The sequence below is a fragment of the Acidovorax sp. AC410 genome (assembly GCF_979253235.1).
Genome location: NZ_CEEDCG010000001.1, coordinates 5,757,826 through 5,813,156, shown reverse-complemented (window position 1 = coordinate 5,813,156; position 55,331 = coordinate 5,757,826). Strand labels below are relative to the sequence as shown.

Genomic DNA, 55,331 nt, shown 5'->3' with positions numbered 1-55,331 from the left:
TTCTTGCGGGCCTAAGCCGGCCTTTCCCTGGCGCGCGGCCATCCAGCTGGACCAGCAGCGCTTGAGGTAGGGCACCTGCAGGGTGCCGCCGTCATGGGGCGGGCAAAGAGTTTCGGCGGAATTCAGGGCAGGGGGCATGCAAGGACCAGAGGCAGGCGGCTGTGCGGAAACTCCTTTGTATCACCTGCGCGGATCCGGCCAAGCGATAGATCCTGCCCTGGTGGCTACTGGGGTACGAATCCGCTTTGCGCCGCCAGTGCGGCCAGGGCCCGGGGGGCGTTTGCATGCGCCACCTGAACGTGTCGCCCAAGGGCTACCGCGAACGCTTTGCGGCGGCGGCTTGACGGCCCCCGGCGACGCAGGCAAAAAAATGCCGCCTCTGGGGGCGGCTTGGGAGGGGCTTACCTTGGAGAAAAAGGGAAGATTCCAGTCCAGGGGTCAGGCAAAGGTGTTGACCTGGGTGCCCAGTGTGCCCGAGGTGGCCAAGGGCGGCTGGGGCAGGGCCTGCAGCAGTGTGGCGGCCGAACTGGCCTGGATGTCCAGTGCCTTCTTGAGCACCCTGACATTCAGGGCATCGGAATTTTCGCGGCTGGCCAGGGCCGTGGCGGTGCTGACGATGCTGTTGCTGAGTGCGACATCCATGGGTGTTCTCCAGTGCTTGTCTGCCTTATCGACATTCTGCTCCCGAAATGAAGCGCATTTGCGCACTGTTACATCCTGGGGCAGGCAGCTCCTGTCACTCCAGTGCGGGTACGCCAATGGGTTTGCAGGCGGCCAGGTCCGATTCGCTGATGTCGGGCAGGTGGCGTGCCGCGTTGCGCAGGGCGGTGCGCAGGCCTTCCTCCAGCACCGGGTGGTAGATGGGCATGCCCAGCAACTGGTGCACCGTGAGTTTCTGCTGGATGGCCAGCGCCAGCAGGTGGGCCAGGTGTTCGCCATCGGGGGCGCACATCTCGGCACCCAGCAGCCGGGCATTGCCCTTGTCGGCATAGACGCACAGGCGCCCGTGGTTGCGCAGGGCGGCACGGGCCCGGCCGTGGTGGTCGAAGTCCACGGCGCCCACCACGGTGCGGGCCGGGTCGAGCTGGTCGAAAGGCGTGCCCACCACCGCCACGTTGGGGTCCGAGAACACGATGGACAGGCGCGTGCGGCGCACGAAGCGCGTGGGTTCGGCTGCCAGCGCGTTCATGCCGGCAATGTGGCCTTCGTCCGCGCCCTCGTGCAACAGTGCCGCATGGTCGTTGGCGTCGCCGGCCAGGAACACGCGCAGCTTGCCGATCTGCTGGGTCTGCGGGTCCACCTGGGGCATGCCGCGCTTGTCCAGCGGCTCGCCCAGCGTCTGGAGCCCCAGGTGCTCGATGTTGGGCGTGCGGCCCATGGCGGCGATCACCTGGTCCACCACCACGCGGTTGGCGCCACTGCGGACCTCGATGCCGCCCGGCACCTCGCGCAGTTCGGCCTTGGCGTGGGTGTGCAGCACCATTTCCTTTTTCAGCAGTGCTGCCAGTTCGGCATTCAGGGTCGGGTCGCTCAGACCTCCCAGGGTGTGGCCGCTGGTGAAGGCCGCCACCTCCAGGCCCAGCCGAGCCAGGGCCTGCGACAGCTCCACGCCGATGGCGCCCATGCCGATCACCGCCACGCGCGGGCCCAGCGTGGGCTGCTCGAACAGGGTGTCGGTGGTCAGGATGCGGTCGCCGAAGGCCAGCCATTCCTCGGGCACCACGGGCCGCGAGCCGGTGGCGATGATGATGCTGTCCGCGTGGTAGCGCACGCCGCCCACGTCCACGGTGTGCGCATCGAGCAGCACGGCGCGGCCCGAGAGGCTGGCGCCACCCAGGTCGTCCGTGGCCTTCAGGGCGCCGGCCACGAAGTCGTCGCGCAGCGCCCGCACACGCTGCAGCACGGCAGGGATGTCGGCCGTGAGGCCCTGGGCGCCGCGGATTCCGAACTCGTCGAAGGCGTGGCGCCGGTGGAAGGCATTGGCCGCCTCGATCAGGGTTTTGGACGGCATGCAGCCCACGCGCGCGCAGGTCGTGCCCCACGGGCCCTCGTTGACGATCAGGTAGCGCTCGGTGCGCTTGCGCACTTCGCGCAAGGCGGCCAGGCCGGCCGTGCCTGCGCCGATGATGAGGGTGTCGAGCGGCTGGCCCATGGATCGCGTCTCCCGAGGTGGTTTGGATCCGTAGTTTGCCGGGCGTGGCGCCATGCGCTTGTAGGCGGGTTGCCCAATGTGCTCAAGCGGCGGTATCGATCCAGCCCACCCGGCCCTGGCCCTGGTCGTTGATGCGCTGCACGAAGGCGTCGGCCTGGGCCTGCGGCAGCCGCAGCTGCAGGGTGACCAGCGAGCCATGCTGTACGTCCAGCAGCTCGGCCCCGGCCGCCTCCACCTCGCGGCGCAGCAGGCCTTCCAGCGCATAGGGCACCATGCACTGCAGCGTGGCCATGCGCTGCAGGATGACCTTGGGTGCTGTGAGCAAGGCCTGGGCGATGCTGTCGGTATAGGCCCGCACCAGCCCGCCCGCGCCCAGCTTGACGCCGCCAAAGTAGCGCACCACCGTGGCCAGCACGCCCTCCAGGTCCTGGTGGCGCAGCACGTCGAGCATGGGCCGGCCGGCGGTGCCGCCGGGCTCGCCATCGTCCACTGCCGCCGACTGGCCGCCCGCGAGCAGGGCCCAGCAGACATGCGCGGCGCCCGGGTGCTGCTTCCACAGTGCGTCCACGGCAGCCTGGGCGCTGGCCCGGTCGGCCATGGGCTGCACGCACCCGATGAAGCGGCTTTTCTTGATGATGAGCTCGCTGTGGGCCGGCGCGGACAGGGTCTGTGGCATGGGGCGCAGAGCATAAGCCAAACAGGCATGCTGTCTCTCTGGATCGCTGTCGCGGGCCTTCGAGACCATTTTTCGCGCACCCGGACAGGTGCCCTGGGCCTGCATAGTCCATTTGGGTGTGGCGCAAAAGAACCATTCCCGGCCGCTGCATGCGGCAGTTATGTGACGCCTGTCACAGCCGCGCGCCCGCTGGTCGGGCTGGGGCCTGTAAGTGTGCGTTCTGTCACAAGCGCAGACGCGGTGCGTTCCTACACTTGACCCCATAGCCGATAACTATTCTCGGCAAACAACAAGCAAGCAAACGCACCCAAGGACCCGCCATGTTCGCACTGCCATTGACCGCATCCCTCCCCAGCACGCTGGCCAGCCACGTGTTCGGTCGCTTCGCTGCATCGTCCACGCCACGCATGGCTGTGCAGTCTCCTGCCGCGGCCGCCAGCGCGCTGCGCGCCGATATGGCCACCGATTTCGAGGACGAGGAAGAGTTCGACCTGGCCCAGCGCGTGCGCGAAGTGGGTGAGTGGTAAGAACTATTCGCGCAGGGGGCTGCGGCTGCTCAAGCGGCTGCGGTATCGACCGCGCGTGACATGAGCACGCTGGTGTAGTTGGTGAGCGGCCTCCAGTCGCATTCGCCGACCACGCGGTAGCCCCAGGATTCATACATCGCAATCAATGCATGGGCCGGTTGGGCCGTGTCCAGTGCCAGGGTGGCGGCCCCGGCATTGCGCGCCCTCTGCACCAGCTCCGCGTGCAGCAGTTTCCCCAGGCCCAGGCCCTTGAACCGCGGCGCCACGCAGAACTGCGTGATGGACCACACCGTGCTGTCGCGGTACAGCGCTACTTTCGATTCCGGCTGCGGCGCGCGCAGCGTGGCCGTGGCCGCATAGTCCCCATCGATTTCCATGACCAGTGCCAGGCCCGAGGCCAGGCGCTTGGCCGTGTCCTCCACCGTCTGGTGGGTGGCCCAGTAGCGCAGGCCCTTGGCGGCGTGTGGGGCGTAGGCCGAGTGGATGAGCGCGGTCAGCCGCTCCAGGTCATCGTGCGGGGTGAGCAGGCGCAGGCTGGGTGGTGAAGAGGGGCTGTTTGTCACGGCGTCGGTCCGGGCGGGAGCTGGTCATAGCTTGAGCGACCAGGTTTCTCCCACCAATTGTTGCCCGAAGTCCTCGTAAGGCTCCGACTTGTCGAGGGTGAAACCCCGTTTGGCATAGATCGAACGTGCGGTAATGAGACAACTGTTGGTCCACAGCACCATTTTTTTGTAACCCTTGGCACGCGCAAAAGCGATGCATTCGTCGGTGAGCCGCGCTCCCAGGCCCATGCCGCGGGCCTTGGGCGAGAGGATCAGCATGCGCAGCTTGGCGGTGGTGGCCGACTTGCGCACCAAAAAGATGGCGCCCACGCGCTCGCCATCGAGCTCGGCGATCCAGCATTTTTCCCACGCGGGCTGGAACTTGCGCACGAACTGCGCCGCGATGTCGGCCACCAGGGCCTCGAAGCGCATGTCCCAGCCGTATTCGCGGGCGTAGATTTCGCCGTGCTGCTGCACCACCCAGCCGATGTCGCCCGGCGCCGGGTCGCGCAGCACGGCCACCTTTGCAGGGCCGCCGGTGGCTGCGGCGGGCTCCAGCAATGCCTCGATGCGTTCCATGGCCTGCACCAGTTCCTGCTGGCGGGGGGCGGGCAGGGGGGCGAGCAGGGCGGCCGCCTCGTCGCGCGAGCGCTGCTGCAGCGGGGCAAAGGCGGCGTGCCCGGCCGGCGTCAGCGTGAGTTCGCTCTGGCGCGCGTCCCTGGGGCTCGGCGCCCGGCTGATCCAGCCGGCATCCTCGAAGCGCCGCAGGATGCGGCTCAGGTAGCCGCCGTCCAGCCCCAGTTCGCGCGCCAGTTCGCTGGCCACCAGGGCGTCGCGGTGGGCCAGTTCATAGAGCACGCGCACGTCAGTCAGCGATAGCTCGCTGCCCAGGTAGGGGTCGAGTACGCCAATGCGGCGCGTGAAGAAACGGTTGAAACGGCGCACGGCCTTGACGGCGCCCGACGGTGCTTCGGCGGCAGCTTTTTCCATAGTTGATTGCCTTTGTCATGCAATTAATTGACTTTGGCAAGTATATGCGCACCGACCCATGGCCGGACACAGGGTAGGACAAACCGATCCAGGGCGACAAAACGGCCCCATCAACGTAAAATCGCGGGTTATCCATAACGGCCTCGCCCATTCGAGGTCTCGCACCCCCCACATGAACGCCCCTGTCGACGTCTCCTTTTTCGCGCGCGCAGCCAAGCCGCTGACCAGCTATCGCCCCTATTGGGCGAAGCGCTTCGGCACGGCCAAGTTCCTGCCGATGAGCCGCGCCGAGATGGAGCAACTGGGCTGGGACAGCTGCGACATCATCCTGGTGACGGGCGATGCCTATGTGGACCACCCGAGCTTCGGCATGGCCGTGATCGGCCGCACGCTGGAGGCCCAGGGCTTTCGCGTGGGCATCATCGCCCAGCCCGACTGGCAGAGCGCCGAGCCCTTCAAGGCGCTGGGCAAGCCCAACCTGTTCTGGGGCGTGACGGCGGGCAACATGGATTCCATGATCAACCGCTACACGGCGGACCGCAAGATCCGCAGCGATGACGCCTACACCCCCGGCGACATCGGCGGCAAGCGCCCCGACCGTGCGGCCATCGTCTACAGCCAGCGCTGCCGCGAGGCGTACAAGGATGTGCCCATCATCCTGGGCGGCATCGAAGGCAGCCTGCGCCGCATTGCCCACTACGACTACTGGAGCGACAAGGTGCGCCGCTCGGTGGTGGTGGATGCCAAGTGCGACCTGCTGCTGTACGGCAATGCCGAACGCGCCCTGGTCGAGGTGGCGCACCGCCTGGCCGCGCGTGAGCCCGTGGAGCAGATCACCGACGTGCGCGGCACGGCCTTCGTGCGCCGCTCCGACGACGAGACCGGCAAGGGCTGGTTCGAGATCGACTCCACCAGCGTGGACGAGCCGGGCCGGGTCGAGGCGCACATCAACCCCTACATGACGACCAGCGAGCAGGCCGCCGCCCAGGGCAGCACCTGCAGCAAGGAAGATGGCACTCTGGATGCAGAGGCCGGCGCAGCCGCTGGGGGCGAGCCCAACCCCGCCATCCGGCCCATGCTGTTCGTGGCCAACCCGGCGCTCAAGGCCAAGCTCAAGGTGCCGCCGCGCGACCGCAGCGTGATCCGCCTGCCCAGCTTCGAGCAGGTCAAGAGCGACCCGGTGCTCTACGCCCACGCCAACCGCGTGCTGCACCTGGAGACCAACCCCGGCAATGCGCGGGCGCTGGTGCAGGCTCACGGTGAGGGTGTGACCGCCCGCGACGTGTGGATCAACCCACCGCCCATCCCGCTGACCACGGCCGAGATGGACTATGTGTTCGACCTGACCTACGCGCGCGGCCCGCACCCGAGCTATGCCGACGAGAACGGCAGCCATGAAGGCACGACCAAGATCCCCGCGTGGGAGATGATCCGCTTTTCGGTGAACATCATGCGCGGCTGCTTCGGCGGCTGCACCTTCTGCTCGATCACCGAGCACGAGGGGCGCATCATCCAGAGCCGCTCCGAGGACTCCATCATCCAGGAGATCGAGGACATCCGCGACAAGGTGAGCGGCTTCACCGGCACTATTTCGGACCTGGGCGGCCCCACGGCCAACATGTACCGCCTGGGCTGCAAGAGCCCCGAGATCGAGGCCGCCTGCCGCAAGCCGAGCTGCGTGTACCCGGGCATCTGCTCCAACCTGGGCACCAACCACGACCCGCTGATCAAGATCTACCGCCGCGGCCGTGCGCTCAAGGGCATCAAGAAGATCCTGATCGGCTCGGGCCTGCGCTACGACCTGGCCGTGAAGAGCCCCGAGTACGTCAAGGAGCTGGTGCAGCACCACGTGGGCGGCTACCTCAAGATCGCGCCCGAGCACACCGAGCAGGGCCCGCTCACGAAGATGATGAAGCCGGGCATCGGCAGCTATGACAAGTTCAAGCAGATGTTCGAGAAGTTCAGCGAAGAGGCGGGCAAGAAGCAGTTCCTGATCCCGTACTTCATCGCCGCGCACCCGGGCACCAGCGACGAGGACATGATGAACCTCGCCATCTGGCTCAAGAAGAACGGTTTCCGTGCCGACCAGGTGCAGACCTTCTACCCGAGCCCCATGGCCACGGCCACCGCCATGTACCACAGCAACAAGAACCCGCTGCGCAAGATCACGCGCGACAGCGAGGGTGTGGACATCGTGCGCGGCGAAAAGCGCCGCCGCCTGCACAAGGCCTTCTTGCGTTACCACGACCCGAACAACTGGCCGCTGCTGCGTGACGCGCTCAAGGCCATGGGCCGGGCCGACCTGATCGGCAATGGCAAGCACCACCTGATCCCGACCTTCCAGCCACTGACGGACGGCGGCTACCAGAGCGCGCGGCGCAAGAACTCCACGCCTGGCGGTGCCAAGGCGGGCACTGCGGCCGTGGCATCGAAGCCCTCGCAGGGCGTGGCGCTCAAGTCCACGCAGCCGCAAAAGGGCCGCATGCTCACCCAGCACACCGGCCTGCCACCGCGCGTGACCGGCTCGGCCAAGCCCTCGGCCGGCCGCAAGGGCCGCTAGCCCACGGCCCTTCCATGCCGCAGGACCGCATCCTCTACGCCGACAGCGCTGCGTGGCGGGTGGAGCGGGTGGTCAAACCTGCGGGCGCGGCCCATCCCGATAATCCGGTTTACCAAGTGGCCACGCCGCGCTGGGTGTTTCCGGTGTGCGGCGTGTCCGAGTTCCACATACAGGGGCGGCAGGTGCTGCTCGACGGGCTGACCGTGGTGGCCCTGCCCACCGGGTTGCCGTACCAGATCCACGAATGGCAGGCCGCGCCGCGCAGCCACATGGTGGTCAGCATGCAGCCGGGCAGCGCATCGGCGGGCAGCCCCGGCAAGGCACTCGCATGGATGATGCCACCCCGGGCCCTGTGGCAGCTGCGCCTGCACTGGCGCGCCCTGGCGCAGGGGAGAGAGCGGATAGCCGAGCCCGTGCTCGGGCAGGGGGTGTTGTGCGGCAGCGCCATGGCCCATGCGGCGGTGGCCCGTGCAAGGCGCTTCATGGCCACGCGCACCGCGGCTGCCGACGGCCTGGCCTGGTCGCTGCATGACGTGGCCGACGCGGCCTGCTGCTCCTACTTCCACCTCACGCGCCTGTTCCGGGCCCACACCGGCCTGGGCCTGCATGACTACCGCGAGCAGTTGCGGCTGGCGGCAGCGCTGCAGCGCCTGGACGAGGGCGAGGCCGACCTGGCCGCCCTGGCGCACGACCTGGGCTACAGCAGCCAGAGCCACCTGGGCACGGTGTTCCGCCGCGCCATCGGCGTGACGCCGGCGCAGGCGCGGCAGGCATTGCGGGGCTGATCTCCGCAGGATTCTGATAGCCGCAGCAGGGCGCCGCGCCGAGACTGCGGGCATGCCTGCTTTCACATCTTCCCTGCACCGCCTGTATTCCTCCATTCCATCACTCTGGGTCGGTGCTCTGGCCGCATTGGCGGCCGCGCTCATCGGCAGCGGTTGGCAGATCGCCTCGCGCCATGGCGTCACCACCACGCTGGGGCCGGTCGAGCTGGCCGTGCTGCGCTATGCCATTCCTGCGCTGGTCCTGGCACCCCTGTGGCTGCGGCGCAGCGGGTGGCCGCCAGGCCTGTCGTACAGGCGCTGCGCGCTGCTGGTGCTGTGTGGGGGCCTGCCATTCGGTCTGGTGGTGCTGGCCGGCGCGCGCTGGGCGCCTGCGGCGCACATGGGCATTTTCGTGGCGGGCAGCCTGCCAGTGTTCACCGCGCTGGGCGGCTGGCTGGTGGCCGGGGAGCGGCCGGCGCCTTCGCGGCTGCTGGGGCTGGCGCTGATCATGGCGGGCATGGCGGTCTTCGGTGCCGCCGGCTGGCGCGCGGTGGAGGGGGCCTGGCGCGGCGACCTGTTGTTCCTGCTGGCAGCGCTGCTGTGGTCGGTGTACACGCTGGCGTTTCGCGGCAGCGGCCTCACGCCATGGCAGGGCGCTGCTGTGGTGAACCTGGGCTCGGCCCTGCTGTTGCTGCCCGTGCTGCTGGTGGCGGGTGCGCCGCGCCTGCTGTCGGCACCGTGGGCCGACGTGGCCTGGCAGGCGCTGGGGCAGGGCGTGGCGGCCGGGTTGCTGGGCCTGGTGGTCTACAGTGTGGCGATTGCGCGGCTGGGCGCGGCGCGCGCTTCCCTGTCGGCGGCGCTGGTGCCGCTGTTCACGGCCGCGGGTGGCGCATGGCTGCTGGGCGAGCCGGTCTCGGGGGCTCTGCTGGCGGCCGTGCTGCTGGTGGTGCCCGGCGTGGCCCTGGGCAGCGGGGCTCTGGCTCAGAGGCTGAGAGCTTTTCAGCCGTGCCCGGAATGCGCGTCAAAACGCTCCCAATCTAGGCGCAAAGCGCAGCCATAGCGCGGGCTATGGCGAGCATTTGCAACGACGAGTGGGGGTGTTTTGGCGTGCAGGACGGGCATGGACGAAAGGCTCTCTGCCTCTCAGCCGCCCCGCAGGCAGTCGGCCAGCGGGATGGGGCGCGAGAGCGCATAGCCCTGTGCATGGTCCACGCCGATGGTGCGCAGTGCATCGACGATGTCCATGGATTCGGCAAACTCCGCGATGGTCTCCTTGCCCATGACATGGCCGATGTGGTTGATCATCTCCACCATCGCGCGGTTGGTGGGGTCGTCCAGCAGGTCGCGCACGAAGCTGCCGTCGATCTTGAGGTAGTCCACCGGCAGGTGCTTGAGGTAGGTGAAGGAAGACATGCCCACGCCGAAATCATCGAGCGCAAAGCGGCAGCCCAGCTGCTGCAGGTCCTTCATCAGCCGCACCGCGCTGGGCAGGTGCGATATGGCGCTGGTCTCGGTGATCTCGAAGCACAGCCGGCGCGGGTCCACCCCCGACTGCTCGATTTCACGGTGGATGTACCTGAGCAGGCTTTCGTCCCCCAGGCTGGTGCCCGAGAGGTTGATGGCGCAGGTGTGCACGGCCGGGCGGCCGCCTGCAGCCTGGTGCTGCGCCAGAGCGCCCAGCGTATGCCGCACCACCCAGCGGTCGATGGCGGGCATCATGCCGTAGTGCTCGGCAGCGGGGATGAAGCAGCCTGGGGCGATGAGTTCCTCCGTGTTGTCTTCGGCAAGGCGCAGCAGCACTTCCAGGTGCAGCCCCGCTCCCGTCCCCTGCAGCGCGGTGATGGTCTGCGCGTGCAGCCGGAAGCGGTCGTGCTCCAGCGCCAGGCGCAGGCGCCGCACCCAGTCCATGTCGCCCTCGCGGCGGCTCATCTCGATGTCTTCCGTCTGGTAGACGAAGACCTGGTTGCGCCCGCCCTCCTTGGCGCGGTAGCAGGCCATGTCGGCCACGCGCATGGCTTCCTGGATGGTGCTGAGCGCAGGGATCAGCTGCACCATGCCGATGCTCAGGCCGGTGGAGAGCTGCCGGCCCTCCCACAGCACGCGCAGTTCGTGCCCGGCCTGGCGCAACTGCTCGGCAATGCGTGCCGAGGGGCCGGGCGGGCAGTCCTTGAGCAGAATGCCGAATTCATCGCCACCCAACCGCGCCAGCGTATCGTCCTCGCGAAGATGGCTTTGCAGCATGCGGCAGACCTCGCGCAGCATTTCGTCGCCGGCCTGGTGGCCGCAGGTGTCGTTGATGAGCTTGAACTGGTCCAGATCCACGAAGAGCAGGGCGCCTTCGCGCCCCATGGCGCGCGGCTGGCTGAGCAGGACTTCCAGCCGGCGCTCGAATTCGCGCCGGTTCACCAGGCCGGTGAGCGCATCGTGGCTGGCCTGCCAGGACAGCTGTTCCACATAGTGCTGCTCGCGTGTCACGTCGTGCAGCACCAGCACGGCCCCCGTGGGCCGGCCCTGGTGGTGGATCGCCGAGCCGACCAGCTTGACGGGCACCAGGCTCTGGTCGGGGCGCACCACCGTGGGGGTGAAGCCATCGCGGTGCGTGGGCCCACCGCGCAGCACCCGCTCCACCAACTGGTCGGCACCCAGGGGGCCCGTGCCATCATTGAGCTGCAGCACCTGGGCCAGGGGGCGACCGGTGGCCTCCTGCGCCGCCATGCCCAGCAGGGCCTCTGCTGCAGGATTGAGGTAGAGCACCTTGCCATGCGGATCGGTGGTCACCACGGCATCGCCAATGGCCGCCAGCGTGACATGCGCCTGCTCGCGCTCCGCGTCGAGCGCCAGCTCCGCACGCTGTCGCTGGGCCAGCAGCGCCCGGGTGTGCCAGGTGGTCAGCAGGATCAGCACGGCGGCCATGCCCATGTTGGCCCAGAGCAGCCATTGCACGATGCGCCGGGAGCTGTCTCCCAGTGAAGCGCTGAAGGCCCGGGCCGCCGGCGTCGCGCCCGCGTTGATGGCGCGGATGCTGGCCTGCCAGTTCCGGCGCGTGGTGGCGTCCACCATGCCGGTGGTATGGCCGTGCTGGATCTCCTGTGACAGCTGCACCAGGCTGGCAATGTAGCGGTCTCCGACCATCCAGTGGACCAGCGGCTGCTGCATGATTTCGTAGCGGTTGAACCAGCGCAGCAGCCAGATCAGGCTGTCGATGTCCTCGGGGTGGTTCTCGCCGCGGGCAAATCCCTCGCGCGCGGCCTGCAGGTCGATGGGGTTGGACTCCATCAGCGCCAGCCGGGCCGCCTTGTCACCCAGCGGGACATCGACGGCCTTCCTGAACTGCACGTAGGCATCGGGGGAGCCCGTGGCGGCGTAGCGGTCCAGGTAGTAGATGGCGTCCTTCTGCCCCTTGGTCCAGAGGCTTTCGCCTGCGACGAAAGCACGCACCGCCGACAGCACGTATAGGCTGCCCGAAGCACAGGCCGCCAGCAGCAGCACCATCAGCAGGAAAGGCCAGGTGATCCGCAGCGTCGAACGCAGCGGTCCCTGGCCTGGTGGCTCGCGCGCGTCGGACATGCACGGCTGCCGCTGGTGCGTCAAGACCGGGCGGTCCCTTGCCCCTGGCGCAGTTTCCTGTGGCTGAACAACCCCATTGCGATTCCCTCCCGTGCGGTGGGCGGCGTCTGCCCCAACGACCAGAGGGTCGAAGGTTGCGCATGACTGCCTGCGGCGCAGAACCACTATATCGGCAACCACGCCACTGCGCAGCAAATCCTTGGCGGCGGGAAATGGGGCCGCAGATGTGGAAAACCCGCGTGCCTTGCGGAACGCGGGTTCTTTGTGGGGTGGCTGGGGAGCCCGGGGGAGGGATCAGCTCGTCGCTGCGTGCGTCCCTACCACCACTGACTGGGTCTTCTCGTCCGGCACCGGCGGCGTGACCAGGTCTTCGATGATGAAGGTGCGGTAGTAGAAGGCCGTGGCAGCGCCCTCGGGAGCGATGGCTGCGACCACGGTATCGGGCTCGTCCTTGCTGTCCATCTGGATCAGCAGGCCGTGGTGGCCCGTGCTCGCCAGATCGGCAATGCGGCGCACCATGTCGCCTTCGGCGCCTACGGAGGGCAGGGGGGCATCCGCCGTGCCGAGCGTGCGCACGATGTCGGCCAGGATGGCCTCGGGGCTGGCATAGGCCAACTCGCCCTTGTGGCCTGCGGCCTCCAGGGCCGTCGCTGCCTGGCGCACGCAGTCCTCGTCGGGGAACAGGGCGAACACATGCCCGGTGGGATAGAACACGCCGCCCATATTGGTCATGGTGGAGTCAAGAATCATTGGCTTCATGGCCGTCTCCTTTGGAGGGGTGGATACGTCTTCCATTGAAGCCGTTGGCGGCTGGAGTGCGTGTAGTCCCGGGGGGCATTCCTGTGTCATCCGCGGGCACCTGCCTCAGTTCGCCATGCGCGAGAGTGCGACGGATTTCACACCATATCGTTCGAAGTTGTATCTGCCGCCACCCATTCGTTGACACCAGAACTGCGCCAGCGATGATGCTCGTGCCCCCTGCCTGGACGCAGCCATTGCGCTTCCCATCTTCCCTTTATGCACCATGCGCAGTGGGCGCGGGATTTTGCGCAGCCGGGCCAGCAACTTCGATTCAACCTTGATGGAACTGATAAGGAGAGAGCGGTGCCCACTATTATTTTCGCGTTGAAGCCTTGGTCCTCGTCCACGGCCACTATTTCAAAACATGAAAACTCACTTGGCGGCATTGACAGCACTTCCTGGCCGGTCAATGCAGTCTCTGTGGCCGATCCCTACGCTGTTTCGGTCGGCCGGATCCTGAACTGGGACGAGGAAACCTTCGACGACCAGGGCGGGATCATCGTGCGCCGTTCCGGGGTGGGGTTCTCTTTTCAAAAAGCATTCGAGCACTACACCAGGGTCACGGGGGAGCCCGCGCCTCACAAATACAAGGTCACGCGCGCGACCTTGTCATTCAAGTACCGCAGCCTGGGCATGACGTTCATGGTGGGCGATGTGCAGGATTCCATCAAGCGCGGCGGGTCGCAGCTCAACCGCTTGTTCTTCTCCAGCAGGATTGGCCCTGACGAGCTGTTTGAGCCGACCGAGCCTGCTCCTATCAAGACCATCGCGCCTTTTGATCCCCGGCACCAGAAGATGCCGGCGAGAATCGAGACCAGCCCGATGGAAAACGTAAAGATCAAGCCGTTCTACAAGGTCCGCGAGGGAGGACCTCCGCCCATTTCCATACCAATCGGGTTCATCACCAATCCGGGTGGGCATATCCTGAGTGTGGATACCAAAAATGATTGCGATGGTGTTTACGCCATTGATTTGACCGGAAAGATCAACCCGCAAAACAGGTTCGGCATCATTCTTGCCGGCGCCCCCCATGGAGAGAGCTTGAGCGATCCCGGTATTGATGTATTCGATTTCGGTGCGGCGCTTTATTATGATTTCGTTCTGTCGGTGCAACTCGATTTCTGAGGGGCTGGCAACAGCCGGGCAGGCGCTTGCAAAATGATTGCAAGATATTGACGGTTCATTGCCTGCCCCGGCTGCCGTCCGTCATCCCGCCCAGCGCATCAGCCAGGCAGCCAGGCCCGCGCAATGCAGCGCCACCGTGGCCCAGTACACCACCCGGAACTCTGCCTTGCTGGATTTGTGGCGCAGCGTCTGCTGGGCGAACCACGCGCCCGGCCAGCCGCCGGCGAGGGCCAGCAGGTGCAGGTTTTTCTCCGGCACGCGCCACTGCCCGCTCTGCGCAGCGCTCTTGTCCATGGCGTAGATGACGAAGGTCAGCAGGTTGAGTGCAGCGGCGGCTCCCAGCAGCCACAGGGGCAGCCGTGCGTTCCACGCGCCCCAGGCCAGCAGCGCCAGCCACAGGGCCATCAAGAGCAAGGCAGGCCCACGGGATGCCGCGCTGACCGAATTGCTGCTGCGCGTGCGCTGGTGCCGGCGCGGTGCGGGCGCCTGTGCCTTGTGTGCCTTGTGTGGCTGGCGTGCCGGCTGCGGCTTCGGGGTTGTGCCGGCAGCCGAGGGTGCGCCCGCCGGCTGTACCGCCATCGCCCGCGGTCCCTTGCCGCCCACGTGGATCTCTTCGTACACCACGGCCTGGCCTTCGCGCGGCGCGCCGTTGCCACGGAAGTCGCGCACGTGGAAGAACACCTCCGCATCGGTGCCCGGGCTGCGGATGAAGCCAAAGGCGCGCTCGGCGTTCCAGCGCACCACTTTTCCTTGCTTTTGCATGCTTGCTTTTTGTCTTCAGGCGAGTGTGTGCAGCGGAATGTCCTGCGCCAGGGCCAGCGCGTCGAGCTGCGCACGGGTCTGCGTGCGCAGGAAGCCCGCCACGGCCTCGTGGGTGGCGGGGGCGCGCAGTACCTCTGCATCGCCCGTGGCGGCCAGGCCGGCCGCTGCGCACAGGCTGGCGGCAAAGTGCGGCTCGAGCGCAGCCACGGCCACACGGCCGTCGGCGCAGGGGTAGATGCGGTAGCCGGCGTGGTTGCCGCCTACGTCGCCACCGGGCGTGGTCAGGCCCCAATCGCGTGGCTGGGCCAGCCAGGCGGCGGCGTGGGCCAGCGCGACCTCGATGCAGACCCCGTTGCCGGTGTGGGCTCGCTCCAGCAGGGCCTGCAGCACGGCCTCGCTGGCCATCAGCGATCCGCCCATGTCGGCGTACAGGGTGGGCGGCATCTCGGTGCCGGTGACCAGGCCGGCATCGGCCAGGTAGGTGAGGTCGTGGCCCGGCTCCTCGGCGCGCTCGGCGGCGGCGCCCACGATGCGCACCAGCGACAGGCGCGGGTATTTGGCCTGCAGGGCCTCCCAGCCCAGGCCCAGCTTGGCCAGGGCCGAGGGGCGAAAGGAGGTGATCAGCACATCGGTGCGCGCCAGTTCCTCGTGCAGCGTGGCCTGGCCCTCGGCGGTCTTGAGGTGGGCATGCAGCACCCGCACGCCCTGGTGCAGGGTGGCGTACGCTGCGGGGCTGTAGATGCCCATGGGGTCGGCGCTCGGGTAGCCGGCCACCGGTGGCGGTTCGAGCTTGGTGCACTCGGCGCCCATGCGGGCGCAGCGCATCAGCGCGGCGGGGCCGGGCAGGTTCAGGGCAAGGCTCAGGACGCGGGTGTTGCGCAGGGGTTGGGGCAGGGTGGTGGTGGTCATGTCTCTTTATAGGAATGGAAGGGCGGCGATGCAAAGGCACCCGATGGCCGGAACTTTGCTCAGGCCAGGTGCTCACTCCCTGCGTTATACAAAATTTGTTACCTTCTCCCGTCCATGCACCGCAGAACCTCTTTGGCCGCCCTTGCTGCCCTGGCCATTTTTCCGGGAGTGACCGTGACTTCGCTCAGCAATGCCGCCGCCTTGCCCGTGTTGCAATCCCTCAAACCCTCGCCGCGCATGCCGGTGCTGTTCGTGGGCCATGGCAGCCCCATGAATGCCATCGAGGACAACGCCTGGCGCCGTGCCTGGGAGGCGCTGGGCACAGAGCTGATGGCGCGCGCGGTGCAACCCCAGCTGATCCTGTGCATCTCGGCCCACTGGCTCACGCGGGACGGCTGGCAGCTCACCGGCATGGCCAACCCCAAGACCATCCACGATTTCGGTGGCTTTCCGCAGGCGCTGTTTGACCAGCAGTACCCGGCGCCGGGCGCACCCGCCGTAGCGCGCACGCTGGCCAAGGAGCTGAAATCGCCGGCCACGGGCGCGGCGCTGGGGGTGGATGAGGGCGAATGGGGTCTGGACCATGGCACCTGGTCGGTGCTCAAGCCCATGTTCCCCAAGGCGCAGATCCCTGTGCTGCAGCTGAGCATGGACTACAGCCGTGCCCCTGCCGAGCACCATGCACTGGGCAAGCAGCTCGCGGCCCTGCGCGAGCGCGGCGTGCTGATCGTGGGCAGCGGCAACGTGGTACACAACCTGCGTGCCACGCGGCGTGGCACGGCGGCCAATGAGGCCTACGACTGGGCGCAGGAGTTCGATGCCGTGGTGCAGGACCAGATCAAGAAGGGCCAGCTCGATGCGCTGGCGGACTTTCTGAAGCTCGGCGCTGTGGCCAAGCAGGCCCACCCCACGCACGAGCACTACTTGCCGCTGCTGTATGCGGCCGGGGCGGTGCAATCGATCGAGATGCCGCGCTTCTTCAATACCGGCTTCCAGTCGGCGTCTATATCCATGCGCTCTGTGCTGTGGGGGTGAATTCGCGCTCAATGCGCAACCAGGGCCAGCGCTGCTGGTAGCTGGCCGCCTTGGCATCGAACAGTGGCAGGTGCGGGCAGGCAGGGTTGGGCCGCAGGATGCCGGCATACAGCGCATCGAGCCCGTAGGGTGCCTGCAGCACCGGGCCTGACGGGCCGGGCTGCAATCCCACGCAGGTGCAGGGCACCAGAAAGCGGCCAATGCCCTCGCGCGCCGAGGTGAGGGCGGTGTAGGGGTAGCCAAACCATTCCTCGTACCACAGGTGTACGCGCGCCTGGTTCTTGGCTTCCACGGTGATGGGCAGGTCGGCGAACAGGGCTGCGGCGCGCGCCTGCACGGCCTCTTCGGCGGCGGCCGACAGGTCGCCCGCGTCGAAGTAGAACAGGTCGTAGTCCTTGATGCGCGCATCGGGCGCATGGCCCGCCTGCAGGTTCCACACCGTCTGGAACAGGCAGCCCGCGACCAGCCAGGCATCGGGCAGGCCCATAAGCGGCAAACGCTCCAGAATGGCCGCGTTGTGCGGGTTCTGGAGCGCCTGGCTCACAAAGCGGTGCCGCAGCACCGCTTCATCGTCGAAATCAGACAACTTTTGCGATGGATTGGCAGACGTAGTCGATGTTCTTGCTGTTCAGCGCAGCAACGCACATGCGGCCGGTGTCGGTGCCGTACACGCCGAATTCGCTGCGCAGGCGCACCATCTGGTCCTTGGAGAGGCCCGAGTAGCTGAACATGCCGATCTGGGTGGTGATGAAGGACATGTCCTGCTTCACGCCGGCGGCCTTCAGGCCGTCGACCAGCTTCTGGCGCATGGCCTTGATGCGCACGCGCATTTCGGCCAGCTCCTGCTCCCACAGGGCGCGCAGCTCGGGGTTGCCGAGCACGGCGGCCACCACGGCACCGCCGTGGATGGGTGGGTTGGAGTAGTTCGTGCGGATCACGATCTTCAGCTGGCTCAGCACGCGGCTGGCTTCTTCCTTGTTGGCGCACAGCACCGACAGGCCGCCCACGCGCTCGCCGTACAGGCTGAAGCTCTTGCTGAACGAGGTGGAGACGAAGAAATTCAGGCCGGCGGCCACGAATTTGCCGATCACGGCGCCGTCTTCGGCGATGCCATGGCCAAAGCCCTGGTAGGCCATGTCCAGGAAGGGGGTCAGGTTCTTCGCCTTGACGGCAGCGATCACCTGGTCCCATTGGTCGGCCGTGATGTCGTAGCCGGTGGGGTTGTGGCAGCAGGCGTGCAGCACGACGATGGTGCCGGCCACGGCGGCGTTCAGGCTGGCCAGGAAGCCTTCGAAGTTCACGCCGCGCTTTTCGGCGTCGTAGTAGGCGTAGCTGTCGACTTCGAAACCGGCGTTGGTGAACAGCGCACGGTGGTTTTCCCAGCTCGGGTCGGAGATCAGCACCTTGGCGTTGGGGCTGACCTTTTTCAGGAAGTCGGCGCCGATCTTCAGGCCGCCGGTGCCGCCGATGGCCTGCACGGTGGCCACGCGGCCGGAGGTCACGGGCTCGCTGTCGGCGCCGAAGACCAGGCCCTTGACGGCATTGTCATAGGCCACGATGCCGTCGATGGGCAGGTAGCCGCGGGCCGTGGGGGTCGACATCATGGTCTTTTCAGCGGCCTGTACGCATTGCAGCAGGGGCAGCTTGCCGTTGTCGTCGAAATACACGCCCACACCCAGGTTGACCTTGTTGGGGTTGGTGTCGGCAGCAAATTGCTCGTTGAGGCCCAGGATGGGGTCGCGGGGTGCCATTTCGACGGCGGTGAACAGAGACATGAAAATCCTTGAAAGGTTGTCAGTAGCGAAGAATCCAGGCGTGGTGTAACGTGCCAGGTTCCGCCGATTTTAACGGCTAGCCCCCACCAACCGTTGACCTACCCCATGCTGGAAATATCAGAAGTCATACCGGATCAGCAAGACGGCGAGTTCGTGCGCTTCCCCGATTCGCCGTTCGAGCTGTTCCAGCCCTACCCCCCCGCGGGCGACCAGCCCGAGGCCATCGACAAGCTGGTCGAGGGGCTGAACGACGGCGAGGCCTTCCAGACCCTGCTCGGGGTCACGGGCTCGGGCAAGACCTTCACCATGGCCAACGTGATCGCCCGCATGGGCCGCCCGGCCATCGTGTTCGCGCCCAACAAGACGCTGGCCGCGCAGCTGTACAGCGAATTCCGCGAGTTCTTCCCGAAGAACGCCGTGGAATACTTCGTGAGCTACTACGACTACTACCAGCCCGAGGCCTACGTTCCCCAGCGCGACCTGTTCATCGAGAAGGACAGCGCGATCAACGAGCACATCGAGCAGATGCGCCTGTCATGCACCAAGAGTCTGATGGAGCGCACCGACGTGGTCATCGTGGCCACCGTGTCGGCCATCTACGGCATCGGCGAGCCCGAGAGCTACCACCGCATGGTGATGACCTTGCGCACCGGGGACAAGCTGGGCCAGCGTGATGTGATCGCCCAGCTGATCCGCATGCAGTACCAGCGCAATGAGGCCGATTTCTCGCGCGGCAAGTTCCGCGTGCGCGGCGACACCATCGACGTCTTCCCGGCCGAGCACTCGGAGCTGGCCATCCGCATCGAGCTGTTTGACGACGAGATCGAGAGCCTGCAGCTGTTCGATCCGCTCACCGGCCGTGTCAAGCAGAAGATCCCGCGCTTCACGGTCTACCCCAGCAGCCACTATGTGACGCCGCGCGACAAGGTGCTGGCGGCCGTGGAAACCATCAAGATCGAGTTGGCCGAGCGCCTGAAACAACTGCTTGCCGACGGCAAGCTGGTGGAGGCCCAGCGCCTGGAGCAGCGCACGCGCTTCGACCTGGAGATGCTCAGCGAAGTAGGGCACTGCAAGGGCATCGAGAACTACACGCGCCACCTCTCGGGCGCCGCGCCGGGCGACCCGCCCAGCACGCTGACCGACTACATGCCCAAGAACGCGCTGATGTTCCTGGACGAGAGCCACCAGATGATCGGCCAGCTCAACGCCATGTACAGCGGCGACCGCTCGCGCAAGACCACGCTGGTGGAGTATGGCTTTCGCCTGCCCTCGGCGCTGGACAACCGGCCGCTCAAGTTCGAGGAGTTCGAGCAGCGCATGCGCCAGGTGGTGTTCGTCTCGGCCACGCCGGCCGACTACGAGAAGCAGCACGCCGGCCAGGTGGTGGACCAGGTGGTGCGCCCCACGGGCCTGGTGGACCCTATTGTGGAGGTGCGCCCCGCCACCCATCAGGTGGATGATGTGCTGCAGGAGATCCGCATCCGCGCCGAGAAGAACGAGCGCGTGCTCATCACCACGCTGACCAAGCGCATGGCCGAGCAGCTCACCGACTACCTCACCGACAACGGTGTCAAGGTGCGCTACCTGCACAGCGACGTGGACACGGTGGAGCGGGTGGAGATCATCCGCGACCTGCGCCTGGGCGCCTTCGATGTGCTGGTGGGCATCAACCTGCTGCGCGAGGGGCTCGATATCCCCGAGGTGTCGCTGGTGGCCATTCTGGATGCCGACAAGGAGGGCTTTCTGCGCGCCGAGCGCAGCCTGATCCAGACCATCGGCCGCGCGGCGCGCAACCTCAATGGCCACGCCATCCTCTACGCCGACCGCATCACCGAGTCCATGAAAAAAGCCATGGGCGAGACGGAACGCCGGCGCATCAAACAGATCGCACACAACGAGGCGCATGGAATCACGCCGCGCAGCATTGTCAAGAGGGTAAGAGACCTGATTGACGGTGTGTACAGCGAGAAAGCGGGCAAGGACGCCGAGCGCCTGGAGCAGGAAACGATGCAGCGCGCCAAGGTGGAGGACATGTCCGAGAAGGACGTGGCACGCGAAATCAAGCGGCTGGAGAAGGCCATGCTCGACCATGCGCGCAACCTCGAGTTCGAGCAGGCGGCCCGCGTGCGGGACCAGCTCACGCGCCTCAAGGACCAGGCCTTCGGTGCGCATGGCAACGATTCCGTGGCCTTGTGAAAGCGAGTTTGCACCCCGACATGAGGACGGGGAAGTGCATTCCTGGCGAATTGGGCGGTCAGTAAAAACGCGTATGGGGAAATAGTGACCCGCTGGTTTCTTATCCCGACTGATTCGATAGGGATTTGTGCTATACTCCTACAAACTACTCAAGAACAAAAGCCCACAAGATGAAGGGCTCTGCACCGGGAAAACCCGGGTGGAGTAAGGGGCGGAGACGGTGTCGTTGCGGGCCAACAGCCTGCAGTCGGCAGTTTCTACAACGAACAAGCCTTAGCACAAGGAGCTTGCGATGCGTCTCACTACCAAAGGCCGTTTTGCGGTCACCGCCATGATTGACCTGGCCCTGCGCCAGAACAACGGACCCGTCACCCTGGCTGCCATCAGCCAGCGCCAGCAGATTTCGCTGTCCTACCTGGAACAGCTGTTCGGCAAGCTGCGCCGCCATGAACTGGTGGAATCCACCCGTGGCCCCGGCGGCGGCTACACTCTGGCCCGCAAGGCGGGCGACATCACGGTGGCCGACATCATCGTATCCGTGGACGAACCCATTGACGCCACCCAGTGCGGCGGCAAGGAAAACTGCCTGGGCGAAGCCGGCCGCTGCATGACGCACGAGCTGTGGGCATCGCTGAACCAGCGCATGGTCGAGTTCCTCGACTCCGTCACGCTGCAAAAGCTGGTGGAAGAGCAATTGGCCAAGGGTGTGCAGATCGAAGACAAACCGATCGTGCGCCGCGCCATCTCGACCACCCCTGTGGTCAAGCCGATTCGCGTGAATGCCCCGAATTCGGTGTTCGCACTCGGCAACGTGTTCGCCAAGTCCTGACCTCCAGATCGACCATGCCGGCCCTGGGGTCGGCACCGCCCTGAACGTTTTTTACTGTACTGCCCCTTGTTGTTTGCAAGCCAGCAACCTTCCTGAGCCAGCCACGCCATGACTCCACATTTCCCCATCTATCTTGACTACGGCGCAACCACGCCGGTGGACCCCCGCGTGGTGGACGCCATGATCCCCTGGTTGCGCGAGCACTTCGGCAACCCGGCATCGCGCAGCCATGCCTGGGGCTGGGAGGCGGAAGAGGCCGTGGAAAAGGCGCGTGTGCAGGTGGCCGAGTTGATCAACGCCGACCCGCGCGAAATCGTCTGGACCAGCGGTGCGACCGAGTCCATCAACCTGGCCTTGAAGGGCGCGGCCCAGTTCTACAAGGGCAAGGGCAAGCACCTGATCACGCTCAAGACCGAGCACAAGGCCGTGCTGGACACGGTGCGCGAGCTGGAGCGCCAGGGCTTTGAAGCCACCTACCTCGACGTCAAGGAAGACGGCCTGGTGGACCTGGAGGCCCTCAAGGCCGCCATCCGCCCCGACACGGTGCTCGTGAGCATCCTGTTCGTGAACAACGAGATCGGCGTGATCCAGGACATCCCGGCCATCGGCGCACTGTGCCGTGAAAAGGGCGCGCTGCTGCACGTGGATGCAGCGCAGGCCACGGGCCGCGTCGAGATCGACATGAACACCCTGCCCATCGACCTGATGAGCATGACCGCGCACAAGACCTACGGCCCCAAGGGCGTGGGCGCCCTGTACGTGCGCCGCAAGCCCCGTGTGCGCCTGGAAGCGCAGATGCACGGTGGCGGCCATGAGCGCGGCATGCGCTCGGGCACCTTGCCCACGCACCAGATCGTGGGCATGGGCGAGGCCTTCCGCATCGCCAAGGAAGAAATGGCCGAGTCCAACGCCAAGGCGTACGCGCTGCAGCAGCGCCTGCTCAATGGCTTGAAGGACATCGAACAGGTGTTCATCAACGGCAGCATGGAGCGCCGCGTGCCGCAGAACCTGAACATGAGCTTCAACTTCGTCGAAGGCGAATCGCTCATCATGGGCATCAAGGGCCTGGCCGTGTCGTCGGGCTCCGCCTGCACCTCCGCCAGCCTGGAGCCCAGCTACGTGCTGCGCGCCCTGGGCCGCAGCGACGAGCTGGCCCACAGCAGCCTGCGCATGACCATCGGCCGTTTCACGACCGAGGAAGAGATCGACTACGCCATTGGCACCATCCGCGAGAACGTCGCCCGCCTGCGCGAGCTGAGCCCGCTGTGGGAGATGTACCAGGATGGCATCGACATCAGCACCATCCAGTGGGCTGCGCACTGACCGAATTGCATTTGACGAATTGAAGAGGTACACATCATGGCTTATTCAGACAAAGTGGTTGACCATTACGAGAACCCCCGCAACGTGGGTTCCTTCGACAAGGGCGACGATTCGGTGGGCACCGGCATGGTGGGCGCGCCCGCCTGCGGCGACGTGATGAAGCTGCAGATCAAGGTGAACCCCGAAACCGGCGTGATCGAAGACGCACGCTTCAAGACCTATGGCTGCGGCTCGGCCATCGCCTCGTCCTCGCTCGTGACCGAATGGGTCAAGGGCAAGACCCTGGACGAAGCGGCTGCATTGAAGAACAGCGTGATCGCCGAAGAGCTGGCCCTGCCGCCCGTCAAGATCCACTGCTCCATCCTCGCGGAAGACGCCATCAAGGCCGCCGTGCTCGACTACAAGACCAAGCACGCTGCCGCAGTGGCGGCCTGATCGACCATGGCCATCACGCTGACCGAAGCCGCTGCGCGGCACGTCACCCGCTACCTGTCCCGCCGGGGCAAGGGGATGGGCGTGCGCCTGGGCGTCAAGACCACGGGCTGCTCGGGCCTGGCCTACCAGCTTGAGTACGTGGACGACAGCGCGCCTGAAGACGTGGTGTTCGAGAACCACGGCGTGAAGTTGCTGATCGACCCCAAGAGCCTGGCCTACATCGATGGCACCGAGCTCGACTTTGTGCGCGAGGGCCTGAACGAAGGCTTCAAGTTCAACAACCCCAACGAGCGCGACCGCTGCGGTTGCGGCGAGAGCTTCCGCGTCTGATCGCTTGCAGGCCGCTGTGCCTGTGTTGATCGCCTAGCCAAACCGCCATCGCACCTCTGTGCTGGCGGTTTTTTCTTGACCCTTTCCCCTCCATGAACCTGCAATCCGACGATTTCGAGCTGTTCGGCCTGGCGCAGCGCTTTGCGCAGGAGCGCAGCGCCATTGATGCGCGCTGGAAGGAGCTGCAGCGCGAAGCCCATCCCGACAAGTTCGCCGCCCAGGGCGCTGCGGCCCAGCGCGTGGCCATGCAGTGGTCGGTGCGCATCAACGAGGCCTACCAGCGCCTGAAAGACCCGCTGCGCCGTGCCGCCTACCTGTGTGAGCTGCGCGATGCCCCCATCCGCGCCGAGGACAACACGGCCATGCCGGCGGCTTTTCTGATGCAGCAGATGGAGTGGCGCGAGGCGCTCGAAGACGCCCAGGGCGAGGCCGCGCTGGATGCCCTGGACGGCGAGGTGCAGCAGGCGCGGCGCGCGGCGCTGGCCCGCTGTGGACAGTTGCTGGACGAGCAGGGCGATGCCGCCGGTGCGGCGCGCGAGGTCAGAGCCCTCATGTTCATTGCGCGATTTGGCGACGACATCGAACGCCGCCGGGATCAACTGGGACAATAGAGGCCAGCGGGGCCTGCCCCCTTTCCTGCGGGCCGCGCGGCGGGCTTGCAGACAACGTAGAACACGACGACAAGAATCACTCCATGGCGCTTTTGCAGATCTCCGAACCCGGCCAGTCCCCCGACCCGCACCAGCGGCGCATTGCCGTGGGCATTGACCTCGGTACCACGCATTCCCTGGTGGCTGCCGTGCGCAACGGCGTGGCCGAATGCCTGCCTGACGACCAGGGCCGGGTGCTGCTGCCCTCGGTGGTGCGCTACCTGGAGGCGGGTGGCCGCCAGATCGGGCACGACGCCGTGGCCGCGCAGGTGGAGGACCCGCGCAACACCATTGCCTCGGTCAAGCGTTTCATGGGCCGGGGCCTGGCAGACGTGGCCGATGCTGGCAAGCTGCCCTACGACTTCGTGCCCCCGGCCGACAGCGCCCTGGGCATGGTGAGCCTGGCCACCGTGTGTGGCGTGAAATCGCCCGTGGAGGTGAGCGCCGAGATCCTGGCCACGCTGCGCTACCGCGCCGAAGACACCTTCAACGACGACCTGTACGGCGCGGTGATCACCGTGCCCGCGTACTTCGACGACGCCCAGCGCCAGGCCACCAAGGACGCGGCCCAACTGGCCGGCATCCACCTGCTGCGCCTGATCAACGAGCCCACGGCCGCAGCCATCGCCTATGGGCTGGACAATGCCAGCGAGGGCGTCTACGCCGTGTACGACCTCGGTGGCGGCACCTTCGATATCTCCATCCTGCGGCTCACGCAGGGCGTGTTCGAGGTCATCGCCACGGGCGGCGATTCGGCCCTGGGCGGGGATGACTACGATGCCGCGCTGGCCGAATGGGTGCTGCAGCAACTGGGTCGCACGGTCGAGTCGCCCGGCGACAAGGTCGCGGCCCGCATGGCGGCCCGGGCCTGCAAGGAGGCGCTGAGCGCCGCCGACAGCGCCACCTTCACCGCACAGCTGGCAGGCGAGGGCGTGCAGCACGCTGTCTCGCGCGCGGACTTCGAGGTCGCCACGGCGCCGCTCACGGCGCGCTCCATGGTGGCCGTGCGCCGTGCGCTGCGCGATGCGCAGCTCACCCGCGAGGAAGTGCAGGGCGTGGTCATGGTCGGTGGCTCCACCCGCATGCCGCAGGTGCAGCAAGCCGTGGCCGACTTCTTTGGCACCACGCCGCTGACCAACCTGAATCCCGACGAGGTGGTGGCCCTGGGCGCCTCGATCCAGGCCAACCAGCTGGCCGGCAACAACACCGCGGGCGACCTGCTGCTGCTGGATGTGATCCCGCTGTCGCTGGGCATCGAGACCATGGGTGGCCTGGTGGAGCGCATCGTGGCGCGCAACGAGACCATCCCCACCGCCAAGGCGCAGGACTTCACCACCTACAAGGACGGCCAGACCGCCCTGGCCATCCACGTGCTGCAGGGCGAGCGTGACCTGGTGCAGGACTGCCGGAGCCTCGCGCGCTTCGAGTTGCGCGGCATTCCGCCCATGGCGGCCGGCGCGGCGCGCATCCGCGTGACCTTCACCGTCGATGCCGACGGCCTCCTGAGCGTGAGTGCGAAGGAGCAGGGCAGTGGGGTGGAGGCACGCATCGACGTGAAGCCCTCCTACGGCCTGTCGGACGACGAGATCGCCCGCATGCTGCAGGATGGCTTTGCCACCGCCGCGCAGGACATGCGCGCCCGCGCCGTGGTCGAGGCCCGCGTGGACGCCGACCGCATGCTGCTGGCCACCCAGAGCGCACTCGACGCCGACGGCGACGTGCTCTCGGCGGCAGAGCGCACCGATATCGACGCCCTGATGCAGGCCCTGCGCGGGCAGCGCGAAGCCGAGGATGCTGCCGTGATCGAAGCCGCCACCGAGGCCCTGGCCAAGGGCACCGAGGCCTTTGCCGCGCAGCGCATGAACCGCGGCATCCAGCAGGCGCTGGCCGGCCGCAACGTGCAGTCCTTCTGACCGCCCCATTTTTCCATCCCTTACAAGAACAAGACGCCCGCCATGCCCGTCATCCGAATCCTGCCCCACCCGGAATACTGTCCTGCCGGCGCCGAAATCACGGCGCCTGCCGGCACCTCGATCTGCGAGGCCATGCTGGACAACCACATCGACATCGAGCACGCCTGCGACATGAGCTGCGCCTGCACCACCTGCCACGTCATCGTGCGCCAGGGCTTGTCGTCGCTCAACGATGCCGAAGAAGAAGAGGAAGACCTGCTGGACCGCGCCTGGGGCCTGGAACCCCAATCGCGCCTGTCCTGCCAGGCCATCCTGGCGCAAACCGATGTGACCGTGGAAATCCCCAAGTACACGATCAACCACGCGAAAGAGAATCACTGACATGACACGGCAGATCGTTCTGGATACCGAAACCACCGGCCTCTCGGCCGAAGGTGGCGACCGCATCATCGAACTCGGTTGCGTGGAGCTGTTCAACCGCAAGCTCACCGGCAACAACCTGCACTTCTATTTCAACCCGGGGCGTGACAGCCACGAGGACGCGCTCAAGGTCCACGGCATCAGCAACGAGTTCCTGCGCGACAAGCCCAAGTTCGCCGAGCTGGCGCCGGACATCCTGGAGTACCTCAAGGACGCCGAGGTCATCATCCACAACGCGGCCTTCGACGTGGGCTTCCTGAACAAGGAGCTTGAGCTCACGGGCCGCCCACCGCTCAAGACCTACGTCGGCAGCGTGACCGACACCCTGGCCATGGCCAAGGAAATGTTCCCCGGCAAGCGCAACTCGCTGGACGCTCTGTGCGACCGGCTGGAGGTGGACAACTCGGGCCGCACGCTGCACGGCGCCTTGCTCGATGCCGAACTGCTGGCCGACGTGTACATCAACATGACGCGCGGGCAGGATGCGCTGCTGGTGATCGACGACACGGACGACAGCGCCGGCGGGATCAGCGTGGCTGCCATCGACCTGAGCGCCCTGGTGCTGCCCGTGCTGCCTGCCAGCGAACAGGAAGTGGCGTCGCACGCCGAGGTGCTCACGCAGATCGACAAGGCGAGCAACGGCAAGACAATCTGGCGAAAATTCGAAAACGCCTGAAAAGTTGTGCCATAATCGAAGGCTGTCGCAGCGACACAGGGAGATTAGCTCAGGGGTAGAGCACTGCATTCACACTGCAGGGGTCGCAAGTTCGAAACTTGCATCTCCCACCACCCACGCTCGCAGACAGGCCACGGCAAAGTCCTTCGCATGAAGGATGGCGCTGCGGGAGATTAGCTCAGGGGTAGAGCACTGCATTCACACTGCAGGGGTCGCAAGTTCGAAACTTGCATCTCCCACCAATTCGAAACCCTTGCAGGCTCATGGCTTGCAAGGGTTTTTTCGTTGCGGCGCGTGCAACCCCGCTCATACGGATTTGCCTTCGACCGCCTAACGTCGTTGGTTCGCCTTGCCGTGCCGGGCGCATGGCGAGCGGTTGCAACGACGCATGGCGGGGAGTGTCGGTAGATTTATTCAACGAATTTCTAACTCGGGACACTAACCGCCGCTGGGCCCCAGGCGCGCCATGTGTACCTGGTGCAGCGTGATCTTGCGCACCTCGGCCTGGCTGGTCTGGATGTGGGCGCGCAACAGCATGGCGGCCTGGTCGCCGCGGTGGGCGCGGATGGCCTTGAGGATGGTGGCGTGCTCGTCGTAGGTGGCGTCGATGCGCGCCTGCTGCGTGAAGTCGAGCCGGCGGATGATGCGGATGCGCTCGGTCACGTCGCGATGCACGCGCGCCATCTCGGCATTGCCGGCGGCGCGCACCAGCGCGCAGTGGAAGGCTTCGTCCCAGGCCGCCACCTGCAAGGTGTCGGCGCTGCGCTGGTCGGGCGGCACCAGCCAGATGTTGTTCAGCTCGTCGAGCAGGCGGTGGTCTACCTGGATGGACTTGAGCGCGCCGGTCCCCTCGTCGCACAGGCGGTGTACGGCCGTGGTCTCCAGCACCATGCGCAGGTCGTAGAGCTGCTCGAACTGGTCGAAGTCGAAGGGCAGCACGCGCCAGCCGCTGCGAAACAGCACCTCGACATAGCCCTCCTGCTGCAGCCGCACCAGGGCCTGGCGCACGGGCGTGCGCGAGACGCCCAGGCGCTCGCAGATCTCATTCTCGGTGAAGCGGTCGCCCGGCACCAGCTTGAACTCGCCCACGTCGCGCTTGAGCTGGGCGTACACATCGTCGGCACGCGAGCTGCGCACCGGTTTCGTCTGGGAGGGGGTGGAGGCGGGGCGGGGGGTCTGCACGGAACAACTTTAGCAACTAAGGGGCCGGGGCTGCGTCGGCCAATGCCGACAGCAGCGCGGCCGATGGCGCGGTCCAGCCGACGATGGCGCCCTGGGCGCGCAGCATCTCGATGGCAGCTGCCTTGAAATGGGGGAAATAGCTCTCGGTGCAGTCTTCCAGCAGCAATCCATCATACCCGCGGTCATTGGCCTCGCGCATGCTGGTCTGCACGCAGACCTCGGTGGTCACGCCCATGAAGACCAGGTGGGTGATGCCGCGCGCCTGCAGCGTTTCGTGCAGCCCCGTGGCGTAGAACATGCCCTTGCCGGGCTTGTCGATCACGATCTCGCCGGCCACAGGGGCGAGGGCCGGGATGATCTGGTTGCCCGGCTCGCCCGCTACCAGGATGCGGCCCATGGGCCCCGCGTCGCCGATGCGCAGCTGCGGGTTGCCGCGCAGGCGCTTGGCGGGCGGGCAGTCGGAGAGGTCGGGCCGGTGCGATTCGCGCGTGTGCACCACCAGGCCGCCTGCGGCGCGCCAGGCGTGCAGCACGGCCTGGCAGGTCGGCACGATGGCTTCGAGCAGCGACACATCGTTGCCCAGGGTCTCGCCAAAGCCGCCGGGCTCGATGAAGTCGCGCTGCATGTCGATGATCACCAGCGCGGTGTGCGCCAGCGCGAAGCGAAAGGCGAAAGGGTTGGCGTGGAGGGTCGTCAGGCGCATGCCGCTTCCTGGTGGGGTGTGTGATCGTGCCCGCCGCCCATGTAGGCGCCCAGCACATGGCGCTCGGCGGTGGCGGCCGGGGTTTCGTGGACGATGCGGCCTTCGCTCATGACGACGATGCGGTCCGCCAGCTCCAGCAATTCGTCCAGGTCTTCGCTGATGAGCAGCACGGCGCCGCCGCGCTCGCGTACGCCGAGGATGCGGCTGTGGATCTCGGCCACGGCCGCAAAGTCCAGGCCGAACACCGGGTTGGCCGCGATCAGCACGTTGATCTCGCCCGCCAGCTCGCGCGCCAGCACCGCGCGCTGCACGTTGCCGCCCGACAGGCTGCGGATGGGCGCGCCTTCACCCTGGGTCTTGACGCCGTAGCCGGCGATCCACTCGCGCGCCCGGCTGCGCCAGGTGGAAAAACGCAGCACACCGCCCCGGGACAGGGGCGGTTGGTCGAAGTCGCGCAAGGCCATGTTCTCGGCCACCGAGAGGTCGCCCACGCAAGCATTGCGCAGCGGCTCCTCGGGCAGGCTGCGCACCTTGAGCTCCCGGTTCTGCGCGCGCGTGGCGGCGTAGTCCCGGCCCAGCACCCGCACCCGGCCGGCCAGGCGCGGGCGCTGGCCCACCAGCGCCTCGACCAGTTCGCGCTGGCCGTTGCCCGATACGCCGGCCACGCCCAGCACCTCGCCCCTGCGCACGGCAAGGCTCAGCCCGTGCAGTGCCAGCGTGCCACGGTCGCCCGGGGCCTGCAGGCCTTCGACCTGCAGCGCGACCTCGCCCGGCGGGGTGTCTGTGTCCACTGCCGCTGCCGGGCGGACTGCGGGTGGTGGGGCGTTGGCGGTGTCGCCCATCATGGCCTGGGCCAGCGCCTGCGGGCCGGTGTCGGCCACGCGGCCATGGTACACAGCCTGGCCGCGGCGCAGCACCGTCACCGCATCGGCATAGGCCATCACTTCACGGAACTTGTGCGTGATGATGATGACGCTGCACTGGCCGCTGCGCGCAAAGGCGCGCACGTGGCCCAGCACCTCGTCGGCCTCCTGCGGGGTCAGCACCGAGGTGGGCTCGTCCAGGATCAGCAGGCGCGGGCGCAGGTACAGCTGCTTGAGCAGCTCGAGCTTCTGCTTTTCGCCGGCCGCGAGCTCGGAAGGGCGCGCATCCAGGTCGAGCTGGAACGGCGTGGTGGCCAGAAAGGCCTGCAGTTCGGCGCGCTTGGCGCGCCAGTCGATCAGGGCCGGGGTCTGGCCGCCGGCCAGCAGCAGGTTCTCGGCCACCGTCATGCCCGGTGCCAGCGTGAAGTGCTGGTAGACCATGCCGATGCCCAGGCTGCGCGCGACGATGGGGTTGGCGATAGCCTGTTCGCGCCCGTCCAGCAGGATGGCGCCTTCCTCGGCCCTCTGGAAGCCGGCCACGCATTTGACCAGCGTGCTCTTGCCCGCGCCGTTCTCGCCCAGCAGTGCGTGTACGCTGCCAGGCTCCACGCGCATGTTCACGCGGTCCATGGCGGTGAAGCTGCCAAAGCGCTTGGTCAGGTTCCAGGTCTCCAGCGCAAGGGCGCCAGTGCCGGGGGGCAAGGCACCGATGGGGTGGTCGGGTTGCGGGTCGGACATGGCGGTTCTTCTCCAGGTCAATGCAGGGCCGCCAGCAGTGCTTCGGATGGGGCATGTGCGCCGAACACGCCGCCCTGCATGGTCACCATGTTCAATGCGGCCTGGTGGTTGGCCGGGTCGGTGGCGGCCGTGCAGTCGGACAGCAGCAGGCATTCGTAGCCGCGATCGTTGGCCTCGCGCAGGGTGGTGTGTACGCAGACATCGGTGGTGATGCCCGCGAGGATCAGGTTCTGCACGCCACCGAGGCCGAGCACCATGTCCAGGTCGGTGGCATAGAACGAGCCCTTGCCGGGCTTGTCGATCACCACCTCGCCGGGCAGCGGCGCGAGTTCCGGGATCAGTTCCCAGCCCGGCTCGCCGCGCACCAGGATGCGCCCGCACGGCCCGGCGTCGCCGATGCCCAGGCCCTCCTTGCCAATCTGGCGCGAGCGCCAGCGCTTGTTGGCCGGCAGGTCGGCGAGATCAGGCCGGTGCCCTTCGCGCGTGTGGATGACGCGAAAGCCCTGCGCGCGCAGGGCCGGCAGCAGGCGCTGCAGCGGGGCGATGGGCGCGCGCGTCAAGGCGATGTCGTAGCCCATCACGTCCACATAGCCGCCGATGCCGCAGAAGTCGGTCTGCATGTCGATCACGATCAGCGCGGTGTTGTCCGGGCGCAGGTCGCCGTTGTAGGGCCAGGCATAGGGGTTGGCCTGCACATGGCGGGTGGTCGGGGTGGTCACGAGGGCGGTTCCTTCGGAAGGTTATTTGCTGGAAGAGAGTTCGCCCGGGCTGCCAGCGGCCACGCTGCCGGGCTTGCAGGTCACAACCAGGATCAGCAGGGTCAGCACGTAGGGAACGGTGTTGAACAGGTGGTAGCCCCAGCCCACGCCCACCGACTGCAGGGCCGGGCCGATGGCGCCGGCACCGCCGAAGAGCATGGCGGCGACCATGCAGCGCAGCGGGTTCCAGCGCGCGAAGATCACCAGCGCTACGGCGATCAGGCCCTGGCCGCTGGAGATGCCCTCGTTCCAGCTACCGGGGTAGAAGAGGGTGAGCGAGGCGCCGCCCAGCCCGGCGATGAAGCCGCCCGCCGCCGTGGCCGCGATGCGGATGCCGGACACCGAGTAGCCCAGCGCGCGCGTGGCGTTGGCCGAGTCGCCGGCCAGGCGCACCAGCAGGCCCCAGCGTGTGCGCGCAAAGGCCCACCACAGGGCCACGGCCAGCACGATGCCCAGCGGCAGCAGGGCGTTGACCTGCAGGGCCGACTGCACCACCGGCGAGTCGCTCCAGCCGCCCAGCGCCAGCGCCGGGATCTGCGGGGCCTGCGGCTGGATCAGTGGCTTGCCCAGGTAGAAGGCCAGGCCCGTGCCCAGCAGCATCAACGCGATGCCGGTGGCCACGTCATTCACCCGCGGCAGCGAGCACAGCACGCCATGCAGCGTGGCCAGCAGGGCGCCCGCCGAGGCCCCCGCCAGCACCCCGAGCCAGGGCGAGCCCGTGAGGTAGGCGCCGCCGAAGGCCGCCATGGCCGAGAGCACCAGCACGCCCTCCAGCCCCAGGTTGATACGGCCAGACTTCTCAGTGAGGCATTCACCCAGGCTCACGAACAGGAAGGGCACGCCCACGCGCAGGGCTCCGCCCACGATGGCGGCCACCAGGGCAATCCATTGGTCTGCGGTCATAGGGCCTCCACGTGGGCGCTGGGGGTTGTCCCCTCGGCGGGCCGGCTGCGCCGCTTGGCCCACAGGGCCCGCCAATCCACATCGCGCAGCGCCTCGCTGGCCAGGATCAGCACGAAGGCAATGCCCTGCAGCACCATCACCGAGGCATCGGGCAGGCCCAGGCGCCGTTGCAGCAGGCTGCCCGCCGCGCCGAAGCCGCCGAACAGGATGGCTACCGGGATGATGGCCACCGGGTTGTGCCGCGCGATGAAGGCCACGAGGATGCCCGCGTAGCCATAGCCCGCGATCAGCGCGCCATTGGCATTGGTGTGGACGGCCGCCACTTCCACTGCGCCGGCCAGCCCGGCCGCCGCACCGCCCAGGGCGCAGGCCACCAGGATCAGCCGCGTGGCCGGCAGGCCCACCAGTTGCGCGGCACGTGGGTTGCCGCCCACCACGCGGATCGAGAAGCCCGATGCCGTGAAGTGCAGCCACAGGCCCAGCGCCAGACAGGCCAGCACGCCCAGCACCAGGCCCCAGTGCACGTCCGAGCCGGCGATGCCGCCGATCAGCAGGCCTGGGTCGAGGCTGGGTGTGGCCGGCTTGTTCAGGCTGGCCGGGTCGCGCAGGGCGCCCTCGACGAAATGCTTGAACAGGCCGATCGCCACGTACGACATCAGCAAACTGCTGATGGTCTCGTTGATGCCGCGGTATTGGCGCAGCCAGCCCGCGAGCATGATCCACAGCGCACCGGCCACCGCCCCGGCGGCACAGGCCAGCACGGTGCCTGCCACATTGCCGGGCAAGGCCACGGCCATGGGCAGCGCTGCGGCGGCCAGGCCGCCGAGCACCAGCGCGCCCTCGCCCCCGATGATGGTCAGCCCCGCCCGCGCGGGCAACGCCACGCACAGGGCGGTGAGCATGAGTGGTGCGGCGCGCTGCAAGGTGTTCTGCCACGAGAACCAGTCGCCGAACGCGCCCTTGAACAGCGTGGTCCATACGTCAATCGGGTTCACGCCCGCGAATCCGACGAAGCCGCCGAACAGCAGCAGCGCCAGCGCGATCGCGGCAACAGGCAAGAGAACGTCCTTGGCGGCCGAGTGCATGGCAGTCCCTTGCTTAGAAAGAGCCGAGGACGCCTTCGACCAGGTAGTCCATCTTCTCCAGTTCCAGGTCGGTCTGCTTGAACGACTTGCCGCTGGCGATGACCTCCTTGCCCTTGTTGGTCTTGAGCGGGCCCTTGAAGATGTCGAAGCCGCCCGCGATCATCTTCGCCTTGGTGTCGTCGGCCTGTTTCCTGGCCGCATCGCTCACGGCCGGGCCGTAGGCGGACATCTTCACGAAGCCTTCCTTCAAGCCCCCGCGCAGGAAGTTGGGGTGCGGCTTGCCGGTGCGCGCCGCCTCGATGATGGTGGTGTAGGCCGTGAGCCAGTTCCACTCGGCACCCGTCAGGTAGGCCTGGGGCGCCAGCTTGGCCTGGCTGGCGTGGTAGCCGCAGACCATCTTGCCGCGCTTGGCAGCGGTCTCGACAATGACCTTGGGCCCGTCCACATGCATGGTGAACACGTCGCAGCCCTGGTCGGCCAGGCTGTTGGTGGCCTCGGCCTCCTTGACGGCCATGGACCATTCGCCCGTGAAGATCACGCTGCAGGTGATGCCCGGCTTGACCGAGCGCGCACCCAGCGTGAAGGCGTTGATGTTGCGCAGCACCTGCGGAATCGGCTTGGCGGCGATGAAGGCGATCTTGCCGCTCTTGCTCATGTGGCCGGCGATGACGCCATTGAGGAACTGGCACTCGTCGATGTAGCCGAAGAAGCTGCCCGCGTTCTTGGGGTGCTTGCCCTCCGTCCACATGCCGCCGCAGTGCGAAAAGCGCACATCGGGGTACTTGGCGGCCAGGGCCAGCAGGTGCGGGTCGAAGTAGCCGAACGAGGTGGGGAACAGCAGCTTGGCGCCGTCCTGGGCGATCATGCCGGTCATGGTCTTCTGCACGGCGGCGGTCTCGGGTACGTTCTCCTCTTCCACCACCTTCACACCGGGCATCTTCTTGAGCTCGGCCGCGGCTTGGGCATGGGCCTGGTTGTAGCCGTAGTCGTCGCGCGGGCCGACATAGATCACGCCCACGGTCAGCGGGGCCTGCGCGTTGGCCTGCGGCGCCCAGCCGCCCAGGGTGCCGGCAGCCCCCAGCGCCGCAAGGGAGAAAAGAGATTCGCGGCGGTTCGGGTGGGCAAGGCGGGACATGGGTTTCTCGTGTTTCATGGCGGTCCTTTCGGCGGGGGTGGGTTTCAACGGGAAGGGGATGGGGTCAGTCGAGCAGGCTCACGTGGGCGGACACCACGCGCCAGCCGGTTTCGGTGCGCAGCCAGGTCTGGCTCTGGCGGCCGGTGCGGCTGCTGCCCTCGCGCTGGAACTCGACGTTGGCGGTGGCGAAGTCGCGGCCATAGGTGGTGATCACGGTCTTGAGCAGGCGCCGCTGCAGGCCCTGTGCGGGGCGCCCGGCGCGAAACGCCTGGATCTGCGCGTAGCCGTACAGGTTTTCGGTGGCGCCGTAGCGCAGGGTGTGGGGGCTGTCCCAGAACAGCTCGTCGAGCACCTCGACGTGGTTGTTCACCAGGGCGTCCTCGTAACGGGCGAATACGGCCTGCACTTCGGCAAGCACGTCGGGCTGGTTGATGGTGTAGGCCATGGGCAGGTGGTTTTCACAGGGAAGCGACAGGGGCCTGGCAGATGCCTGCGGCCTCCAGCACGGCGGCGGCGCGCAGCACGCGGTCCTCGCGCCAGGGCGCGGCGATGAGCTGCACGCCGATGGGCAAGGCTGGGTGGGCGCCCCACACCGGCACGGAGCACACGGGCAGGCCGATGCACGAGATCGGCTGGGTCAGCAGGCCCATGTTGGGGCGCAGCGGCAGGTCGCGCCCGTTCAGGTCGAAGCGTTCGGTGCCGATGGGGGTGGCCGCGCAGGGCGTTGCCGGGGCCAGCAGCAGGTCGTAGCGCGACAGCACCCGTGCGGCTTCGTGGGCATAGCGGCTGCGCACGCGCTGGGCGCGTGCCATCCAGGCGGCAGGGATCAGCGCACCGGCCAGGAAGCGGTCGCGTGACAGCGGCTCGAAATCGGCTGCGCGCGTGCGCAGGTTGTCGAGGTGCAGGGCTCCGGCCTCCGCATTGGTGATGAGAAAGGCCGCGGCGCGCCCCGCCTCCACCAGGGGCAGTTCCACCGGCTCAACCTCGGCGCCCAGCGCCTGCGCCACCCGGGCCACGGCAGCGCGTGCTTCGGGCAGGGCATTGTCGGCAAAGTAGCCGCCCAGCACGCCAATGCGCAGGCCGGCCACGCCCTGGCCCAGGTCGCGGGCCACCGGCTCGACCGGCCGCTGCGCGCAGCCGGCATCGGTGTGTGCGGCAGGCGCTTCGGGGCCCTGCATGGCGTCGTAGGCCAGCGCCAGGTCGCGCACGCTGCGTGCCATGGGGCCCAGATGGTCCAGGCTGGAGATGAAGGGGAAACTGCCCGTGCGCGGCAGCCGCCCGAAGGTGGGCTTGAGGCCGAACACGCCGCACAGCGAAGACGGCACGCGGATCGATCCATTGGTGTCCGACCCGAGCGTGATGGGCACCTGGCCCGCGGCCACGGCCGCGCCGGAGCCGCCCGAGGAGCCACCCGCGATGCGGCCGAGGTCGTGCGGGTTGTGGCAGGCGCCCTCGTGGCTGTTCTCGGTCGTGAAGCCGTAGGCGTACTCGTCCATGTTGAGCGCGCCCACGAGGATGGCGCCCGCAGCCTCCAGGCGCTGTACCAGCAGGCCGTCGGCCCGGGCGGGCGGGCGCTCGCGCTCGATCTTGGAGCCAGCCAGCGTGGTGAGGCCCGCCACGTCGAACAGGTTCTTCACGGCAAAAGGCACGCCCAGCAGGGGCAGGGCGGCCTGCGTCCCCGCAGCCAGGCCGGCATCGATGCGGGCGGCGCGCGCCAGGGCCCGTGCCCGCAGCACCGCGGTGAAGGCGTTGACGCGGGCGTCCGTGTGCTCGATGCGGTCCAGGCAGGCCGCCACCAGCGCCGTGGCCGTCACGTCGCGCGTCGCCACGGCCTGTGCCATGCCGGCGGCGTCCTGTTGCCACCAGGGCGCCGTCATGCGCGGCCTCCCTCGGCCGGCAGCACCGGGACGAAGGCCATGGCAGGCTCATCCGTCGCGTCCAGCGGCACGGCGTTGACGGTGTCGGCAAAGCCGCTGGCCAGCGCTAGGTAGCCGAGCACGGCCGGGCGGTGCTCGGCCGACAGGGGCAGGCCGATGGCGGCTGCGGCGGCGTCCATGTAGCGCTCGAGTTCGGCCGCGTTCATCGGCGCACCTCGCGCTGGAAGATCTCCAGGCTGAGCTTCTTCATCGCCACGAAACTCGGTTCGCTGAGCGTGGCCAGGGTGCGCGGGCGCGCATCCTCGTAGTGCAGGATCTCGGCCACGCGGGTGGGGCGCTTGGTCAGCAGCAGCACCTCGTCGGCCAGGTAGACGGCTTCTTCGAGGTCGTGCGAGACCAGCAGCATGGTCGTGCCGGTCTGCATGAAGACCTCCTGCAGCTTCTCGCGGATGAACAGCGTCATCTCGAAGTCGAGCGCCGAGAACGGCTCGTCGAGGAACAGCACCTCGGGGTTGGGCGCCAGCGCCCGCATGATGGAGGCGGTCTGCTGCTGCCCGCCCGAGAGTTCGTAGGGGTAGCGGTTGAGGTCGAACTTCACGTCGAACGAGGCCACCAGCTCGGCCATGCGGCGGTCCACCTCGGCCTTGCTCTTGCCTTCGAGCTTGAGCGGGTAGGCGATGTTGTCGATGGTGCGCATCCACGGGAACATCGCTTCGCGGTAGTTCTGGAAGACGTAGCCGATCTTGGTGTCCTTGAGGCTCTTGCCGTCGAACAGGATCTCGCCACTGTCGATGGGCACGAGGCCGGCGATCATGTTGATCAGCGTGCTCTTGCCGCAGCCGTTGGGGCCGAAGACCGAGACGATCTTGTGCTTGGGGATGTCGAGGTCGAAGTCCTCGTACAGCGGCCAGCCGGCGAAGTACTTGGTCAGCCCGCGGATGGTGATGTGGGTGCCTGCCGGGCCGGGCGTGAAAACACGTTTGGGCACATCGGCATACACGGCGCCATTGACAACGGTGTTCATCGGCCGCTCCAGTGAACGATCTTGCGTTCGGCGATCAGAAAGAGGATGTTCAGCGCATAGCCCAGCGCCCCTGCGGCCAGGATGGCGGCGTACATGCTCTTGACGTTGAGCACCTGCTGCGCATCGATGATGCGGTGGCCCAGCCCGTTGTCCGAGCCGATGAACATCTCGGCCACGATGACGATGACCAGCGCCATCGACACGGCCGAGCGCAGGCCGACGAAGGTGGGCTGCAGGCTCTCCCAGACCAGCACGTCCTTGAAGATCTGCCAGCGCGACGCCCCCATGACCCGCGCCGCCATCACGCGCTGCTTGCGGGCATTGATCACGCCGTAGGCGCTGTTGAAGATCACGATCAAAAAGGCGCCGAACGCGGCGATGGCCACCTTGTTGACGTCCGACACGCCGAAGATCAGGAGGAACAGCGGGATCAGTGCCGACGAGGGCGTGGAGCGGAAGAAGTCGATCAGAAACTCCACGCTGCGGTAGGCGCGCTCGTTGCTGCCCAGCAGCACACCGAGCGGCACGCCGATCACGGCCGCGATCAGGAAGGCCTGCACTGTGCGCCAGACGGTCACGGCAAAATCCAGCAGCAGCGGTCCACCGGCCAGGCCGGTGACCAGGGTGAGCACGGTGGCGCCGGGCGGCGGCAGCAGGATAGGCTTGATGAAGCCCAGCCGCACCACCAGGTCCCAGAGGATGAACAGGGCCAGGGGGCCGACGAAGGGCAGCAGCTTGTCCCAGGCGGGTTTCCTGGGCGCGGCGGATGCCGGCTTGCCCGCGGGCGGCGACCAGGCGCCGGCGGTGGTGGAGGTGGTTTCGGCCATGGCGCGCCTCCCCCTCAGGCCTTGTAGATCAGGCTGTCGACCACGACCTTCTTCTCGAAGATGCCTTTTTCGGTGAACAGGTCGTAGAACTTCTGGAAGTACGCCAGGTCGCTGGGCTTGAACTCGTTGTGCAGCATGTACGAGGCCAGCGGCACCTCGGCCGTGAGCGCGCCTTCGATGGCGGTGTAGCCCTTCATGAACTGCCGCGCCTCCTCGGGCTTGGTGCGCACCAGCTCGATGCCGCGGGCGTAGGCGGCGATGAACTTCCTGGCCACCTCGGGGTTCTTCTTGATGAATTCGCTGGTCAGGCTGGCCGCGCCGCCGTGCCAGGGCGCCATGGCATCGCCCAGGATGTACCTGGCCACCACGCCCGACTCGATGATGCGGGTGGTGCCATTCATGCGGCCGATGGTGCCTGTGGGCTCCAACGTGTAGCAGGCGTCCACCTGGCCGGCCACGATGGAGGCGATGTGCTGGCCGATGGGCAGCTCGGTCACGGTGGCGCCGGTGGCGCCGGCACGTTCGAGCATGGTCTTGCACAGCGTCATGTTCTGGATGCCGGGGCCCGAGGCGACCTTCTTGCCCTTGAGGTCGGCCATGGTCTTGATGGCGCTGTCCTTGCCGGTGATGAACTGGTCGAGCACGAACTTGGCGTTGCTCGGGTTCGTCGCGAAGATCTTGAACAGGCCCGGCTGGGCGATCTCTCCGATGGCCAGGTTGGCCGAGCCCGTGCCGTTGGAGCTGCCGTCGGAGCGGCCCGAGAGCATGGCCTCCATCACCTGTTGGGCGCCCGCGAACTTGAGCGGCTCCACCTCCAGCCCGGCTTCCTTGAAATAGCCTTTCTCCACCGCAGCGAAGAAGGGCAACCCGGCCGCCACGGGCCAGAAGCCGATGCGGACCTTGGGGCCGGCCTGGGCCCGCACCAGGGCAGGGGCTGCGAGCATGCCCAGCGTGGCGGCCGAGGCCGTGAGGACGCGGCGGCGCGACGTACCGGTGGAGGTGCCGGTGGAAGGGGTGGAACTGTGGGATGTCATGGCAGGCTCCTGCAGCAAGGTTGAAAGGTGAGGGGATGGAATGGGCATGGTCAGTTGCCGGCCTTGAGGGACGCGATGTACGCCCTCCAGCCGCCGAAGCTGCTGATGTCGCGCGCACCGGCCAGCGCCAGCGGCTCGCAGATGAAGCCCTGCACGCTGCTGTCGTCGGCCAGGGTGAGCGTGCCGATGCCCAGGGGCTGCGGGATCAGCGCAACGAAGCTGCCGTAGTGCGCTGCGGGCATGCGCCACACCTCGACCGCGATGCGCGTGCCCTGGCCCGGCGCCACGCGCAGCAGGCCGGGCTTGGGCGGCACGGTGCCGGGCAGGGCGTAGAGCTGGTAGTCGGGGGCCGTCTCGGTCGCCAGCTCCAGCGTGGCGCCGCGCTCGGTGAGCTGGCCGTTGAGCGGCATGCCGCTCAGGTGGGCACCGACCACCGCCACCCGTACCGTGGCGGGCGCCTGCAGCCCCGCGATGGGCTGGGGCGCGGGCAAGGGCGTGCTGCCGGCGGCCTGGGGCAGGCCGGTGGCGTGGTGGTAGCGCTGGCCCAGGTCGGCCAGTTGCCAGTCGCTGCCGCAGGGGCCGATGAGCGTGATGCCGAAGGGCAGGCCATCGGCGCGCAGGCTGCTGGGCACCGAGATGGCGGCATAGTCCAGCAGGTTGACGAAGTTGGTGTAGGCCCCGAGGTTGCGGTTGAGCACCACCGGGTCGGCCTGCATGGCAGCAATGGTGTAGTGCGTGGGCGCCGTGGGCACCAGCAGCACATCGATGGCCTCGGGGCCCTGCCACATCGGTGCCACCTGCTGGCCCAACGCGCGCAACCGGGTCTGGGCATCGCACAGGTCGGCCGCGCTGTAGCTGCGCCCGCTGGCCAGGATGCTGCGCACCGGCTCCACCACCTGGTCCTCATGCGCGTCGAAGAAGCCGCGCACGGCGGCATAGCGTTCGGCGACCAGCGCGCTTTCATAAAGCAGCGCTGCGGCCTGGGCCAGCGGCGCGTAGGGGATGGACACCGGCGTGCCGCCCAGGGTCTGCAGTTGCGCCACGGCCTCGGCGAAGGCAGCCTTTGCCGCGCCGTCGCCGAAGAACTCCAGCACGTCGGGCACGCCGAAGCGGAAGGCGGCGGGCAGCGGCTGGCTGGCCAGGGCCAGTTGCCGCCCATAGGGGTCCTGCGCGTCATAGCCCTGTGCCACCTGCAGCACCCGGGCCGCCACGTCCACCGTGCGCGCGAAGATGGAGACACAGTCGGCGCTCTGCGCAGCCGGCACCACGCCGCGGGCGCTCACCAGGCCCTTGGTCGGCTTGATGCCCACGATGTTGTTCAGCCCGGCCGGCACGCGGCCGGAGCCGGCCGTGTCGGTGCCCAGCGCGAAGTCCACCTGCCCGGTGGCCACCACATAGGCCGAGCCCGAACTGGAGCCGCCCGATACGTAGGCCGGATCCAGCGCATTGGGCACGGCGCCGTGCGGCGAACGCGTGCCGTTGAGCCCGCAGGCGAACTGGTCCAGGTTGGTCTTGCCTACCAGCGTTGCCCCGGCGTCGAGCAGGCGCTGCACCACCGCCGCATGGGCCGTGGCCGTGTAGGCAAAGGCAGGGCAGGCGGCGGACGTGGGGTAGCCCGCCACGTCGATGTTGTCCTTGACCGCAAAGCGCAGGCCGCTGAGCGGGCCGCCAGGCCTGCCGGCGACGGCCGGCTCGCAGCGCACCAGCCATGCCTGCCCGGCCAGGGCCGTGCTGAGGGGGGCGACTGCCGATGGATGGGAGTCTTTCGCGAGAAGGGTAGTTGCTTGCACCATTTTGAAGAATTCAATCTTGGATACAAGGTGAGATGCAAGTGCTGTGCCAGGGACGGTGGGCGCACCGAAGGGGCGTGAAACCCGGCCCTGCCGGGGCGGCGGACGGGTGGGCGCGCCCTGTGGCGGCCAAGGGTGGAGTTCGGGATGGGGGATGAACCAGCAGGCCGCGCATGCCGGCGGTGCCGCCCGCGTGCCGCTGCGATTCCTGCTGCGGTGTGGTGCAGGAACTGCCGTTGGGTGGTGCGGGACGCGCTAAAGTGGTGAGCCCTGCCGGCCCGGGTGCGATGCACCGATGCAAGCTGGCGCGAACCCTTTCTCTGTCCCCCGTCCACGCCCGCATGATTGCCTTCCACAACCCCTTGCACCACCGGCATGCGCCGGTCCACGAGTTCTACCGCGGCGAGCGCGTGCCGTGCTTTGAAAAGCCGGTCCGCGCCCAGTACGTCGAGGATGCGCTGCGCGAGCGTGGCCACGGCCTGCTGGTGCCCGACGTGGACAGCACACCGGTGCTGGCCCAGGTCCATGCGCCGCGCTACCTGGCCTTCTTGCAGAGCGCCTGGCAGCAGTGGCTGGCGCTGGATTCGGCCAACGCCTCGGTCCAGCCCTTTCCTTCGGTGTGGCCGGTGCGCAGCCTGCGCAGCGACGTGGAGCCGGACAACTTCGTCGCCAAATTGGGCCTGTACTCGATGGACAACGGCACGCCCATGGCCGAAGGCACCTGGGAAGCCGCCAAGGCCGGGGCCGACGCCGCTGCCAGCGCGGCGGCGCGCGTGGCCCAGGGCGCGCGCGCGGCGTTCTGCTGCACCCGCCCTCCGGGCCACCATGCCGGGCCGGACTTCATGGGCGGCTACTGCTTCCTCAACAACGCGGCCGTGGCGGCGCAGTGGCTGCGCAACCAGGGGAGCCAGCGCGTGGCCCTGCTGGACGTGGACTACCACCACGGCAACGGCACGCAGAGCATCTTCTACGACCGTGCCGACGTGCTGTTCATCAGCCTGCATGGCGATCCGCGCACCGAGTACCCGTTCTACCTGGGCCACGCCGACGAGACCGGCGAAGGTGCCGGGGCAGGCTTCAACCTCAACTTGCCGCTGCCCGCTGGCACCACGGCCGCGCAATGGTTCGCGGCCCTGGAGCAGGCCTGTGTGCGCATCGCGCAGTACCAGGCCGACACGCTGGTGGTCTCGCTCGGGCTCGACGCGTTCGAGGACGACCCGATTTCGAAGTTCGCGCTCAAGACCTCGGACTTCACGCGCCTGGGCGAGCGCCTGGAAGCCCTGGGGCTGCCCACGGTGTTCGTGCTGGAAGGCGGCTATGCGGCGGCGGAGCTGGGCAACAACGCCGTGAACGTGCTCGACGGCTTCGACCAGGCGGCTGCGCGGTGAGCGAAGCGGTTGACTGCGTGGTGGTGGGCGCTGGCGTGGTGGGCCTGGCCGTGGCCAGGGCCCTGGCCTTGCAGGGGCGCGAGGTGATGGTGCTGGAGGCGGCCGATGCCATCGGCACCGGCACCAGCGCCCGCAACAGCGAGGTCATCCACGCCGGGCTGTACTACGCCACGGGTTCGCTCAAGGAGCGGCTGTGCGTGCAGGGACGCGAGCTGCTGTATGTCTACTGCGCCGAGCGCGGCGTGCCGCACCGGCGCTGCGGCAAGCTGATCGTGGCCACGTCCACAGAACAGATCCCGGCGCTGCAGGGTATCCAGGCGCGTGCCCGCGCCAATGGCGTCGGCGACCTGCAGTGGCTCGATGCCGAGGCCGCGCAGGCGCTGGAGCCCGCGCTGCAGTGCGTGGCGGCCCTCCATTCGCCCAGCACCGGCATCGTCGACAGCCATGCGCTGATGCTGGCGCTGCAGGGCGACCTGGAGCATGCGGGTGGCCTGGTGGCGCTCAACTCGCCGCTGGCCCACGCACGCTGTGCGGCCGAAGGCATCCACCTGCAGGCCGCCGATGGCACCGAACTGCTGGCGCGCACGGTGGTGAATGCGGCGGGCCTGGCCGCGCCCGACCTGGCCCGGCGCTTCGAGGGGCTGGACGCCCGCCATGTGCCCACGCCGTACTACGCCAAGGGCAGCTATTTCACCCTGGCCGGGCGCGCGCCGTTCAGCCGCCTCATCTATCCGGCACCCGAGGCCGCGGGCCTGGGTGTCCACCTGACCCTGGACATGGGTGGCCAGGCCCGTTTCGGCCCCGACGTGCAATGGGTGGACGACCCTGCGGACCTGCAGGTGGACCCGGCGCGCGGCGAGGCCTTCTACGCCGAGGTGCGCAAGTACTGGCCGGGCCTGCGTGATGGGGCGCTGGATCCAGGATATGCCGGCATGCGTCCCAAGATCAGTGCCCCGGGCGGGCCTGCGGCCGACTTCGTGGTCCAGGGGCCAGCAGTGCATGGCGTGCCGGGTCTGGTGAACCTGTTCGGCATCGAGTCGCCGGGGTTGACCAGCTCACTGGCCATCGGCGCGCACGTGGCAGCGCTGTGATGCGTGTCAACTCCATGCCAGTCGTAAGCCATTGCGTCGAAGTCCTACAAGGTTTTTGGCGGTGTGTCCGCTAAGATGACAACGAGCGCTGCATGAGTGGGAGCCACAGGCAACCCATGGGGTGTGTTTTTTCAATGTCTAAGCAGAAAGGTTTGCTGTATGAGCGTTTCCGAATCCCTCTCCACGACCCAGGCCGATCTGGAAAAACTCGTGTCCGACCTGCGTGGCCTGCTGGCCAGCAAGGACCTCGATTCCGTGCCTGACATCAAGCTCCTGCGCCAGAAGCTGGACGACGGCCTGCACTCCGCCCGCGAAGCCACGGTGCGTGCTGCCCAGGACGCCGCCCGCCAGGCCAAGGACGCTGCCCTGGCAGCCGACCGCTATGCGCATGACGAACCCTGGCGCGTGGCCAGCGCAGCGCTGGCCGTCGGCGCACTGGTCGGCTTTCTGCTGGCCCGCCGCTGAAGGGCCTGTGCCCTGAGTCGCTGACCGCACCGCTTGCTTTTATTCCGTAGAACCCAAGGACACTGATGAACTGGCTTGCTCTTCTGGGCCTGGATGCGCTGCTGGCGCGCTGGCGCGCGAATGTCATAGAAGGGGCCATTGCAGCCGAAGACCGGATGGACCTGGCCCGCCTGGAATGGCGGGACCAGAAGCAGCGCCTGCAGCAACTGCTGGTGCTGACCATCCTGCTCGGCGGGCTCACGGTGGTGGCGCTCATCATGCTGTCCATGGCGGTGCTGGTGCATTTCTGGGATACCGAACACCGCGTGCTGGTGGGTTGGCTCGTGGCGGGTGCCTGGTTGCTGGGCTGGGGTGGCACGCTGCTCAGCCTCGTGTCCGTGGCCAAGCGGGCCGGCAATGGCTTTGCGCTGACCCGCAAGGAACTGGCCCAGGATTGGCGCGACATCAAGGAGCGCCTGTGATGGCTGCCGACAACCAAGCATCTACCCCAGCATTTGTTCCCGAGCCTACGGCCGAGCAGCAGCGCGTACTCGACCGCATTGCCAAGCAACGCGAGCGCATCCGTGCGCGGCGCATTGCCCGGGCCCAGTCGTTGGCGCTGGCCCAGTCCGCGCAGCAGGCGTCCTCGGAGGAGCCGTTTGCGCTGCGCGCTGCGGCTTTCGCCAAGCAGCACCCGGCAGCGGTTGCGGCATTGGCGGGGGTTGCCCTGGTGGCGGGGCCGCGCCGCCTGGTCCGCTGGGTGGGCCTGGCGATGCCACTCATTACCCGGTTGCGTCCCTTCCTCGCGCGACGGACCTGAGGGGCCCCCGCCCCTGGCCTGGAAGGGGGCGGGTTGTACGTGCGGCCCACTTGCGGCCCACTTGCGGCCCACATGCGGCACCTGGCCGCACTAAGCCTGGGGCGCGGGTGCGGACTGGAGCCGTGTCCGCAGTTCCTTGGTGAGGACATTGCCGGCTTCGTAGATCTGCATGGCAACCGTTGCCGCAGCGCGATCCCCAGGGTCCTGGGTGACCGTGATCTTGGAGAACTGCCGCAGGGCGGCAGACGCGAAGTGCGCAGTCGACGCCACGGCTGCATCCGCATCGCTGCCTGGCGCGCGCACCGGTTCGTCGAAGGTGAAATCGGACGGCTGGGCGTTGGCGAAGGGCAGGCTGGCGTTCCATGCCGAGCACACGAGATTGAGCGCCTTCGCTGACTTGCCCTGGCTGCTGAGTTCAAGCTCGACCAAGGCGCTCAGGTGGTAGTCCCCGGCCACAAAGATGAGCCCCTCGATGTCGTTGCCGACAATGAACCGGACCAGCCTGCGCCAGCTGGCCGGGTAACCCAGCCAGTTGTCCGCCGCGATGCAGGTCGCCGGTTCGGCAATGAAGCGGTTTTCCGGCAGTGCGAACACGCTGCCGCTGCACAGCAGCTTGGGCCCTTTGGGGTGGGCCAGCAGCCAGGCTTCGATGGCCTGCATCTGTTCTTCACCCATGATGGGCACATCCCTCCAGTTGCGCAGCGTGCGCGGTGTGCGTTCAGTGCGCGTATCGGCGGCGAATGCGGGGATCCCTCCCACCTCGAAGGTGTGCCACAGGCCGTGCTCCACCTTCCATCCCTGCAGGGTCATTGACAGCCTGGGCTGTTCCTCTCTGCGGTGAAAGCGCGACTGGTAGGCCGTGGCCGCCAGGAAGCCGTTGAAGAAACGCTGCCCGCGCAAGGAGTCCGCCGTGGCATGGGCCGCCCCATCCAGGTTGTCGTCGAACTCATGGTCGTCCACCACCAGCCAGACGGGCAGGCGTGAAAACAGCTGGCGCGTTGCGGCGCTGCCCCAGCTCTCGCGGTAGCGCTGGGCACCGCGTTCATCATGTTCGGTGGTTTCTGCGATATTGGCCGTGGCATCGGCGTAGATCTGGTCGCCCAGCAGCAACAGGGCCTGCACGGGCGCGGTGGCATGGTCGATGTGCTGCTCCATGTCGCCGGCCAGCGCATCGATGGCGCGGCGCTCGAAGGCCATGCCGGGCCAGCGGCAGGACGTAGCCAGGAAGCTGGTGCGGGTGTGCGCCTGGTCGCCTGTGGTCCATTGCTGCCACCAGGGCAGCCCCGCCAGGTCGAGAACGACGGGCAGCGACACGTTGGGTGCAGGGCCCGGCAGCGGGCCGTCAGCCTCCATCGGCCGGGCCGTGCCCGACTCCTGGGGACGGCAGCGCAGCGTCAGGCTGATCGGCGGCAGGTCTGCAAACCGCAGCGTCTGGCTTTCGTCGAGTACGCAGGTCCAGTAGTAGCCCTGACCGGTGGGTGGGGGGCTTGGCTGGGCCGACGCGGAGGTGGGCGCCACCACGCCGGGGAATGCCGTCACCTGGACCGCATCGCACAGCGCGCCACCGATCTGGACCTCGGGCGGCATCGGCGTGCTGCTCGTGTCGAAGTACTGTTCCACCCAGATCACCAGCCGGCGTCGGCGCGTTGCCCCTTGCCCGTACCACTCTGCCTGCAGCATGGGGCCGGTCAGCGGCCGGATGGGCGCGATGAAGTCCCGGTCGGCCAGGTCGGTGTCGCTGGACTGGCCGTCCGGGCACGGCAGGTCGGGGTCGATGTGGCAGCCATCGGCGATGTCCTCGAACGCGGCGGGATTCCCGAGGAAGCGGGTGAGGTGGGGGTAGATGTCCCGGTGGGCATTTTTGCCGAACAGAAAATCCATGTGCCCGTAGCCTTTGCGGATGAAGGTGCGCACCACCCGCCCAGGCTGGTGCGCGAAGACCCTGCGCAGCCGGTTCCAGCTGCGGGCCGCTCCGCGCGGATCGAACACCTGGTTGTCGAGGCCATGCACGAACAGCGTGGGAAAGTGCCAGTTCGCGAGGAAATTGCCTTCCAGGAGGTAGATGTTTTCGCCCTCGCGGTTGGTCAGGCGCTCGCGCAGCACGATGAAGTACAGCTGGCGGAACACCTCCACGCCGGCCACGCCCACCAGTTCGCCCAGCCGCTCGTGCGTGCGTGGGTCCAGGTTGGCATGCACCCATTCGCGCCCGTAGAAGGCGGTCATCCGGTTGCAGATGGCGCAGCCTGCGCCCGGCGATTCGGGGTGTGCTTCGTGCAGGCTGCGTTCCTCGTCCGACCAGGCCAGGGTCGCCGCGAAGCGGTCCAGCAGTTCGTCGGCCGGGCCGGGGTTGCCCGGAAGGAGGGGGTCGATCAGCTCGCGGCCCGTCAGCAGGTTGCGGTAGAGCGCGGCCAGCGCCCCCGAGAACCGGTTGGACACGGACGGCACCACCCAGGGGTGCACGGCATGGACGATGGCCGCGCGCACCTTGGCAGTGTCAAAACGCGCCTGCAGCGCCGCCATGGCGAAGGCCCCCGCGCCCACGCAGTGCGCAAACACATCGATGGGCTGGCTACCCGCCTGCGCGTAAACGCGCTCGATGGCGGCCGGAATGTCGTTGTGCGCAATGTCGTCCATGGTGTGCGCATCGCGCGCATAGCCCAGGCGGTTGGACATGCGGTTGTCCAGCAGCCAGACGGTATAGCCCTCGCGCAGGAAGTGGCCGGCCATGTTGGTGTCCACGGTGTCCGTCGCGTACACGCCGCTGCCGTGGGCCAGCCCATGGATGAAGAGGACATGGCGCGCGCTCTGGGGTGGGCGGTAGACCGTCAGCTGCAGGTCGATCTGTTCCGGTGCTCCATGGCGGCGTGCCGCTTTCAGCACCTCGGTTTCTGGCCAGACTTCGATGCCCTCCGCGGTTTTCAAGGGGGGATGCGCTGGCAGGGCAGGGCGCGTGTACTTGCCGTAGTCCAGGCCCCGCAGCGACCAGAAGTGCGTCTGCATCACCGCGCGCAGCCACAGGGAGGCGAACGCGGCCAGAGCGACGATGGACGCCGGCGTGCTCGACGCCTCGCGGATCTGCAGCCGCAGGCGGCTCACGAGGTCCGCGAGATCGACGCGCAGCGCGATCTTCCAGGGTGCGCTGTCCTTGCTGCGCAGTTCGAGGTCCAGCAGCGTGAGCGCTTCCCACAGTGTGCGCGCGCCATTGCGGTAGGCCAGCAGTTTGCGGCCCTGGGCGATGACCTCCATGGCTTCGCCCGCGGCATGGCCCTGTGGCGCCAGGGTGAAGCGGTAGTCGAGCGTGCGGTAGTCGGTATGCAGCCAGCCCGCGCGGACGAACGCCAGCGCCTTCTTGCGCCAGCCGGAGCTGAGGTTGGGCATGAATCCGCCAGGTCTGCGCTTGCGGTAGGCGGCGACGGCGAGCACCCAGCGCCAGATCCTGCGCAGCATGCTGGCGCGATCGAGCGCGAGCAAGGACACATGTCCCGAGCCGCGCAGCAGGGGTTCGCCCTTCAAGGCATCGGAGTGGATCGATGGCCAGCCGGGCAAGGGGTTGGCATAGATCGCCAGGGAGGCGTCCCAGCGGGTCGAGGGATCGGCCAGCCATTGCTGCAGGTCCACCGCGACCTCGACGGCGGCGATGAACGCGCGCGGCTGCATGGCGGCCCCGGGGGGCCGCGCGGGGTCGTGTCGGGACAGGAGCTGCCGGGCCCAGTCGGGCAGGTGGCCTTGCTCGGTGCCGCCCAGCAGGTGCTCGTGGATATGAAACAGCACCACGCCATCCGCGCCGCTCGGCGTGGCATCGGCCACACGGGGTTGTGGTTGCGGCACGGGTGCCGGTTGGGCTGCTGCAGGCATTGCGCTGCCCAGGTCCGGCGGTGCCAGTTCGCTGGCGATGTCCCGCGCGGCGAGCAGGGACAGGGCAGAAATCGTGACGAAGGGATTGACGCCCAGCGCACGTGGAACGATGGCTCCGTCCAGAACATGCAGGCCCGCATGCACCTCGCGCCCCGGTCCCTTGAACACTGCGCCGCGCCAGTCGACCACCCCCTGCGCTCCGTCGTCGCCCATGGGGCAGCCGCCCAGCGGATGCACGGTGACCGATTTTTCCGGCTGGCCGCCCGCGATGATGTCGGAAAAGCCATCGGGCGCCGGGTGCCACAAGGGATTGGGCAGGTAGTCGCCCCCATCGAAACCGCCGGCCGCATGCGCCTGCTGGAGGGCGCGGTGTACGGCCTGGTAGTAAGCGGCGCGTCCTGCGGCCGCAGCCCCGCCTTGGGGCCAGCGCACGTCGAGTTCCAGGGTGTCCGGGCCCATGGGGCTGGCATCGGAGGCGGGGCGCAGCGAGATTCTTCCGTTCGACGCATCCTGGCCCATGGCCAGCAGCAATTGGGCATGCCGCGCCGCACCTGGGGGCAGGGCCAGGGGATCGTCGGTGCCGGGAAACCGCGCATCCACGTCGTGTACATAGCGGTGCAGCGTCGCCAGCGTGTGGCCCAGGGTGCTGGTCGCCTGGGCGAGGGCGGAGGGGATGGCGCCGTCCTGGACCAGGATCTCCTGCTGCACGCCGTCCACCTCCAGCGGCACGCGCAGCGTGGCGGAGATCGTCGGGCCGACGTCACGGCTGGGGGCCGTGCTGCCGGCTTGCGGGGCCGAGACGGCGTTGACTGCCTGGTTCTGGCGCCAGCCCATCGCCACCACGTCGCCATTGGTGGAAAAGGCGGAACCGAGGGTTCCCGAGCGCGGCAACGGGGAGGAGCGCAGCAGCAGCTCGGTGCTGCCCAGGCTGCCCGCGCTGACGATGACGGTGTGCGCGTCGATGGTGAACTCTGTCGGCGATGTGTTGCGACCGCCCGCGGAGCATTGCATGTGTACGCGCCAGCGCAGGCTGCGCCCGTTCGCGCTCAGTGCGGACGTCGCGAGAGGTTCCACCCGCACGGCGGTTGCGCCGACGAAGAAGCGCGCGCCCCGGCTGTGCGCAGCCGGAATGAGGTTGGTGGCCAGCGAGCCCTTGGCGCCGATGTTGCAACCGGTGAAGCAGTTGCCGCAGCGCACGCAGGCCTGCATCTCCACCCCGTGCGCGTTGGTTCTCTTCGTGCCCGAGATGGTGAGGTCGACCGGCTCGGCGCTACCTGCCTGCAGCGCACCCGCCAGGCGCGAAAGCGCCTGGAACTTGGGCAGCTCCGCCGCGTGCTCCAGGGGGGCCGCCTCCAGCGCCGAGACGACTTCGTCGAGCGCATCCATCAGCGCTGCGCGCCGTGCGCCGCCGTGCCGGTACACGCTGGGCCAGGGGTCCTGCTCAAACGTGCTGGCCGCTGGCTTGAAGGCCACGCCGGCGTTGATCAGTGAGCCGCCGCCCAGGCCGCTGCCGGTGAGCACCGCGACCTCGTCGAAGTTCTGGACATAAAGGAGCGCCTGGGCGTTGCCCAAGGCTTTTCCGCTGGCCCCGCGCTGCATCCGCAGGTGCCCGGGCAGATGGCCGATGTCCTCGGGAAACTCGCCCAGGGCATATTCCTTGCCCCGTTCGACGACCCAGGTTTGCACGCCCTGCACGGCCAGCTCGCGTGCTGCGAAACTCCCTCCATAGCCCGAACCCACAATAAGAACGTCGCAGCTGGGGGCGGGATGGGCCTGCAGCATCGCTTCGATCGACTCTGACCAGCGAGAATGGGTCGCCATGGTGCCTTTCCGTGGGGCTCGATTTTGAGTAACAATTGTTTACATGCATTTTCTACCGCCCTTTCCAGTTGATGCCAATCACCCATTGGATGTAGCGATGGCGCGCGAGTCCCTGCGGCTGCGTGCGCAGCAGTCGGTCAGCGCGCGCACCATGGTCGTGGTGGCCGCCATGGTGGCGGCGGTCTGTTTCGGCTTCTCCACGCCGGTCTGGCGTGTGCTGGCCTGGATGTTTCCCGTGCTGCTCATGGCCCAGATCAATGCCGTGCTCAGTGCCCGGGCGCTGGCCTTGCTCGATAGCGCCGACGCGTCCGCCCTGGCCCGGCAACAGACCGATCACTGGTGGATCACGGTGGCCAACCAGGCCTTGATGGGAACGACCGTCTGGTGGATCGGCTACGGCACCACGGGGGGGATCGCGACGTTTGCCACCGTGCTGCAACTCATCTACCTGGGCGGCGCGCTGGTGAATGCATCGACGCACCCGGCGACCTTCATCGCCGGGGCGTGGATCAACCTCGCCTTCGCTGCCGTGTTCTGGCTGACCCAGGGCGGCACGAACGGCCTGCCGTTGGCGCTGGCCCTGTTTGGCGTGGGACTGGTGGTCGCGGTCTCGTCGCGCCAGACGGCCCAGGCGTTCCGCGATTCGCTGCAGATCCGCTTCGAGAACGCGGACCTTCTGCGCCAGTTGGGACAGGAGAAGCAGGTGGCGGAAGAGGCGAATGCCGCCAAGTCGCGCTTCCTTGCCGCCGCAAGCCACGACCTGCGCCAGCCCCTGCACGCCTTGCTGGTCTTTTCATCCCTGCTGCATCGCCATGAAACGCCCCAGACTGCGCAACTGATTGCCCATATCCGTGATGCCGCCGGCTCGCTGGACAAGCTGTTCTCGGGGCTGCTCGATCTCTCCAAGCTGGAAACGGGCAGCATCGTGCCGCAGATGCAGGCCCTGAACATCGCTGCCATGGTCAAGGACCTGGCGCGCGAGTTCCAGCCGCGGTGTGCAGCCAAGGGTGTGTCCATAGTGGCCGAGGGCGACGATGAGGCCTGGGTGCTGAGCGATGCCTTCCTCCTGGAGCGCATTCTGCGCAACCTGGTGGACAACGCGGTGAAATACACCAACGACGGTGGCGTCGTGGTGTCCGTGCTCGCGCACGAAAGCGTGGTGGAACTGCGGGTCCGCGATACCGGTATCGGTATTGCCCATGAAGCGCAGGCCCGCGTCTTCGAGGAGTATTTTCAGGTCGGCAATCCGTCGCGCGACCCGGGGCAGGGCAGTGGCCTGGGCCTGGCCATCGTGCGCCGCCTGGCGACCCTGCTCGGGCTGGAAATGGGCATGCACTCGAACCCGGGCCAGGGAACCACCTTCACGCTCACCTTGCCGCAGGCGCCGATTTTCGAGAGCACGGGCGTGGGTGCCCTCGCCACTCCAGCCCAGCCCGTGTTGACCATGGCGGTGGATGTCTGGCTCGTCGAGGACCATGCCCTGGTGCGGATGGCGACCACGCAGGCACTCGAGTCATGGGGCTGCAAGGTCACGCAGTGGGAGGGCATGCCCCCCGATTCCGTGATCGACGCAGCCGCTTCGCCACCGCATGCGCTGGTCGCCGACTACCGGCTGTCTGGCGATGCCACAGGCCTGGACGTGGCGCAGCGCCTGCGCACGCGCTGGCCCGCGCTGCCGGTGGCGATCATCACTGGCGACCCTGGCATCAACGTCCACGAGGTCGCACGCCTGGGCAATATCGCGATGTGGCAAAAGCCGGTGCTGCCCTCGCTGCTGATCAACTGGCTGGCAGAGCTCGGCGAGCCGGCGGCCGACCGCCATGCACCCGCCCTGGGTGCGGTTGCCGACAGGCCCGGGACCATCGGTCTTTCATGACACTGGCCCGGTATGGGCCCGTGCCCCGCGCCACAAGCGGGGCACCGTTTCAGCGGTTCATTGTGCTGAACAGCTCATTTCACGCGATGCGCACGCCTTGCCGTGCGCAGACGTAGACCGCTTCGGTGCGGCTCTGTACGTTCAGCTGGCGAAAGATGACGCTCAGGTGCGACTTCACCGTCTGGTCGCTGATATTGAGCTCGCGCGCAATCACCTTGTTGGGCAGGCCGCGCAGGATGGCTGCCAGCACATCGCCCTGGCGCTGGGTCAGTTCGGGAAAGGCCTGGGTGAGGTCGCTGGGCAGGTGGTTGTCCGAGGGCGCCGGCGTCCTTCCGGGCCCGGAGAGCAGGGTGGCAGGCAGGTAGATCCCGCCCGAGGCAATGGTGTTCAGGGCGAGCATCAGCGTTTCCGGCTCGGAGTCCTTGGCGATGAAGCCCACCGCGCCATTGTCGATCGCCGTGCGCACCAGGGCCGCGCTCTTCTCGCCCGACAGCACGATCTGGCGCGCCTGGGGCACCAGGTCGCGGATGGCCACCATGGCATCGGCGCCGGAGAGACCCTCCATGTGCCAGTCCAGCAGCACGATGTCTGCGGGTCGCGCCCGCAGTTTTTCGAGCCCCTCTTCGCAACTGCCAGCGATCTGGGTGTCGATTCCGAAACCGAGCTCGGCGAGCAGCAGGCGAAGTCCCTCTCGAAACAGGGAGTGATCGTCAATGACAAGAACATTCATGGATGGAAATGCGGGGCATCACCGTGGTGCCACAAAGGCCACACGCACGGTCAAAATGGATTGGATTGCCATCGGATGACACATTTGGTATCGCGCCGACTATGCCATGGTCTTGGCGTCCGTGCAGTGGGATACCCCGATTTTTTACCACTTGGTGGAATTGTCTGCGCGCAGCGCCTGCCCCGGTGCCTCAGCGCATGGCCTTGATGGCCTGCGCCGCCCGGGTCACGAGCGCCGGGCCCTCGTAGATCAGCCCGGTGTAGATCTGCACCACGTCCGCGCCCGCGCGGATCTTGCTCACCGCATCGTCGGCGCTCATCACGCCGCCCACGCCGATGATGGGGAATGGGCTGCCCAGCGCGGCACGCAGCTGCCGGATCACGTTGTTGCTGGCTTCGAGCACCGGCGCGCCGCTCAGGCCGCCCGTCTCTTCGGCATGGCGCAGGCCCTTGACGGCATCGCGGCCGATGGTGGTGTTGGTGGCGATCACGCCGTCCATGCCGTGGCGCTGCAGCGTGGCGGCGATCACGGACACCTGCTCCTCGGTCAGGTCGGGCGCGATCTTCACGAAGATGGGCGTGCGCTTGCCGGTCTGCTGTGCCAGCACCTCGCGGCGCTCGGCAATGGCGCCCAGCAGTCCGTCCAGCGCCTCGTCGCTTTGCAGTGCGCGCAGGTTCTGGGTGTTGGGCGAGCTGATGTTCACCGTCACGTAGTCGGCATGGGGGTACACACCATCCAGGCAGGTGAGGTAGTCGCTGGTGGCGTTCTCGATGGGGGTGCTGGCGTTCTTGCCGATGTTCAGGCCCAGCAGCATGCGCGGGCCGCGGCCTTTGTGCTCGCGAAAGCGCGATTGCTGCACGTTGCGCAAAAAGGCGTCCAGCCCCTCGTTGTTGAAGCCCAGGCGGTTGATGAGCGCGCGCTTCTCGGGCAGGCGGAACATGCGCGGCTTGGGGTTGCCGGGCTGGGCCTTGGGCGTCACGGTGCCCACTTCCACGAAGCCGAAGCCCATGCCGCCCAGCGCATCGATCACGCGGGCGTTCTTGTCCAGCCCGGCGGCCATGCCCACGCGGTTGGGGAAGGTCAGCCCGGCCAGTTCGATGGGGTCGTCCACCCGCGTGTTGCACCAGGCCCACTGCAGCGGCGTGCGTTGCCCGCGCGCCAGCATGTCCATGGTGAGTTCATGGGCGGCTTCGGCATCCAGGCCGAAGAGGAAAGGGCGGGTGAGGGCGTAGGGGATCAGGGACATGGGGGGATGACAGGGGATAATTGCGCAACAACCTCCGATTTTCCCTCATGACGACCTCCACCCCCCTGACCCAAGACGAACTCAAGGCCCTCGTAGGCCAGGCTGCCCTGCAATATGTGGTGCCTGGCGAGATAGTGGGGGTGGGCACGGGCTCCACCGTCAACAAATTCATCGACGCGCTGGCCAGCATGAAGGACAGCATCAAGGGTGCCGTGTCGAGCTCGGTGGCCAGCACTGAACGCTTGAAGGCGCTGGGCATTCCCGTGTTCGACGCCAACGAGGTCGAATCCCTGTCGGTCTACATCGACGGCGCCGACGAGATCGACGGCCAGGGCCACATGGTCAAGGGCGGCGGCGCCGCGCTCACGCGCGAGAAGATCGTCGCCGCACTGGCCGGCCGCTTCGTCTGCATTGCCGACGAATCCAAGCTGGTGCCTGCGCTGGGCACATTCCCCCTGCCCGTGGAAGTGATCCCGATGGCGGCGCAGAACATTGCGCGCCGCTTTGCGGCCCTGGGTGGCAAGGCCAGCATCCGCCAAAAGGATGGCCAGCCCCTGGTCACCGACAACGGCCAGCACATCCTCGACGTCACGGGCCTGTCCATCACCGATCCATTGGCCTTCGAATCCGACGTCAACCAGTGGCCCGGCGTGGTCACGGTGGGCGTGTTTGCGCACCAGAAGGCCTCGGTGTGCCTGCTGGGCACTGCGCAGGGTGTGAAGACGCTGAATTATTGAGCAAGGGCGGCGCTGCGGGCGCCGCATACAAAATGGGCCGCAGTTGCGGCCCATTGTCATATCGGAGTGTGGCTGCTCAGAACCGGATGCCTTGGGGGTTGGTGGGCGACGGACCCTCGGTGGGCGGTGCCGGGCGCGCGCGTGGCGACGCCGTTGCTGCAGGTGCCTCCGAGGCGGCGGCTGCAGGGGCTGCCGCAGGGGCGGCGGCCGTCAGTGGCGTGGGTGCAGGGCGCCGGTAGCTGGCCGTCAATTGCGATGTCTTGGGATAGCCGGCGGCATCCAGGTACTGCGTCCATTCCGTGTCCTGGAAGCCGACCATGCGCTGGCCACCGATGGTGCCGTAGGGCAGCGAGGTGTCTCCGCTGAGCTTGCGCAGTGCATCAAGGTCCTCGTTGGTGCTCACGGTGCGCTCGGTGAAGGGCACACCGCGGTTCACCAGCAGGCTGC

The 55,331-nt window shown here is 67.5% G+C and carries 52 protein-coding genes and 2 tRNA genes (2 of these 54 only partly in view); 24 read left to right on the top strand and 30 right to left on the bottom strand.

The window, feature by feature from the left end; translation table 11 throughout:
- The 4 genes from AC0IZS_RS26945 to AC0IZS_RS26930 all read right to left on the bottom strand — a co-directional run.
- Positions 1 to 138, bottom strand: the start of a protein-coding gene (locus AC0IZS_RS26945; protein ID WP_471638486.1) for a phytanoyl-CoA dioxygenase family protein. 903 nt of this gene lie to the left of the window's left edge; only the first 138 of its 1,041 coding nucleotides appear in the window; its start codon is at positions 136 to 138; the stop codon falls past the left edge of the window.
- A gap of 300 nt (positions 139 to 438) precedes the next feature.
- Positions 439 to 642, bottom strand: a complete 204-nt coding sequence (locus tag AC0IZS_RS26940) for a YjfB family protein (protein WP_471638485.1) — start codon at positions 640 to 642, stop codon at positions 439 to 441.
- Between the two features lie 94 nt (positions 643 to 736).
- A complete protein-coding gene (locus AC0IZS_RS26935; RefSeq protein WP_471638484.1) occupies positions 737 to 2,152 on the bottom strand; it encodes a dihydrolipoyl dehydrogenase in 1,416 nt (471 codons plus the stop codon).
- 82 nt (positions 2,153 to 2,234) lie between these two features.
- Complete coding sequence (locus AC0IZS_RS26930; protein ID WP_471638483.1) at positions 2,235 to 2,828, bottom strand: IMPACT family protein; 594 nt, start codon at positions 2,826 to 2,828, stop codon at positions 2,235 to 2,237.
- Positions 2,829 to 3,148: 320 nt separating this feature from the next.
- Between AC0IZS_RS26930 and AC0IZS_RS26925 the strand changes: the two genes are divergently transcribed.
- Entirely contained in the window at positions 3,149 to 3,355 is a 207-nt protein-coding gene (locus AC0IZS_RS26925) for a hypothetical protein (RefSeq protein ID WP_471638482.1), read from the top strand.
- 29 nt (positions 3,356 to 3,384) lie between these two features.
- Here the strand turns inward: AC0IZS_RS26925 and AC0IZS_RS26920 are convergent, their stop codons facing one another.
- Together AC0IZS_RS26920 and AC0IZS_RS26915 are read right to left on the bottom strand one after the other, a co-directional pair.
- Positions 3,385 to 3,918, bottom strand: coding sequence for a GNAT family N-acetyltransferase (locus tag AC0IZS_RS26920; RefSeq protein WP_471638481.1), 534 nt, complete (start codon positions 3,916 to 3,918; stop codon positions 3,385 to 3,387).
- A 24-nt stretch (positions 3,919 to 3,942) separates the two neighbouring features.
- Positions 3,943 to 4,887 (bottom strand): bifunctional helix-turn-helix transcriptional regulator/GNAT family N-acetyltransferase, encoded by a 945-nt coding sequence (locus AC0IZS_RS26915; RefSeq protein WP_471638480.1) that lies wholly within the window; start codon positions 4,885 to 4,887, stop codon positions 3,943 to 3,945.
- 172 nt (positions 4,888 to 5,059) lie between these two features.
- Here AC0IZS_RS26915 and AC0IZS_RS26910 point away from each other — a divergent pair, with 172 nt between their 5' ends.
- The 3 genes from AC0IZS_RS26910 to AC0IZS_RS26900 are packed head-to-tail and all read left to right on the top strand — an operon-like array spanning position 5,060 to position 9,271.
- The gene (locus AC0IZS_RS26910; RefSeq protein ID WP_471638479.1) at positions 5,060 to 7,447 is read left to right on the top strand and encodes a YgiQ family radical SAM protein; all 2,388 of its coding nucleotides are present in this window, start codon (positions 5,060 to 5,062) and stop codon (positions 7,445 to 7,447) included.
- A gap of 14 nt (positions 7,448 to 7,461) precedes the next feature.
- Complete coding sequence (locus AC0IZS_RS26905; protein ID WP_471638478.1) at positions 7,462 to 8,232, top strand: helix-turn-helix transcriptional regulator; 771 nt, start codon at positions 7,462 to 7,464, stop codon at positions 8,230 to 8,232.
- 52 nt (positions 8,233 to 8,284) lie between these two features.
- Complete coding sequence (locus tag AC0IZS_RS26900; protein WP_471638477.1) at positions 8,285 to 9,271, top strand: DMT family transporter; 987 nt, start codon at positions 8,285 to 8,287, stop codon at positions 9,269 to 9,271.
- Between the two features lie 83 nt (positions 9,272 to 9,354).
- On the opposite strand, the gene AC0IZS_RS26895 is transcribed toward AC0IZS_RS26900, so the two are convergent.
- Together AC0IZS_RS26895 and AC0IZS_RS26890 are read right to left on the bottom strand one after the other, a co-directional pair.
- The gene (locus tag AC0IZS_RS26895) at positions 9,355 to 11,778 is read right to left on the bottom strand and encodes an EAL domain-containing protein (protein WP_471638476.1); all 2,424 of its coding nucleotides are present in this window, start codon (positions 11,776 to 11,778) and stop codon (positions 9,355 to 9,357) included.
- 294 nt (positions 11,779 to 12,072) lie between these two features.
- Positions 12,073 to 12,537, bottom strand: coding sequence for a hypothetical protein (locus AC0IZS_RS26890; protein WP_471638475.1), 465 nt, complete (start codon positions 12,535 to 12,537; stop codon positions 12,073 to 12,075).
- Positions 12,538 to 12,795: 258 nt separating this feature from the next.
- Between AC0IZS_RS26890 and AC0IZS_RS26885 the strand changes: the two genes are divergently transcribed.
- Entirely contained in the window at positions 12,796 to 13,704 is a 909-nt protein-coding gene (locus tag AC0IZS_RS26885; protein WP_471638474.1) for a hypothetical protein, read from the top strand.
- 81 nt (positions 13,705 to 13,785) lie between these two features.
- Here the strand turns inward: AC0IZS_RS26885 and AC0IZS_RS26880 are convergent, their stop codons facing one another.
- Positions 13,786 to 14,466 carry a DUF1294 domain-containing protein gene (locus AC0IZS_RS26880; protein ID WP_471638473.1) on the bottom strand — a complete coding sequence of 227 codons (681 nt, stop codon included), beginning with the start codon at positions 14,464 to 14,466 and terminating at the stop codon, positions 13,786 to 13,788.
- A gap of 15 nt (positions 14,467 to 14,481) precedes the next feature.
- Complete coding sequence (locus AC0IZS_RS26875; protein ID WP_471638472.1) at positions 14,482 to 15,375, bottom strand: CoA transferase; 894 nt, start codon at positions 15,373 to 15,375, stop codon at positions 14,482 to 14,484.
- Between the two features lie 174 nt (positions 15,376 to 15,549).
- Between AC0IZS_RS26875 and ygiD the strand changes: the two genes are divergently transcribed.
- Complete coding sequence (gene ygiD, locus AC0IZS_RS26870; protein WP_471638471.1) at positions 15,550 to 16,410, top strand: 4,5-DOPA-extradiol-dioxygenase; 861 nt, start codon at positions 15,550 to 15,552, stop codon at positions 16,408 to 16,410.
- Here ygiD and AC0IZS_RS26865 read toward each other — a convergent pair.
- Positions 16,379 to 16,996, bottom strand: coding sequence for a nucleotidyltransferase family protein (locus AC0IZS_RS26865; RefSeq protein ID WP_471638470.1), 618 nt, complete (start codon positions 16,994 to 16,996; stop codon positions 16,379 to 16,381). The genes ygiD and AC0IZS_RS26865 overlap by 32 nt on opposite strands.
- Entirely contained in the window at positions 16,989 to 18,185 is a 1,197-nt protein-coding gene (locus tag AC0IZS_RS26860; RefSeq protein WP_471638469.1) for an amino acid aminotransferase, read from the bottom strand. The genes AC0IZS_RS26865 and AC0IZS_RS26860 overlap by 8 nt, the downstream gene beginning before the upstream one ends.
- A gap of 105 nt (positions 18,186 to 18,290) precedes the next feature.
- Here AC0IZS_RS26860 and uvrB point away from each other — a divergent pair, with 105 nt between their 5' ends.
- The 11 genes from uvrB (at position 18,291) to AC0IZS_RS26805 (ending at position 27,199) form a co-directional block, all read left to right on the top strand.
- Positions 18,291 to 20,381, top strand: coding sequence for an excinuclease ABC subunit UvrB (gene uvrB, locus AC0IZS_RS26855; protein ID WP_471638468.1), 2,091 nt, complete (start codon positions 18,291 to 18,293; stop codon positions 20,379 to 20,381).
- A gap of 292 nt (positions 20,382 to 20,673) precedes the next feature.
- Positions 20,674 to 21,210 carry a Fe-S cluster assembly transcriptional regulator IscR gene (gene iscR, locus AC0IZS_RS26850; RefSeq protein ID WP_057203117.1) on the top strand — a complete coding sequence of 179 codons (537 nt, stop codon included), beginning with the start codon at positions 20,674 to 20,676 and terminating at the stop codon, positions 21,208 to 21,210.
- Between the two features lie 108 nt (positions 21,211 to 21,318).
- On the top strand, positions 21,319 to 22,533 hold the full coding sequence (locus AC0IZS_RS26845) for an IscS subfamily cysteine desulfurase (RefSeq protein ID WP_471638467.1): 1,215 nt from the start codon (positions 21,319 to 21,321) through the stop codon (positions 22,531 to 22,533).
- Positions 22,534 to 22,569: 36 nt separating this feature from the next.
- A complete protein-coding gene (gene iscU / locus AC0IZS_RS26840; RefSeq protein WP_057203115.1) occupies positions 22,570 to 22,968 on the top strand; it encodes a Fe-S cluster assembly scaffold IscU in 399 nt (132 codons plus the stop codon).
- Positions 22,969 to 22,974: 6 nt separating this feature from the next.
- The gene (gene iscA / locus AC0IZS_RS26835; protein ID WP_428000582.1) at positions 22,975 to 23,298 is read left to right on the top strand and encodes an iron-sulfur cluster assembly protein IscA; all 324 of its coding nucleotides are present in this window, start codon (positions 22,975 to 22,977) and stop codon (positions 23,296 to 23,298) included.
- A gap of 92 nt (positions 23,299 to 23,390) precedes the next feature.
- On the top strand, positions 23,391 to 23,909 hold the full coding sequence (hscB, locus tag AC0IZS_RS26830; protein ID WP_471638466.1) for a Fe-S protein assembly co-chaperone HscB: 519 nt from the start codon (positions 23,391 to 23,393) through the stop codon (positions 23,907 to 23,909).
- An 83-nt stretch (positions 23,910 to 23,992) separates the two neighbouring features.
- Positions 23,993 to 25,861 (top strand): Fe-S protein assembly chaperone HscA, encoded by a 1,869-nt coding sequence (gene hscA / locus AC0IZS_RS26825; protein ID WP_471638465.1) that lies wholly within the window; start codon positions 23,993 to 23,995, stop codon positions 25,859 to 25,861.
- A gap of 42 nt (positions 25,862 to 25,903) precedes the next feature.
- Complete coding sequence (fdx, locus tag AC0IZS_RS26820; protein WP_057203111.1) at positions 25,904 to 26,242, top strand: ISC system 2Fe-2S type ferredoxin; 339 nt, start codon at positions 25,904 to 25,906, stop codon at positions 26,240 to 26,242.
- A gap of 1 nt (position 26,243) precedes the next feature.
- On the top strand, positions 26,244 to 26,957 hold the full coding sequence (gene dnaQ / locus AC0IZS_RS26815; RefSeq protein WP_471638464.1) for a DNA polymerase III subunit epsilon: 714 nt from the start codon (positions 26,244 to 26,246) through the stop codon (positions 26,955 to 26,957).
- 38 nt (positions 26,958 to 26,995) lie between these two features.
- Positions 26,996 to 27,070 (top strand) — tRNA-Val (locus AC0IZS_RS26810).
- Between the two features lie 54 nt (positions 27,071 to 27,124).
- Positions 27,125 to 27,199, top strand: a tRNA-Val gene (locus AC0IZS_RS26805).
- A 196-nt stretch (positions 27,200 to 27,395) separates the two neighbouring features.
- Here the strand turns inward: AC0IZS_RS26805 and AC0IZS_RS26800 are convergent.
- The 14 genes from AC0IZS_RS26800 to atzF all read right to left on the bottom strand — a co-directional run bounded on the left by AC0IZS_RS26800 (position 27,396) and on the right by atzF (position 40,879).
- Positions 27,396 to 28,139, bottom strand: coding sequence for a GntR family transcriptional regulator (locus AC0IZS_RS26800; protein WP_471638463.1), 744 nt, complete (start codon positions 28,137 to 28,139; stop codon positions 27,396 to 27,398).
- Positions 28,140 to 28,155: 16 nt separating this feature from the next.
- Positions 28,156 to 28,842: a cysteine hydrolase family protein gene (locus tag AC0IZS_RS26795; RefSeq protein WP_471638462.1), complete on the bottom strand. Its 687-nt coding sequence runs from the start codon at positions 28,840 to 28,842 to the stop codon at positions 28,156 to 28,158.
- Positions 28,833 to 30,443 (bottom strand): ABC transporter ATP-binding protein, encoded by a 1,611-nt coding sequence (locus AC0IZS_RS26790; RefSeq protein WP_471638461.1) that lies wholly within the window; start codon positions 30,441 to 30,443, stop codon positions 28,833 to 28,835. The genes AC0IZS_RS26795 and AC0IZS_RS26790 overlap by 10 nt, the downstream gene beginning before the upstream one ends.
- 17 nt (positions 30,444 to 30,460) lie before the next feature.
- The gene (biuH, locus tag AC0IZS_RS26785; protein ID WP_471638460.1) at positions 30,461 to 31,162 is read right to left on the bottom strand and encodes a biuret amidohydrolase; all 702 of its coding nucleotides are present in this window, start codon (positions 31,160 to 31,162) and stop codon (positions 30,461 to 30,463) included.
- 21 nt (positions 31,163 to 31,183) lie between these two features.
- Positions 31,184 to 32,104, bottom strand: a complete 921-nt coding sequence (locus tag AC0IZS_RS26780) for an ABC transporter permease (RefSeq protein ID WP_471638459.1) — start codon at positions 32,102 to 32,104, stop codon at positions 31,184 to 31,186.
- A complete protein-coding gene (locus AC0IZS_RS26775) occupies positions 32,101 to 33,189 on the bottom strand; it encodes an ABC transporter permease (RefSeq protein WP_471638458.1) in 1,089 nt (362 codons plus the stop codon). Before AC0IZS_RS26775 ends, AC0IZS_RS26780 begins: the two co-directional genes overlap by 4 nt.
- Before the next feature lie 13 nt (positions 33,190 to 33,202).
- Positions 33,203 to 34,324, bottom strand: a complete 1,122-nt coding sequence (locus tag AC0IZS_RS26770) for a BMP family ABC transporter substrate-binding protein (protein WP_471638457.1) — start codon at positions 34,322 to 34,324, stop codon at positions 33,203 to 33,205.
- A 64-nt stretch (positions 34,325 to 34,388) separates the two neighbouring features.
- Positions 34,389 to 34,769 carry an oxalurate catabolism protein HpxZ gene (gene hpxZ / locus AC0IZS_RS26765; RefSeq protein ID WP_471638456.1) on the bottom strand — a complete coding sequence of 127 codons (381 nt, stop codon included), beginning with the start codon at positions 34,767 to 34,769 and terminating at the stop codon, positions 34,389 to 34,391.
- 13 nt (positions 34,770 to 34,782) lie between these two features.
- Positions 34,783 to 36,201: an AtzE family amidohydrolase gene (locus tag AC0IZS_RS26760; RefSeq protein WP_471638455.1), complete on the bottom strand. Its 1,419-nt coding sequence runs from the start codon at positions 36,199 to 36,201 to the stop codon at positions 34,783 to 34,785.
- Positions 36,198 to 36,407, bottom strand: a complete 210-nt coding sequence (locus tag AC0IZS_RS26755; protein WP_471638454.1) for a DUF4089 domain-containing protein — start codon at positions 36,405 to 36,407, stop codon at positions 36,198 to 36,200. Before AC0IZS_RS26755 ends, AC0IZS_RS26760 begins: the two co-directional genes overlap by 4 nt.
- Positions 36,404 to 37,225 (bottom strand): ABC transporter ATP-binding protein, encoded by an 822-nt coding sequence (locus tag AC0IZS_RS26750; RefSeq protein ID WP_471638453.1) that lies wholly within the window; start codon positions 37,223 to 37,225, stop codon positions 36,404 to 36,406. Before AC0IZS_RS26750 ends, AC0IZS_RS26755 begins: the two co-directional genes overlap by 4 nt.
- Positions 37,222 to 38,052 carry an ABC transporter permease gene (locus AC0IZS_RS26745; RefSeq protein WP_471638452.1) on the bottom strand — a complete coding sequence of 277 codons (831 nt, stop codon included), beginning with the start codon at positions 38,050 to 38,052 and terminating at the stop codon, positions 37,222 to 37,224. Before AC0IZS_RS26745 ends, AC0IZS_RS26750 begins: the two co-directional genes overlap by 4 nt.
- 14 nt (positions 38,053 to 38,066) lie before the next feature.
- Positions 38,067 to 39,086, bottom strand: a complete 1,020-nt coding sequence (locus tag AC0IZS_RS26740; protein ID WP_471638451.1) for an ABC transporter substrate-binding protein — start codon at positions 39,084 to 39,086, stop codon at positions 38,067 to 38,069.
- Between the two features lie 50 nt (positions 39,087 to 39,136).
- Entirely contained in the window at positions 39,137 to 40,879 is a 1,743-nt protein-coding gene (gene atzF / locus AC0IZS_RS26735; RefSeq protein ID WP_471638450.1) for an allophanate hydrolase, read from the bottom strand.
- 338 nt (positions 40,880 to 41,217) lie between these two features.
- Between atzF and AC0IZS_RS26730 the strand changes: the two genes are divergently transcribed.
- From AC0IZS_RS26730 to AC0IZS_RS26710, 5 genes are all read left to right on the top strand, one after another.
- On the top strand, positions 41,218 to 42,264 hold the full coding sequence (locus AC0IZS_RS26730; RefSeq protein WP_471638449.1) for a histone deacetylase family protein: 1,047 nt from the start codon (positions 41,218 to 41,220) through the stop codon (positions 42,262 to 42,264).
- The gene (locus tag AC0IZS_RS26725) at positions 42,261 to 43,355 is read left to right on the top strand and encodes an NAD(P)/FAD-dependent oxidoreductase (protein WP_471638448.1); all 1,095 of its coding nucleotides are present in this window, start codon (positions 42,261 to 42,263) and stop codon (positions 43,353 to 43,355) included. The genes AC0IZS_RS26730 and AC0IZS_RS26725 overlap by 4 nt, the downstream gene beginning before the upstream one ends.
- Before the next feature lie 159 nt (positions 43,356 to 43,514).
- Entirely contained in the window at positions 43,515 to 43,820 is a 306-nt protein-coding gene (locus AC0IZS_RS26720) for an ElaB/YgaM/YqjD family protein (protein WP_471638447.1), read from the top strand.
- 65 nt (positions 43,821 to 43,885) lie between these two features.
- The gene (locus AC0IZS_RS26715) at positions 43,886 to 44,281 is read left to right on the top strand and encodes a phage holin family protein (RefSeq protein WP_322593246.1); all 396 of its coding nucleotides are present in this window, start codon (positions 43,886 to 43,888) and stop codon (positions 44,279 to 44,281) included.
- Positions 44,281 to 44,619: a hypothetical protein gene (locus AC0IZS_RS26710; RefSeq protein WP_471638446.1), complete on the top strand. Its 339-nt coding sequence runs from the start codon at positions 44,281 to 44,283 to the stop codon at positions 44,617 to 44,619. Before AC0IZS_RS26715 ends, AC0IZS_RS26710 begins: the two co-directional genes overlap by 1 nt.
- 90 nt (positions 44,620 to 44,709) lie before the next feature.
- Here the strand turns inward: AC0IZS_RS26710 and AC0IZS_RS26705 are convergent, their stop codons facing one another.
- Positions 44,710 to 50,295 (bottom strand): alkaline phosphatase D family protein, encoded by a 5,586-nt coding sequence (locus AC0IZS_RS26705; protein WP_471638445.1) that lies wholly within the window; start codon positions 50,293 to 50,295, stop codon positions 44,710 to 44,712.
- A 97-nt stretch (positions 50,296 to 50,392) separates the two neighbouring features.
- Here AC0IZS_RS26705 and AC0IZS_RS26700 point away from each other — a divergent pair, with 97 nt between their 5' ends.
- Complete coding sequence (locus AC0IZS_RS26700) at positions 50,393 to 52,171, top strand: ATP-binding response regulator (protein ID WP_471638444.1); 1,779 nt, start codon at positions 50,393 to 50,395, stop codon at positions 52,169 to 52,171.
- A 79-nt stretch (positions 52,172 to 52,250) separates the two neighbouring features.
- Here AC0IZS_RS26700 and AC0IZS_RS26695 read toward each other — a convergent pair whose 3' ends face one another.
- Positions 52,251 to 52,901 carry a response regulator gene (locus AC0IZS_RS26695; RefSeq protein WP_471638443.1) on the bottom strand — a complete coding sequence of 217 codons (651 nt, stop codon included), beginning with the start codon at positions 52,899 to 52,901 and terminating at the stop codon, positions 52,251 to 52,253.
- A gap of 190 nt (positions 52,902 to 53,091) precedes the next feature.
- Positions 53,092 to 54,147 (bottom strand): quinone-dependent dihydroorotate dehydrogenase, encoded by a 1,056-nt coding sequence (locus tag AC0IZS_RS26690; RefSeq protein ID WP_471638442.1) that lies wholly within the window; start codon positions 54,145 to 54,147, stop codon positions 53,092 to 53,094.
- Between the two features lie 47 nt (positions 54,148 to 54,194).
- On the opposite strand from AC0IZS_RS26690, the gene rpiA reads away from it, so the two are divergent.
- Positions 54,195 to 54,884, top strand: coding sequence for a ribose-5-phosphate isomerase RpiA (gene rpiA, locus AC0IZS_RS26685; protein WP_471638441.1), 690 nt, complete (start codon positions 54,195 to 54,197; stop codon positions 54,882 to 54,884).
- Between the two features lie 76 nt (positions 54,885 to 54,960).
- Here rpiA and AC0IZS_RS26680 read toward each other — a convergent pair whose 3' ends face one another.
- Positions 54,961 to 55,331, bottom strand: the 3' portion of a protein-coding gene (locus AC0IZS_RS26680; protein WP_471638440.1) for a DUF4124 domain-containing protein. Its footprint extends 289 nt past the window's final position; only the last 371 of its 660 coding nucleotides appear in the window; its start codon lies off the right edge, out of view; the stop codon is at positions 54,961 to 54,963.

What these genes read in the sequence shown, in the direction of transcription:
- iscA (WP_428000582.1), top strand. Translation starts at nt 22,975, where the DNA reads ATGGCCATCACGCTGACCGAAGCCGCTGCGCGGCACGTCACCCGCTAC.
- AC0IZS_RS26695 (WP_471638443.1), bottom strand. Translation starts at nt 52,901, where the DNA reads ATGAATGTTCTTGTCATTGACGATCACTCCCTGTTTCGAGAGGGACTT.
- AC0IZS_RS26905 (WP_471638478.1), top strand. Translation starts at nt 7,462, where the DNA reads ATGCCGCAGGACCGCATCCTCTACGCCGACAGCGCTGCGTGGCGGGTG.
- AC0IZS_RS26935 (WP_471638484.1), bottom strand. Translation starts at nt 2,152, where the DNA reads ATGGGCCAGCCGCTCGACACCCTCATCATCGGCGCAGGCACGGCCGGC.
- AC0IZS_RS26885 (WP_471638474.1), top strand. Translation starts at nt 12,796, where the DNA reads ATGCACCATGCGCAGTGGGCGCGGGATTTTGCGCAGCCGGGCCAGCAA.
- AC0IZS_RS26915 (WP_471638480.1), bottom strand. Translation starts at nt 4,887, where the DNA reads ATGGAAAAAGCTGCCGCCGAAGCACCGTCGGGCGCCGTCAAGGCCGTG.
- hscA (WP_471638465.1), top strand. Translation starts at nt 23,993, where the DNA reads ATGGCGCTTTTGCAGATCTCCGAACCCGGCCAGTCCCCCGACCCGCAC.
- AC0IZS_RS26755 (WP_471638454.1), bottom strand. Translation starts at nt 36,407, where the DNA reads ATGAACGCGGCCGAACTCGAGCGCTACATGGACGCCGCCGCAGCCGCC.
- AC0IZS_RS26700 (WP_471638444.1), top strand. Translation starts at nt 50,393, where the DNA reads ATGGCGCGCGAGTCCCTGCGGCTGCGTGCGCAGCAGTCGGTCAGCGCG.
- AC0IZS_RS26710 (WP_471638446.1), top strand. Translation starts at nt 44,281, where the DNA reads ATGGCTGCCGACAACCAAGCATCTACCCCAGCATTTGTTCCCGAGCCT.
- fdx (WP_057203111.1), top strand. Translation starts at nt 25,904, where the DNA reads ATGCCCGTCATCCGAATCCTGCCCCACCCGGAATACTGTCCTGCCGGC.
- AC0IZS_RS26875 (WP_471638472.1), bottom strand. Translation starts at nt 15,375, where the DNA reads ATGACCACCACCACCCTGCCCCAACCCCTGCGCAACACCCGCGTCCTG.
- AC0IZS_RS26930 (WP_471638483.1), bottom strand. Translation starts at nt 2,828, where the DNA reads ATGCCACAGACCCTGTCCGCGCCGGCCCACAGCGAGCTCATCATCAAG.
- AC0IZS_RS26750 (WP_471638453.1), bottom strand. Translation starts at nt 37,225, where the DNA reads ATGAACACCGTTGTCAATGGCGCCGTGTATGCCGATGTGCCCAAACGT.
- atzF (WP_471638450.1), bottom strand. Translation starts at nt 40,879, where the DNA reads ATGGTGCAAGCAACTACCCTTCTCGCGAAAGACTCCCATCCATCGGCA.
- AC0IZS_RS26715 (WP_322593246.1), top strand. Translation starts at nt 43,886, where the DNA reads ATGAACTGGCTTGCTCTTCTGGGCCTGGATGCGCTGCTGGCGCGCTGG.
- AC0IZS_RS26705 (WP_471638445.1), bottom strand. Translation starts at nt 50,295, where the DNA reads ATGGCGACCCATTCTCGCTGGTCAGAGTCGATCGAAGCGATGCTGCAG.
- AC0IZS_RS26740 (WP_471638451.1), bottom strand. Translation starts at nt 39,086, where the DNA reads ATGACATCCCACAGTTCCACCCCTTCCACCGGCACCTCCACCGGTACG.
- AC0IZS_RS26880 (WP_471638473.1), bottom strand. Translation starts at nt 14,466, where the DNA reads ATGCAAAAGCAAGGAAAAGTGGTGCGCTGGAACGCCGAGCGCGCCTTT.
- AC0IZS_RS26790 (WP_471638461.1), bottom strand. Translation starts at nt 30,443, where the DNA reads ATGTCCGACCCGCAACCCGACCACCCCATCGGTGCCTTGCCCCCCGGC.
- AC0IZS_RS26730 (WP_471638449.1), top strand. Translation starts at nt 41,218, where the DNA reads ATGATTGCCTTCCACAACCCCTTGCACCACCGGCATGCGCCGGTCCAC.
- AC0IZS_RS26910 (WP_471638479.1), top strand. Translation starts at nt 5,060, where the DNA reads ATGAACGCCCCTGTCGACGTCTCCTTTTTCGCGCGCGCAGCCAAGCCG.
- AC0IZS_RS26940 (WP_471638485.1), bottom strand. Translation starts at nt 642, where the DNA reads ATGGATGTCGCACTCAGCAACAGCATCGTCAGCACCGCCACGGCCCTG.
- hscB (WP_471638466.1), top strand. Translation starts at nt 23,391, where the DNA reads ATGAACCTGCAATCCGACGATTTCGAGCTGTTCGGCCTGGCGCAGCGC.
- rpiA (WP_471638441.1), top strand. Translation starts at nt 54,195, where the DNA reads ATGACGACCTCCACCCCCCTGACCCAAGACGAACTCAAGGCCCTCGTA.
- AC0IZS_RS26845 (WP_471638467.1), top strand. Translation starts at nt 21,319, where the DNA reads ATGACTCCACATTTCCCCATCTATCTTGACTACGGCGCAACCACGCCG.
- AC0IZS_RS26745 (WP_471638452.1), bottom strand. Translation starts at nt 38,052, where the DNA reads ATGGCCGAAACCACCTCCACCACCGCCGGCGCCTGGTCGCCGCCCGCG.
- dnaQ (WP_471638464.1), top strand. Translation starts at nt 26,244, where the DNA reads ATGACACGGCAGATCGTTCTGGATACCGAAACCACCGGCCTCTCGGCC.
- AC0IZS_RS26900 (WP_471638477.1), top strand. Translation starts at nt 8,285, where the DNA reads ATGCCTGCTTTCACATCTTCCCTGCACCGCCTGTATTCCTCCATTCCA.
- AC0IZS_RS26860 (WP_471638469.1), bottom strand. Translation starts at nt 18,185, where the DNA reads ATGTCTCTGTTCACCGCCGTCGAAATGGCACCCCGCGACCCCATCCTG.
- iscU (WP_057203115.1), top strand. Translation starts at nt 22,570, where the DNA reads ATGGCTTATTCAGACAAAGTGGTTGACCATTACGAGAACCCCCGCAAC.
- AC0IZS_RS26795 (WP_471638462.1), bottom strand. Translation starts at nt 28,842, where the DNA reads ATGCGCCTGACGACCCTCCACGCCAACCCTTTCGCCTTTCGCTTCGCG.
- AC0IZS_RS26760 (WP_471638455.1), bottom strand. Translation starts at nt 36,201, where the DNA reads ATGACGGCGCCCTGGTGGCAACAGGACGCCGCCGGCATGGCACAGGCC.
- hpxZ (WP_471638456.1), bottom strand. Translation starts at nt 34,769, where the DNA reads ATGGCCTACACCATCAACCAGCCCGACGTGCTTGCCGAAGTGCAGGCC.
- AC0IZS_RS26890 (WP_471638475.1), bottom strand. Translation starts at nt 12,537, where the DNA reads ATGAAGCCAATGATTCTTGACTCCACCATGACCAATATGGGCGGCGTG.
- uvrB (WP_471638468.1), top strand. Translation starts at nt 18,291, where the DNA reads ATGCTGGAAATATCAGAAGTCATACCGGATCAGCAAGACGGCGAGTTC.
- AC0IZS_RS26780 (WP_471638459.1), bottom strand. Translation starts at nt 32,104, where the DNA reads ATGACCGCAGACCAATGGATTGCCCTGGTGGCCGCCATCGTGGGCGGA.
- AC0IZS_RS26895 (WP_471638476.1), bottom strand. Translation starts at nt 11,778, where the DNA reads ATGTCCGACGCGCGCGAGCCACCAGGCCAGGGACCGCTGCGTTCGACG.
- AC0IZS_RS26690 (WP_471638442.1), bottom strand. Translation starts at nt 54,147, where the DNA reads ATGTCCCTGATCCCCTACGCCCTCACCCGCCCTTTCCTCTTCGGCCTG.
- AC0IZS_RS26925 (WP_471638482.1), top strand. Translation starts at nt 3,149, where the DNA reads ATGTTCGCACTGCCATTGACCGCATCCCTCCCCAGCACGCTGGCCAGC.
- iscR (WP_057203117.1), top strand. Translation starts at nt 20,674, where the DNA reads ATGCGTCTCACTACCAAAGGCCGTTTTGCGGTCACCGCCATGATTGAC.
- AC0IZS_RS26720 (WP_471638447.1), top strand. Translation starts at nt 43,515, where the DNA reads ATGAGCGTTTCCGAATCCCTCTCCACGACCCAGGCCGATCTGGAAAAA.
- AC0IZS_RS26770 (WP_471638457.1), bottom strand. Translation starts at nt 34,324, where the DNA reads ATGTCCCGCCTTGCCCACCCGAACCGCCGCGAATCTCTTTTCTCCCTT.
- AC0IZS_RS26775 (WP_471638458.1), bottom strand. Translation starts at nt 33,189, where the DNA reads ATGCACTCGGCCGCCAAGGACGTTCTCTTGCCTGTTGCCGCGATCGCG.